The organism is Photobacterium indicum, assembly GCF_003026215.1.
Taxonomy (GTDB): Bacteria; Pseudomonadota; Gammaproteobacteria; order Enterobacterales; family Vibrionaceae; genus Photobacterium; species Photobacterium indicum.
Map to the genome: position 1 here is coordinate 115,344 of NZ_PYOC01000001.1, position 57,671 is coordinate 173,014.

The 57,671-nt window shown below is 41.1% G+C and carries 48 protein-coding genes and 1 pseudogene (1 of these 49 only partly in view); 23 read left to right on the top strand and 26 right to left on the bottom strand.

The window, feature by feature from the left end:
* Nucleotides 1–573, top strand: the final stretch of a protein-coding gene (locus C9J47_RS00500; protein ID WP_107252678.1) for an MATE family efflux transporter. 801 nt of this gene lie to the left of the window's left edge; 573 of the gene's 1,374 nt are visible here — the last part of the coding sequence; its start codon lies beyond the left edge, outside the window; it ends in the stop codon at nt 571–573.
* 64 nt (nt 574–637) lie between these two features.
* Here the strand turns inward: C9J47_RS00500 and C9J47_RS00505 are convergent.
* From C9J47_RS00505 to C9J47_RS00515, 3 genes and pseudogenes are all read right to left on the bottom strand, one after another.
* A pseudogene (locus tag C9J47_RS00505) lies at nt 638–1,101 on the bottom strand (transposase domain-containing protein).
* A 111-nt stretch (nt 1,102–1,212) separates the two neighbouring features.
* The gene (locus C9J47_RS00510; protein WP_107251758.1) at nt 1,213–2,415 is read right to left on the bottom strand and encodes a serine hydrolase domain-containing protein; all 1,203 of its coding nucleotides are present in this window, start codon (nt 2,413–2,415) and stop codon (nt 1,213–1,215) included.
* 60 nt (nt 2,416–2,475) lie between these two features.
* A complete protein-coding gene (locus C9J47_RS00515) occupies nt 2,476–3,783 on the bottom strand; it encodes a serine hydrolase domain-containing protein (RefSeq protein ID WP_107251759.1) in 1,308 nt (435 codons plus the stop codon).
* 410 nt (nt 3,784–4,193) lie between these two features.
* Here C9J47_RS00515 and C9J47_RS00520 point away from each other — a divergent pair, with 410 nt between their 5' ends.
* The 8 genes from C9J47_RS00520 (at nt 4,194) to C9J47_RS00555 (ending at nt 10,648) form a co-directional block, all read left to right on the top strand.
* Nucleotides 4,194–4,673: a hypothetical protein gene (locus tag C9J47_RS00520; RefSeq protein WP_245903224.1), complete on the top strand. Its 480-nt coding sequence runs from the start codon at nt 4,194–4,196 to the stop codon at nt 4,671–4,673.
* Between the two features lie 100 nt (nt 4,674–4,773).
* Nucleotides 4,774–5,268, top strand: a complete 495-nt coding sequence (locus tag C9J47_RS00525; protein ID WP_107251760.1) for a copper chaperone PCu(A)C — start codon at nt 4,774–4,776, stop codon at nt 5,266–5,268.
* A gap of 225 nt (nt 5,269–5,493) precedes the next feature.
* Nucleotides 5,494–6,375 carry an AEC family transporter gene (locus C9J47_RS00530; protein WP_107251761.1) on the top strand — a complete coding sequence of 294 codons (882 nt, stop codon included), beginning with the start codon at nt 5,494–5,496 and terminating at the stop codon, nt 6,373–6,375.
* A gap of 157 nt (nt 6,376–6,532) precedes the next feature.
* Entirely contained in the window at nt 6,533–6,826 is a 294-nt protein-coding gene (locus tag C9J47_RS00535) for an RNA recognition motif domain-containing protein (protein ID WP_107251762.1), read from the top strand.
* Between the two features lie 276 nt (nt 6,827–7,102).
* Nucleotides 7,103–7,633: a YbhB/YbcL family Raf kinase inhibitor-like protein gene (locus C9J47_RS00540; RefSeq protein WP_107251763.1), complete on the top strand. Its 531-nt coding sequence runs from the start codon at nt 7,103–7,105 to the stop codon at nt 7,631–7,633.
* 21 nt (nt 7,634–7,654) lie between these two features.
* A complete protein-coding gene (locus C9J47_RS00545) occupies nt 7,655–8,476 on the top strand; it encodes a helix-turn-helix transcriptional regulator (RefSeq protein ID WP_107251764.1) in 822 nt (273 codons plus the stop codon).
* A gap of 298 nt (nt 8,477–8,774) precedes the next feature.
* Nucleotides 8,775–9,716, top strand: a complete 942-nt coding sequence (locus C9J47_RS00550) for a lipase family alpha/beta hydrolase (protein WP_107251765.1) — start codon at nt 8,775–8,777, stop codon at nt 9,714–9,716.
* A gap of 2 nt (nt 9,717–9,718) precedes the next feature.
* The gene (locus tag C9J47_RS00555) at nt 9,719–10,648 is read left to right on the top strand and encodes a lipase secretion chaperone (protein ID WP_107251766.1); all 930 of its coding nucleotides are present in this window, start codon (nt 9,719–9,721) and stop codon (nt 10,646–10,648) included.
* Nucleotides 10,649–10,668: 20 nt separating this feature from the next.
* Here C9J47_RS00555 and rarD read toward each other — a convergent pair whose 3' ends face one another.
* The 7 genes from rarD to C9J47_RS00595 form a co-directional block, all read right to left on the bottom strand.
* The gene (gene rarD / locus C9J47_RS00560) at nt 10,669–11,562 is read right to left on the bottom strand and encodes an EamA family transporter RarD (protein WP_107251767.1); all 894 of its coding nucleotides are present in this window, start codon (nt 11,560–11,562) and stop codon (nt 10,669–10,671) included.
* A gap of 183 nt (nt 11,563–11,745) precedes the next feature.
* The gene (locus C9J47_RS00565) at nt 11,746–13,611 is read right to left on the bottom strand and encodes a methyl-accepting chemotaxis protein (RefSeq protein WP_107252680.1); all 1,866 of its coding nucleotides are present in this window, start codon (nt 13,609–13,611) and stop codon (nt 11,746–11,748) included.
* Between the two features lie 537 nt (nt 13,612–14,148).
* Nucleotides 14,149–15,303 carry a M20 aminoacylase family protein gene (locus tag C9J47_RS00575; RefSeq protein WP_107251769.1) on the bottom strand — a complete coding sequence of 385 codons (1,155 nt, stop codon included), beginning with the start codon at nt 15,301–15,303 and terminating at the stop codon, nt 14,149–14,151.
* A gap of 55 nt (nt 15,304–15,358) precedes the next feature.
* Nucleotides 15,359–16,330, bottom strand: a complete 972-nt coding sequence (locus tag C9J47_RS00580; RefSeq protein ID WP_107251770.1) for a DMT family transporter — start codon at nt 16,328–16,330, stop codon at nt 15,359–15,361.
* 79 nt (nt 16,331–16,409) lie between these two features.
* On the bottom strand, nt 16,410–17,369 hold the full coding sequence (locus C9J47_RS00585; RefSeq protein ID WP_107251771.1) for a DMT family transporter: 960 nt from the start codon (nt 17,367–17,369) through the stop codon (nt 16,410–16,412).
* A 24-nt stretch (nt 17,370–17,393) separates the two neighbouring features.
* Nucleotides 17,394–18,164 carry a maleate cis-trans isomerase family protein gene (locus tag C9J47_RS00590; protein ID WP_107251772.1) on the bottom strand — a complete coding sequence of 257 codons (771 nt, stop codon included), beginning with the start codon at nt 18,162–18,164 and terminating at the stop codon, nt 17,394–17,396.
* Nucleotides 18,165–18,244: 80 nt separating this feature from the next.
* Entirely contained in the window at nt 18,245–19,411 is a 1,167-nt protein-coding gene (locus tag C9J47_RS00595) for a M24 family metallopeptidase (protein WP_107251773.1), read from the bottom strand.
* A 351-nt stretch (nt 19,412–19,762) separates the two neighbouring features.
* Between C9J47_RS00595 and C9J47_RS00600 the strand changes: the two genes are divergently transcribed.
* The 3 genes from C9J47_RS00600 to dpaL are packed head-to-tail and all read left to right on the top strand — an operon-like array spanning nt 19,763 to nt 22,094.
* The gene (locus C9J47_RS00600; protein WP_107251774.1) at nt 19,763–20,440 is read left to right on the top strand and encodes a helix-turn-helix transcriptional regulator; all 678 of its coding nucleotides are present in this window, start codon (nt 19,763–19,765) and stop codon (nt 20,438–20,440) included.
* A gap of 28 nt (nt 20,441–20,468) precedes the next feature.
* Complete coding sequence (locus C9J47_RS00605) at nt 20,469–20,852, top strand: RidA family protein (RefSeq protein WP_107251775.1); 384 nt, start codon at nt 20,469–20,471, stop codon at nt 20,850–20,852.
* A gap of 60 nt (nt 20,853–20,912) precedes the next feature.
* Nucleotides 20,913–22,094, top strand: coding sequence for a diaminopropionate ammonia-lyase (gene dpaL, locus C9J47_RS00610; protein ID WP_107251776.1), 1,182 nt, complete (start codon nt 20,913–20,915; stop codon nt 22,092–22,094).
* Nucleotides 22,095–22,235: 141 nt separating this feature from the next.
* Here the strand turns inward: dpaL and C9J47_RS00615 are convergent, their stop codons facing one another.
* Nucleotides 22,236–23,237, bottom strand: a complete 1,002-nt coding sequence (locus C9J47_RS00615; RefSeq protein ID WP_107251777.1) for a bile acid:sodium symporter family protein — start codon at nt 23,235–23,237, stop codon at nt 22,236–22,238.
* Nucleotides 23,238–23,319: 82 nt separating this feature from the next.
* On the opposite strand from C9J47_RS00615, the gene C9J47_RS00620 reads away from it, so the two are divergent.
* Nucleotides 23,320–24,099 (top strand): AraC family transcriptional regulator, encoded by a 780-nt coding sequence (locus tag C9J47_RS00620; protein ID WP_107251778.1) that lies wholly within the window; start codon nt 23,320–23,322, stop codon nt 24,097–24,099.
* 49 nt (nt 24,100–24,148) lie between these two features.
* Here the strand turns inward: C9J47_RS00620 and C9J47_RS00625 are convergent, their stop codons facing one another.
* On the bottom strand, nt 24,149–24,925 hold the full coding sequence (locus tag C9J47_RS00625; RefSeq protein WP_107251779.1) for an AraC family transcriptional regulator: 777 nt from the start codon (nt 24,923–24,925) through the stop codon (nt 24,149–24,151).
* 294 nt (nt 24,926–25,219) lie between these two features.
* Between C9J47_RS00625 and C9J47_RS00630 the strand changes: the two genes are divergently transcribed.
* Nucleotides 25,220–25,612, top strand: a complete 393-nt coding sequence (locus C9J47_RS00630; RefSeq protein ID WP_107251780.1) for a cystatin domain-containing protein — start codon at nt 25,220–25,222, stop codon at nt 25,610–25,612.
* A gap of 106 nt (nt 25,613–25,718) precedes the next feature.
* Here the strand turns inward: C9J47_RS00630 and C9J47_RS00635 are convergent, their stop codons facing one another.
* Together C9J47_RS00635 and ddaH are read right to left on the bottom strand one after the other, a co-directional pair.
* Entirely contained in the window at nt 25,719–27,140 is a 1,422-nt protein-coding gene (locus C9J47_RS00635; protein ID WP_107251781.1) for a basic amino acid/polyamine antiporter, read from the bottom strand.
* Nucleotides 27,141–27,186: 46 nt separating this feature from the next.
* Nucleotides 27,187–27,951: a dimethylargininase gene (gene ddaH, locus C9J47_RS00640; RefSeq protein WP_107251782.1), complete on the bottom strand. Its 765-nt coding sequence runs from the start codon at nt 27,949–27,951 to the stop codon at nt 27,187–27,189.
* 284 nt (nt 27,952–28,235) lie between these two features.
* On the opposite strand from ddaH, the gene C9J47_RS00645 reads away from it, so the two are divergent.
* The 5 genes from C9J47_RS00645 (at nt 28,236) to C9J47_RS00665 (ending at nt 36,474) form a co-directional block, all read left to right on the top strand.
* Entirely contained in the window at nt 28,236–29,666 is a 1,431-nt protein-coding gene (locus tag C9J47_RS00645; protein ID WP_245903226.1) for a sigma-54 interaction domain-containing protein, read from the top strand.
* Between the two features lie 68 nt (nt 29,667–29,734).
* Entirely contained in the window at nt 29,735–30,616 is an 882-nt protein-coding gene (locus C9J47_RS00650; protein ID WP_107251783.1) for a LysR family transcriptional regulator, read from the top strand.
* 98 nt (nt 30,617–30,714) lie between these two features.
* Entirely contained in the window at nt 30,715–31,911 is a 1,197-nt protein-coding gene (locus tag C9J47_RS00655; protein WP_107251784.1) for an efflux RND transporter periplasmic adaptor subunit, read from the top strand.
* Nucleotides 31,912–31,922: 11 nt separating this feature from the next.
* A complete protein-coding gene (locus C9J47_RS00660) occupies nt 31,923–34,985 on the top strand; it encodes an efflux RND transporter permease subunit (RefSeq protein ID WP_107251785.1) in 3,063 nt (1,020 codons plus the stop codon).
* The gene (locus C9J47_RS00665) at nt 34,972–36,474 is read left to right on the top strand and encodes an efflux transporter outer membrane subunit (RefSeq protein WP_107251786.1); all 1,503 of its coding nucleotides are present in this window, start codon (nt 34,972–34,974) and stop codon (nt 36,472–36,474) included. The genes C9J47_RS00660 and C9J47_RS00665 overlap by 14 nt, the downstream gene beginning before the upstream one ends.
* Before the next feature lie 90 nt (nt 36,475–36,564).
* Here the strand turns inward: C9J47_RS00665 and C9J47_RS00670 are convergent, their stop codons facing one another.
* The 5 genes from C9J47_RS00670 to C9J47_RS00690 form a co-directional block, all read right to left on the bottom strand.
* On the bottom strand, nt 36,565–37,431 hold the full coding sequence (locus tag C9J47_RS00670) for a phytanoyl-CoA dioxygenase family protein (RefSeq protein ID WP_107251787.1): 867 nt from the start codon (nt 37,429–37,431) through the stop codon (nt 36,565–36,567).
* A 67-nt stretch (nt 37,432–37,498) separates the two neighbouring features.
* The gene (locus tag C9J47_RS00675; RefSeq protein WP_107251788.1) at nt 37,499–38,182 is read right to left on the bottom strand and encodes an acyltransferase; all 684 of its coding nucleotides are present in this window, start codon (nt 38,180–38,182) and stop codon (nt 37,499–37,501) included.
* Nucleotides 38,183–38,221: 39 nt separating this feature from the next.
* Nucleotides 38,222–39,385, bottom strand: a complete 1,164-nt coding sequence (locus tag C9J47_RS00680; protein ID WP_107251789.1) for a glycosyltransferase family 4 protein — start codon at nt 39,383–39,385, stop codon at nt 38,222–38,224.
* 164 nt (nt 39,386–39,549) lie between these two features.
* Complete coding sequence (lpxL, locus tag C9J47_RS00685) at nt 39,550–40,479, bottom strand: LpxL/LpxP family Kdo(2)-lipid IV(A) lauroyl/palmitoleoyl acyltransferase (protein WP_006228644.1); 930 nt, start codon at nt 40,477–40,479, stop codon at nt 39,550–39,552.
* Between the two features lie 373 nt (nt 40,480–40,852).
* Nucleotides 40,853–43,816, bottom strand: coding sequence for a hypothetical protein (locus C9J47_RS00690; protein ID WP_107251790.1), 2,964 nt, complete (start codon nt 43,814–43,816; stop codon nt 40,853–40,855).
* Between the two features lie 170 nt (nt 43,817–43,986).
* Here C9J47_RS00690 and C9J47_RS00695 point away from each other — a divergent pair, with 170 nt between their 5' ends.
* Complete coding sequence (locus tag C9J47_RS00695; protein WP_107251791.1) at nt 43,987–44,277, top strand: DUF3303 domain-containing protein; 291 nt, start codon at nt 43,987–43,989, stop codon at nt 44,275–44,277.
* A 157-nt stretch (nt 44,278–44,434) separates the two neighbouring features.
* Here C9J47_RS00695 and C9J47_RS00700 read toward each other — a convergent pair whose 3' ends face one another.
* The 6 genes from C9J47_RS00700 to C9J47_RS00725 form a co-directional block, all read right to left on the bottom strand.
* A complete protein-coding gene (locus tag C9J47_RS00700; protein WP_107251792.1) occupies nt 44,435–44,641 on the bottom strand; it encodes a DUF3283 family protein in 207 nt (68 codons plus the stop codon).
* 103 nt (nt 44,642–44,744) lie between these two features.
* Nucleotides 44,745–45,509: a hypothetical protein gene (locus C9J47_RS00705; protein ID WP_107251793.1), complete on the bottom strand. Its 765-nt coding sequence runs from the start codon at nt 45,507–45,509 to the stop codon at nt 44,745–44,747.
* A gap of 303 nt (nt 45,510–45,812) precedes the next feature.
* Nucleotides 45,813–47,309, bottom strand: a complete 1,497-nt coding sequence (gene putP, locus C9J47_RS00710) for a sodium/proline symporter PutP (protein WP_107251794.1) — start codon at nt 47,307–47,309, stop codon at nt 45,813–45,815.
* A gap of 166 nt (nt 47,310–47,475) precedes the next feature.
* Nucleotides 47,476–48,171 (bottom strand): aldehyde dehydrogenase family protein, encoded by a 696-nt coding sequence (locus C9J47_RS00715; protein WP_107251795.1) that lies wholly within the window; start codon nt 48,169–48,171, stop codon nt 47,476–47,478.
* Between the two features lie 34 nt (nt 48,172–48,205).
* Nucleotides 48,206–51,331 carry a bifunctional proline dehydrogenase/L-glutamate gamma-semialdehyde dehydrogenase PutA gene (gene putA / locus C9J47_RS00720; RefSeq protein WP_107251796.1) on the bottom strand — a complete coding sequence of 1,042 codons (3,126 nt, stop codon included), beginning with the start codon at nt 51,329–51,331 and terminating at the stop codon, nt 48,206–48,208.
* Between the two features lie 421 nt (nt 51,332–51,752).
* On the bottom strand, nt 51,753–52,550 hold the full coding sequence (locus C9J47_RS00725) for an AraC family transcriptional regulator (protein ID WP_107251797.1): 798 nt from the start codon (nt 52,548–52,550) through the stop codon (nt 51,753–51,755).
* Between the two features lie 860 nt (nt 52,551–53,410).
* On the opposite strand from C9J47_RS00725, the gene C9J47_RS00730 reads away from it, so the two are divergent.
* Nucleotides 53,411–54,364, top strand: a complete 954-nt coding sequence (locus C9J47_RS00730) for an AEC family transporter (RefSeq protein WP_107251798.1) — start codon at nt 53,411–53,413, stop codon at nt 54,362–54,364.
* A gap of 245 nt (nt 54,365–54,609) precedes the next feature.
* Nucleotides 54,610–55,347: an IS6 family transposase gene (locus C9J47_RS00735; protein ID WP_107251799.1), complete on the top strand. Its 738-nt coding sequence runs from the start codon at nt 54,610–54,612 to the stop codon at nt 55,345–55,347.
* Between the two features lie 164 nt (nt 55,348–55,511).
* Here the strand turns inward: C9J47_RS00735 and C9J47_RS26945 are convergent, their stop codons facing one another.
* Entirely contained in the window at nt 55,512–55,688 is a 177-nt protein-coding gene (locus C9J47_RS26945; RefSeq protein ID WP_170107404.1) for a hypothetical protein, read from the bottom strand.
* Nucleotides 55,689–55,751: 63 nt separating this feature from the next.
* On the opposite strand from C9J47_RS26945, the gene C9J47_RS00740 reads away from it, so the two are divergent.
* On the top strand, nt 55,752–57,473 hold the full coding sequence (locus tag C9J47_RS00740; RefSeq protein ID WP_107251800.1) for an SgrR family transcriptional regulator: 1,722 nt from the start codon (nt 55,752–55,754) through the stop codon (nt 57,471–57,473).
* The last annotated feature ends 198 nt before the right edge of the window (nt 57,474–57,671 follow it).

Below are 57,671 nucleotides of genomic sequence, written 5' to 3' on the forward strand. Positions count from 1 at the left end.
TCTTCTATACATGTTGGCGCTTTTGCCATTATTGGTTATTTGGGCACCATGTATTATCTAATTGCAGAAGGTATTGCTGGTGGTATGCAGCCACCAGTAAGCTATTACTTTGGTTCTAAACAAATAGATAAGATTAAAGCAACAGTCATGCTGGCATTAAAAATCATTCTTATATCTGGTATTGCTTCAGTTGCGCTATTGAATATCTACCCTGAAACCGTAATCAGCTTGTTCAGTAAAAATGACCCATTACTGTTTGCCGAAACACAAAAAGGTTTACGTTTGCATTTATTTGCACTTTACCTTGATGGCTTTATTTTCTTGGCTTCTGTGTATTTTATGGCCGTAAACCAAGGTGGTAAAGCGCTCGCTATTTCAGTAGGCAATATGCTGATACAGTTACCATTTTTGTTTTTCTTACCACAATGGTTAGGCGTAAATGGTATTTGGCTTTCTGTACCGATCTCAAATATTGTACTTACCTTAATTGTTGCACCTATTTTATGGCGAGATATTCAACGCAGCAGCCACAGACATTCAGTGCAGCTTGCTAATATGGTTCGTTCACAGTAGTCCTTTCACCGGGGCTGTTGCAAATAATCAGATAAGGCAGATCTACCCGCGATGGGCTTAATGATTACTGGTAAACAGCCTCTACATTGAAGAGACGATTCATGAAGGCGGATCTCTCCCGCACAAGGTTTTTACGTTCATCATTGCGTAACCAGAAATCAAATTGCCCCTTGTTCAACATCCGTAATGATTCGAATCCCTGGATGGTTGACTAGGCTCGCTTTCGTACTTTGAAACCGCCGCTGGCTACAACGAGCTTCTTATTACGCGGCTTCTCTATTACGTTTGTGGGAAAAATAGAAATCCAGCGTCTCGCCTTGTTTATTGATGGTGACGTAACTTCTTGCGAAATGCCGGTGCATACTCAATGAACCAACGATAAATGGTCGAACGATTAACCGAAATCCCTCGCTCTGCCAGCATGTCGCTGAGGTTTGCGTGACTCATTGGGGTCGAACCATACCAGTGAAGGCACCAAAGAATGATTTCAGGGGCAAAGTGTTTCCATTTGAATTCGGGGTTGGCCATTGAGTCGCTGGATTAAATGAGGAAAGCAGCGAGAGCCTTTTCTCAGAAAGCCATTGGCTAACATGGCCAGTCAGAATACGGGATTATTAACGGCAGTTATGCCTTCAATACTTATATTTTTGATTGATACTGAGCATATTCGATACCAATAGATGGTAAAATATAATTTACAATCAACTCTAATGGATAATCTTCATCCTGATCAATATATGCTCCTGATGTAATAACAAACGTTAACTCTAAATCTGGAATAATGAACATTTCCTGTCCGCCAGCTCCTCTCATTCCAGCGATTTTTAACTGTTCTCCATCTTTAGTAATAAATGGAAACCACCAATTATGACCATATTCAATTGTCTTTTCAGGCCAAAATTTACCTTTTGGTTTTAAGCTCTCTTCAGCCCATTGCTCTGAAAAAATACGCTCTCCATTCCAAAGGCCCTTATTTAAGTATAACTGGCCCAATTTAGCAAAATCACGAGATCTTAAATATAATCCAGACGAACCTAAATAATCGCCAGTTACCTCATGAGCAAACCAATCATAATTTGATATTTCAAGCGGATTGAATAATGCCGTTTCTGCATATTGTCTAAGATTCATCCCCGTAACATTTTCGATAACGCCGCCTAACAGTACGCTCATAGCACCTTGGTAAACAAATTTTTCACCCGGCTGATAAGCAATACCTTTCCCAAAAATATAGGAATATGGGTCATCAGATAGCCACATATTCATAGCATCACTATTTCTTTCCTCCCATTCTTTCCAATCAAGGCCACTATTAAAGTCCAAGGCATGTTTTAATTTAATATTCTTTTTCTTATCTAAATCTAGAATGTTTTCATTTGCATAATAATCAAATAGTGGTGTATCGATATCTGATATTTCTTTCTTATATAGTAAATTACCGATCAGAGTTGATGTTATCGTCTTTGTTACAGATCTCATTTGGTGATAAGTATCAGGTGCTGATGGATAGGGATCTGGCATGGGAGTGCCATCTATTGAGCTTCTAACTGGGTAATATTGTTCAAAAACTAACTGATCATTACGAGTAATAAGTAACGATTGTATTCTTTTTGATTTACGTAAAGTTACATGATTATGTAAATCAATCAGTGTGTTCTGGTCAAAACCTTCTTGTTCAGGCAAGCTTACTTTCCAGTCATTTTGACTGGCTTTTTGAGTCCAGCTAAAAGTACTTACATCGACTTTGGGTGGATAAAATACAATCCAACATATTAAAATCACGGGTACTAATATGACAGATATTTTTAATCCTAATTTTATGTAATCATTTTCCTTGATCATTACTACTCCAGCTTATTGCACACAAAAAAAAAACAAAAAAACATTTGTATGACTCAATAGTCACGCCGTTTTTAACGAAGCGCACAGTTGATCAAGCAACAAGGCTCTTTGTCGGAAGTCCACAAAGAAGTTATTAATGAGTAACACAACGCCACTCCCTGTTTCCGGATCAATCATGACTCGTGACAAAATGCCTGGCCCACCACCATCATGCCCCCAGAATGTGCCGTGTCGGGTCGTTCTAAATTGGAACCACCCCAGCCCAAGCACGCTGCCCGTTCGTGGATCACTGCGCTGAACCTGCCACATACTGTCGATGGTTTCTCTTTTAAGTAATGGCGTCTCGGTATTGTACTGCGGCAAAAATGACTGCATAAAGGTGGTTAATGCCGTTGTGGAAGAGCCTAATAATCCAGCTGCATTAAAAGGAGAAAAATAACTGCAATCATCAAAGGCGAAATATGTTTTATTTCCATCAAATGGTATCGCTGTCTGACTTAAGTAACCTCGCTCTTTCATACTTTGGGTAAATACAGCCATGACTGGAGCACGAGGGCTATTTTTCGCTTCATACGGTGTAATTATTTTTTGTTGATCCAAATCGTTCTTCTGCCAACCAATATCTTTTATTCCTAATATAGAAAAAATATATTTATGCGTGTATTCCTCGAAAGAGAGGTTTGTCACTTGTTCAATCAGATAGGCTGCTAATAAAGCATTCAGGTTTGAATAACCAGCGATCACACCAATGGGATCCGGTGTCACATTCGCAAAGTCTCCCGGCCGATATAGGTCAAAAGCCAGATCTGGATTGTAATTAATGTCGTTAGGGGCGAGGTAAGATGTAATCCAGCCTTTCAGATCAACGGAATAATCTTTACAGAAAAAATCTGCCATGCTGTCTGGTGCTGATGTCATTCTTCGCGAAGACAAAGATGAAGTGTGGGTTAACAATTGATAGGGAGTGATTGGGGTGTCAGGAAAGTGTGGATTACGTAAGTCAAATCCTAAATAGTCACTAACATCCCCATCCAGTTTAATCTGACCTTTTTCCACCAGTTGCATCACGGCAGTCCAAGTGATTAACTTGGAGACTGAGCCTATGGTTGGCCATATACTTTCAAGAGTTGCAGGCTTTTTATTCTCCAAATTCTGATAACCAACACTTTTCCCCCAGGCCAGCTCACCATTTTTGATTAGCGCTGCACTGATACTGGCCGCCGGTAGAGCAGTTAATGCATTTTCTAGCAAGTCATCAAGTGCCTCCTCTGGTGTCTGCTGCTCGGTAAGAAGCCAGGCTCCAGTTCCACCAGCCAATCCTGTTAGCCCGACACCTTTTAATAGCGTTCTTCTCGAAATACTATTCATTTGTCACTCATCCCTAAATATAACGCAATCTTCATTTTCCTCTTTTAACGGGATTGCGAAAACGAAAGTATTTACCCAGGCTGCATCAATGCGGTGATACACACTAAATTCATGAAAAATAGTAGCTCTTGCTTAACTAAAAGATCGTCTTGGCCCAGTTCTGTTATTCCTGTAATACCTATTATTTCCCAAACAAAAAATTATTCTTATTACAATATTCCAGTTTATATCTCAGTACGGAGGAAACCACTTGCTTTAAATATGTGGGATGAAACTAATCACAGTAAGTTCGGTCAAGCTTAAAAAGCCACTAAACCTTAACCACTACAAAACATTTAATGCAACAAGTTACGATATTGCGCTATTTTTTGATAGCATACTCAGCCTTATACAAGGAAGTGATAAACGCATTGGAAGCTAGCCGTAGAAATTTTAGTAAGAACAGTCGTAGGGTAAGTGCGCTTATCGTATTGTCGATCGTGCTAAACGGCTTTCTATCGTCTATTGTTGTGCTTAACCCAACCGCATTTTCTGGCAATAGTAATTGGTTAACAGCACCGCTCACTGAAAAAGTATTAATTTGTACAGCAGAAGGTCTGCAATGGATAGACCCAAGTACGTTACTGCAAAAGAATGCTCAACAATCAGCAATAGCCAGTGACAAATCATCGCTGAATCACAACCAATACCAACATTACCAATTTCACTGCCCGCTCTTAAAGCACCACCAACCCGCAGAACTATTGGCGTATTTGGGTATATTCATCCTCTTTGCAATATTAATTGTGGTGATGCTTAAGAGGCTCTCGCTTTGCCCCTTTTTCTGCTATGAAAAAATGTACCTTATTTATGCACCTAAACAATCTCCGCCCTCTTCATTATCGCTATGAAAAAATAACTAAAAAAATCAGCTAACAATTAGAAGAAAATATCCACCCATGCACAATGCTGCTTGAAAACAAGTAAACGAGGTGGAACATGGAGAAAGTCATGAAAAAAAGTACATTCATCACCCTGCTATTCAGTAGCGCACTATTTCTATCAAACTTTGCAAATGCGCACAATTATAAAGCAGACGACTTGCAAATTGACCACCCTTGGTCAAAAGCAGTACCACCCAATTCATCGGTTGCTGCAGCTTTTTTCAATGTAACGAATCATGGCAACGAAAATGATGTATTGATCAGTGCTGAATCCCCAATTGCTGGCAAAGTGGAATTGCATGCTCATATTCATGAAGACGGCATGATGAAGATGCGTGAAGTCAAATATATTGAGTTCCCAGCAAATGATAGTACGGCACTAAAACCGGGTGCCAACCACATCATGTTTTTTAACCTTACTAAGGTGCCAAAACTAGGCGATCGCTTTCCACTGACACTGCACTTTAAAAACGCGGGGGAAATTACTATTGAGGTTGCCGTTGAGAAAGCAACATATCAGATGGAAATGAAACCTGAAAAAACACAAGAGCAGCACCATTAACGACTAAATAACCACCGTTCACTAACATCAAGCCGTTTCTTTTGTTCTCGCAAAGAAGCGGCTTTTTGATAGATAAGATAATTACTCGAAACCAGCCCCTCCACTTCCTTGCATGAAATCTATTTGTACCACAAAATGAAGTGATTGAAATTTATGCATTCAGCACCCACTACGCTGGATGTTTATCGCTATCAGGCAAGATGAGTCATATCACAAGGAGTTAACGTGTTAGAAAAAGTTATTGGCATACTCTTTCCGGTGTTTGCAATTGTACTTGTGGGTTATGCCATAGCGAAGTTACTCAAACCCGATTTCAAACCGATTAACCGGATTAATATGGATGTGTTTTGTCCTGCATTGATCTTTTCATCTTTAGTGATGATGAAACCCGATACCACCCAGTTATGGCTATTGGTCGCGGCTGCATGTGCAGTATTATTGCCGGGGCTATTAATGATCCCACTTACCCGCATGAATAAATTATCTTTCAAGGCGTGGGCACCACCGCAAATGTTTCGGAACAGCGGTAACCTTGCCATTCCATTGTTTGGCTATACCTTTGGTGAATCGGCAATGGGGGCGGCGGTATTACTTTTTGTAGTTGCAACCACTCTACACATCACTCTAGGCATGGCGTTACTGAGTAATAAAGAATCACTCTCGCTCAAACAACTTTTTAAAACGCCACTCTTACTGGCGACGCTGGCAGCATTAGCTTTTAATTTATTGAATATACCGATATGGCAGCCCTTATACGAAGCCACGCATTTACTCGGTCAAGCATCGATACCTGTCATGCTGCTGTCGTTGGGAACACAAATGGTCAACCTACATAAGTCAGGTATACGGGTAGGCTTAATGACTACCCTATTTAGCTTAACCACTGGTGCCATTAGTTTTGCTGTTATTTATTTCTTTTTACCCTTACCACATCAACAACTGCAAATGATGGTGTTATTCACTATGCTACCGCCTGCGGTAATGAACTTTTTGTTTGCTGAACGCTTTAATATCGAACCTGAAAATGTGGCATCAATGGTGTTATTTGGCAATTTTTTCGCCATCATTACATTGCCTTTATTACTTTGGATCGCACTGGCAATCTAGCCCGATAGTGACACCGCGAATAATGGAATGCCGTATTTAGCAATGAGGAAATGATTACAATGCATTTCGCATGCGTCCTTTTCTTGGTTTACTCCCAAATATCTGCGACAATCCTCACGAAATAAAAATTATTAACTTATAACTACACGGCGCACCCATGAAACTATTAATTCGCAACCTTGATCGCATCACAACTGAAGCTGAACTTCAGGCAATGTTTGAGACTCACGGTAAAGTGCAATCTTGCTCATTGGTCATGGATAAAGAGACTGGCGCTTCAAAGGGTTTTGCATTTGTTGAAATGCCAAAAATTGGCGAAGCAAAAGCTGCAATGCAAGCGCTTAACGGTCTAAAAGTTGCTGGTAATAAAATTCGCGTTAAAAAAACTGACGTGGCTCCAGGTGCAAGCAACAGCACAGAAGACAGCGCAAGCGACGATACTAACGAATAATCAGTTCGATTCATGTTCTGATATTTGATAAAAGGGGGGTATATATTGCCCCCATTTTTATGCCTAATTTTCTTCTCACCTTATATTTCGATAACAATTACATTGCCGCTCTTCCTTTCTCAAGCCCTATACTCTATTTTCTACCCTAGAAATAAAAACCACAAAAAGACTCACTTTTATGTGTTTTCAAAGTTAACATGACACTTAGTGTTAATTTTATTCATAAGTAAAGCACTAAGATGATTCCACTATCTAGCTGAACTAAGGAATCATCTAATGAAATATATTTACTTATTATCTGTGTTGACGACTGCCGTTTCATTCAATAGCCAGGCACTTGAAATAACAAGTCAGGATATTCATGAAGGGCAGCTAATGGCAAAAACATTTGAATACTCAGGCATGGGATGTGATGGTGGAAATCAATCACCACAATTGTCTTGGTCTGATGCGCCGAAAGGAACAAAAAGCTTTGCGATTACTGCTTTTGACCCAGACGCACCGACAGGCAGCGGATGGTGGCACTGGACAGTATTAAATATTCCAGCAACAACACACAACCTGCCACAAGGTGCATCAGGTAAATTAACGCAAGGCTTAGAAACACGAACAGATTATGGTAAACCTGGCTTTGGTGGTGTGTGTCCACCTGTGGGTAATGGTATGCACCGCTACCAATTTACAGTGTGGGCATTACCACAAGAGAAAATCGATTTGCCTGCAGATATTTCACCTGCCGTTGTAGGGTTTACACTCAATAGTATGGCAATAGATAAAGCAATATTAACCGCAACGTATGTTCGTTAATTAAATCACTTGGGGTGTCAGTTGAAAGCACTAATTTGGGTCAATACCTACCATGCAACAAAACCACAACCATTACGGAATGTGCCAATCTACACCCCAAGTATTATTGCTGTTCAGTCTGGTCGAAAAGTGCTGAAATGGCATGATGATGCGTTAACATTCAATAAAACAAACTGGCTAGTTATCCCTGCTAGCCAACAACTCACGTTTATTAACGAGCCACATCAAGCACACTTTAATTCCACTCAGATCTCGTTTTTGAGTCCCCCTTCTGAAACAATAATGAGCGCGCTCGATAATCATAACGATAAGAAGATCCATTCCCCACCACATATCGGAAAGCCCTTAATTGCTACAGATGCAGCCCTCGATTTTGTCTTCTCGCAATTAGTTGCCATCGTGAAACAGAAGCTAAGTATTGAGGTGCAACGGCACTATTTAAATGCCTTCTATCAACAGCTGTTGGAGATAGGCGTATTGCATTTACTTTTTCCTGCATCTACTTTGTCGATGCGCGAAAAAGTCAGCCGATATTTATCCGCTAACCCTGCGGATCACCACTCTATCGAAGCAACCTGCAGGCACTTTTCGACCAGCAAAGCGACGTTAACTCGCCACTTGGCCAAGGAAGATACGCTATTTCGCGATGTGTTGGCTGAAGTGCGCATGTTGCACGGGCTCAGCTTGATGCAGCAATTTTCGTATACACAGCTTGAGCTTGCACTGCGTTGCGGCTATCAATCTGAAGCACGCTTCAGCCAACGCTTTCAGCAACAATTTGGAATTACCCCGAAGCAATATATGAAAACAGTTATGAAGACCGCCACGAAAAATACAGCATAAGATATCGCCTACCTTAACGTGAAAAATCGCTATTCATAAACCGAAATTTAAGCCGAATTAATATTGAGGATTAAACACTTTCACGGCGCTAATAATGGTGAATAGTAATGACCTACCAGACATAAAAATATAAATAAAACCACCTAAAGCAATGAATAGACGCAATTAACAAGCATCATATTCACCAAGCAAATGATTTATTTTCAATACAAGATCACAGTTTATAAATTATTCCCGGAAAGAGTATTTTCATTAACTACCATCAATTACTCATCGGAGGTCAGATAAGGAAAGATAAATGAAACAATTAATTGTACTACTCACTCTTTGCTTAGCAGCAGTCACATGCCAAGCATCAACCAGTGCGGACAATGCTACACAAAAAGGCTACACAGAAACCCAATACCCCATCGTTTTAGTGCACGGGTTATTTGGTTTTGATTCACTTGCAGGGTTTGATTACTTTTACGGTATCCCTCAAGAACTCAGTAAAAGTGGTGCTAAAGTTTATGTTGCCCAAATATCAGCTACTAATAGTTCAGAGCTACGTGGCGAACAACTGCTTTTACAAGTTGAAGAAGTACTTGCTGTAACTGGCGCTGAAAAAGTAAATCTTATTGGGCATAGCCATGGCGGACCAACAGCACGTTATGTCGCATCCGTCGCCCCTCAATATGTCGCTTCAGTAACCAGTATTGGCGGTGTCAACAAAGGTTCAACTGTTGCCGATATCATGCGAGGAACCATTCCTGAAGGCTCATTACCAGAAGGGATTGCGGTTAAATTGGCTGGAGGGTTAACTACACTCATTGGGCTACTTTCTGGTGGCAGTGATCTACCCCAAGATCCACTGGCATCACTTGAAGCCTTAACTACTGCAGGTTCTTTGGCGTTTAATCAGAAATACCCTGAAGGAATCCCAACATCAGACTGTGGCGACGGTGATTGGGTTGCCGATAACGGGGTGTATTATTACTCATGGACGGGCACTTCAAACTACACCAACGTACTCGACCCTATTGATCCTGCGATGTTGATTTTAGGCTTCGCATTCGATGAACCGAATGATGGACTAGTGGGTCAGTGTAGCTCACACCTTGGGAAGGTTATTCGCGATGATTATAAAATGAATCACCTCGATGAAATTAACGGTTTACTAGGTATTCATCATTTATTTGAAACGGATCCTAAAACCCTTTATCGCCAGCATGCTAACCGCCTACAGCTACAAGGATTGTAATCATGAAAAAGACCGCACTTAAAATATCTATCGAGCTTGGTGCCTGTATTGCTGGTATCTGTATTTTTGCTGCGGTCATACTCAACTTGCACCTGTTTAATACTGATAAGGCAGTACCTTTGTTAACAACATCGATGCCAGCACCGTCAGCAATCAAAGCCACTTCGCAAAACGATACCAATATTGATGTTGATTCTAATCGAGATACCTTCGAATATTTTCTCTCTGGTTTAGGTGAAAAAGACATTGATACTCTAAAAAAGAATTTTGCCGAATTTAATGAACAACAAAACCCCACAGTTAAAATCGATGAAGCTCTGTTTCAACAATATATCGACTATAAAGCAGCATTATTTGCCTTAGAACGTACGACGAGTAACGGTGCAACCTCAGTAAATTCTCAGCTTTTCGCAATACATCAGCAGTTATTAGAAATACAGCGACAATTCTTTACCCCCGAGCAGCAACAGGCATTATTTGGGGAAGAAAACCAATTACGCGAACTCGCTTTAAAGCAACAAGAGCTCAAACACCAAGCGCAATCGCCTGCTGACTACCAACAACTTTGGCAAGATGAATTAAACCAGTTCCCCCCCAACTTACAAGAAAGCTATCGCAACGCTAGCCTGCTCAACCGATTAAAATTAACCAAAGATATGGATGCACAAAGCCAGTTCTTAATACGGGAAGAGCTCGTGGGCAGTGAAGCAGCCATGCGGCTCACAAATTTAGATCAGCAGCGAGAAAGCTTCAAGCAACAAGTTGATAAATACTTAATAGAACGAGAACAGATATTACTCAATACAAACAGTAACCAAGATGAGAAATTACTAGCCATACAAACACTGCGTGAACTCACATTTGAATCCGACCAATACCGCCGGATTCAAGCATTAGAAAATATTCATGATCAACAAGCCACGGTATATTAAATAAGTCGATAAAGCATAATCTAAGCGCGGTGAAATACGCGTTTAGATAGTATCAATGCCTCTAAAGTACATAACAATAAGCCAAGCCAGATAAAGCTGAAACTCACCAGCTTCACCTGATCCAAGACTTCATGAAACACAAAAATTGCGAGTAAAAACTGTAAACTAGGCTCGATATATTGGGTTAAACCAATCATAGTCAGTGTTGTTTTCTTAACAGCAACGGCAAATAATACCAGAGGTATCAAAGTAATTGGTGCTGCACCTGCATATAAAACAGCCGTCGAGAAGTCACTAGAAAATACAGTCGACGTCTGGCTTAAAAAGCTCAATAGCATATAACCCAATGCGAATGGCATTAACAACGTTACCTCAATCGACATTGATGTTAACGAATCAAATTGGATAAACTTTTTTGTTAGGCCATATAACGCAAATGAACAGCCCATAACCAATGAAACCCATGGTAGCTCACCATATGCATACACTTGATATCCTATACCGAAGGCTGCCAGAATAACTGCTATTTGTTGAGCCCAAGATAGCTTATCTTTAAAAAAAACTATACCTAGTGCAACAGAGAATAGTGGATTAATAAAATATCCTAAACTTGCTGCTAATACCTGATCATGAGTTATTGCCCATGTAAAAGTATAAAGCGATACACAATTAAATAACCCTGCGAGAAAGCAAAGGCATAATGCTTTTTTATACTTCATCGCCATCGAAATAGTTAAGTTGGATATTTTAAAGCATTTCAAGATTAGCAACATTAATGGTACCGAGAAGATAATTCTCATCGCAAGTAACTCATTAGTATCAGCCAGAGGAAGAAACTGGAAATATAGAGGCAATAATCCCCAGAGCACAAATGCAACAATTGCAATGAAGTTCCCATGAATACGAGAAAACATACTATTCATCCTGAACAATCTAATTAATGTTGCACTACCTTTTCAACCAAAATATTCCGTTAGGTATAAAAAAGTACAACTAATCATAATAAAAGAGGGAATTGACTTAACACAGATAGCTATCTTTGAAAAAGAATAACGATGATTAAGGCAGCCAACATGTAGCCGCCTTAATACTGATAATTAGACAATAAACTTATTCAATAACGCCTCTTGTTGCTGAACTTTCGAAACTTGACCGCTCATTTGTAATGATGACTCATCGGCACGGTCTGAAACTTGCTGAGAGAGATCTTTTATTTTGATCGTATTATTATTGATTTCTTCCGCGACCAAACTCTGCTCTTCTGCTGCAGAGGCTATTTGAAGGTTCATATCGGAAATTTGAAGGATTGCCCCTCTAATTTGATTAAGCGCTCCTCCAGCTTCAATTGCCTTTGCGACAGCTTCGTCAGTTAGCATCTTACTCTTCGCCATCACGCTGGTTGCAGAACGTGCGCCTGACTGAAGCTGGGCTATCATGCTGTGAATCTCAGTCGTCGATTGCTGGGTTCGCTGCGCCAATGTACGGACTTCATCAGCAACGACTGCAAACCCTCTACCCGACTCACCAGCTCGAGCTGCCTCAATAGCAGCATTCAGAGCCAACAAATTGGTTTGATCCGCAATCGCATTGATCACAGAGAGAATTGACTCAATATTACCCGTCGAACTTTCCAAGTCTTGAACGACAATTACCGTTTCATCGATCTGGTTGGCCAGAATATGAATCGCGTCAGTTGTATGAGAGACAATACTAACGCCATCTTGCGCGGCAATATCTGCTTCTTGCGCCGCAGCTGCTGCCCCTTGCGCGTTACCAGCAACATCAGCAGATGTTGACGCCATTTCATTCATTGCTGTTGCAAGCTGTTCAACTTCAGCCAACTGGTGAGTGATATCTGTTGCCGTTAGCTTAGAGCCTCGTGTCGTCACTTCAGCGTCGGCACCAATCTCTACCCCTAACAACTTGGTTTCTTTGATAAGCGACTGTAACTTCTCTACAAATGCATTAAAATTCGAGGCCAGCTCAGAGAATTCAATATCAGTGTTAGTCTCTAACCGTCGAGTCAAATCACCTTGACCAGAGGCTACATCTTTCATCGCCTCATTTAATACACCTAACGGACGCATTAGGTATCTTAGTACTAGCACCAGCGCAAGCACTGAAATCAACACAAAAGTAATTGTCATTATCATCGATGACGAACGAAGCTGAACAATCGAAGAATAGGCTTTTTCATAATCTAGAATTACCCCTACATACCAATCTTGGCTATCGATCGGAGTAAATCCAATATAGGTTGGCTTACCTTTGTAATCTATTAACTTGAAACTCTGATTAAGATCTTGTGATCCAATAAACTCGGTTATTTTTTTACCGCTAAATGAAGGATCAGGATGAGAAACAATCGTGCCATCCTTATTCACCATGAATATATATCCGGCATCAAACAATGAAATTTGATTAATGGTATCTGAAAGCATGTCTAATTTGAGATCATAGAAAAGAGCCGCATTAAATTTACCATCATCATAAACTGGCGTAGCAATTGACACTAATACACTGCCTGTATCTCCAAGATAAGGTGCTGTAATAATTGTTTTTCCTTCACTTTTTGCGCGTAGATACCATGGCCGCTTTCTCGGATCATAGGCACTTCCCGGTTGCCAATTTGGATCGTTGCTCTGAATTCGGCCATCAGCCTCAAACCCCATACCAATCAACGAGTACGCATTTTTAGCAACAGGTTTATTTATCACACTGGAAATATGAACCGTAGAAAGATCATCTTCAATCACTTGTGCAATATAAGTGGCCAATTGCGATTTCGATTCAATTTCACTATCGACAGTGGCTTTGACCCCATTCACAATTTCAGAAATACTCTGATGGATTAATGGCTCAACTTGTGATTTAACTTGACGATACTGCTGTATTGATAATACAGACAAAGCAATAAAAACAATGACTGATGATATTAATACCACCTTATATTGAAATTTCATCTTCATAATTTTGACACTTTATTTTTAATCATTCAATTCAAAAGGTAATATGTTAATTTAAATAGACAATATTATTACTTCGTAAATCAGACCAGATTAATACTTTCCGATAATACTGTTTAAATAACACCAAAGATAGACTAAATAACATGAATACTACGGTAATAATGTTGCTGCTTTCTTTTACATCTGATGATGAAACACTAAGTAAAAGACCGATTCCTATACCTAGAGAACACAGTAGTTGCAACATTGGATAAGAGAGGTAAAAAAAAGACTTTAAGCTGAATAAAATAGAAAACAATCCTTTTTTTAGCACATTCATAACAGACTCCTTTTTCTTAAGGCTATAAGTATCGATAAGCTATCGGCATTAGCTTGCTATATTTTTACTATTAGTCGTTAGGGATAAATATAAATCAATGCAAGTTATATCCACAGATGGGAATACTCTAAACACAATAAAGGCTAACAGAAGCCTGAACATTACAAGCCTCTGTTATCAGAATACGGAGCAATTATTATATAGTGTGTGTTCTAGCCTTTATTAAGCTGACCTTCTACAAGCGCCTGCCAATAATTCACACCTTTCATTAAAATATTGTCATTAAAATCATACAGTGGATTATGCAGTGCCGTACCACCACATTCCCCCTGCCCATTACCAACCAAAATATAACAACCTTTCACTTCACGAAGCATGAAAGAGAAGTCTTCACTGATAGTGAAGGGTTCACAACTACCATTCACGTTTTCAGCACCGACTACCTTCTCTGCGGCTTTAATAGCGTGTGCTGTCTCTTCTGGGGTATTAATGGTAGAAAGGAAGCTATTATTGAAATGGTACTTATAATCCACACCTGCCGACATACATTGACCAGCAACAATACGCTCAATCGCTTTTTCAATCTTGCCTAATGCTTCATCAGTAAAACTACGAGTATCACCCGTAATCTTCACCTGAGATGGAATAACGTTCACAGTGCCGTTAGTGGCAAACTCAGTCACTGAAAGAACTGCAGTTTCATTAATCGCGCTCAGATTACGCGATACAATCGTCTGCATTGCGGTAACAATCTGCGCACCGACAACTATCGGATCGGTACCCATATGTGGCATAGCCGCATGACCACCCGTTGCAATAACATCAATTTCAAAGCTGCTTTCGCTGGCCATTAACGAACTAGGTCGCGTTAAAAATTGCCCTTCTGGAATACCAGGCAAGTTATGCATGGCATAAATTGCATCCATATTCCAACGCGTGAATAGGCCATCCTTGATCATTGCTTTTGCACCAGTACCACGCTCTTCATCCGGCTGAAAAATAAAGTAGACTGTGCCATCAAAGTTTCTATTTTTTGATAACTCGTGTGCGGCCCCAAGAAGCATCGCGGTATGACCGTCATGGCCGCAGGCATGCATTGCGCCATCATGAATAGATGCATGAGAGAATGTATTAGCCTCGCAAATGCGCAATGCATCCATATCAGCGCGTAGACCAATAGAGCGATTGCTATTGCCACACCTTAGAATCCCTACAACACCAGTACCACCAATACCGCGATGAACGTCAAGCCCAAACTCTTCTAGTTTGTTGGCAACAAATTCTGATGTTTTATACTCTTCAGTACCAAATTCAGGATGCTTATGTAAGTGACGACGCCAGTCGATAACTTTCTGTTCAATGGTCATTTATATTCTCCAACAAAATCTGCGCAGTGGTACATTACCACTGCGCATCTATCAATTAAGCTTCTTGAGGTTTTAAGGCTTTTTCGTCAGTTTCTTTTGTTTCAAACTTAGTAAATACGTACAGTGCAACAACAATCAGTGAGACAACAATTGTTTTACCCAATGCCATTTCCTCGCCGAGTGTCATAACAGCAACTAAATACCCAACTAACGGCATTAGGTTTAGTGCCATTGTGGCTTTCTCTACACCAATGCGTTTGAATGAGTAGAGCTGGATAAGGTAACTACCACCAGAAATACCCGTACCAAGGAAAATAAGTAAACCAATTAGTAATGGACTAGATAAAATAATATTAATTTGTGATAAATCTAAATCCATCGCAAAGACGACAATAATACCCAGCGCTGCAACTGATATATATTGGTATAACATTGACACAACAGAACCATATTTATCCGCAAGGCTTGCACGTAAGTGAGCCGTCCATGCAAGTGCTAACATTGAGCAAGTCACATAGACATAGCCAAGTAGTGGTGTACCACCTTCGATGTTATTAGTTGGTCCAACGCTCATTGCATAGATACAAACAGCTGACGCAATAAATGCTCCCCACTGAACCTTGTTCATTCTAAAATTCATGAACATCATGCCAAAAAAGACTGTGGCAAATGGCTGCATACCTTGAATCACACCATTCTCCGTTGCACCAATATGGGATAAAGAGAGGAAATTAAAGAGTGAAAATACCCCTTGGCCAACAATTCCACATAATGCAATTTTTAGGTAATCTTTCTTTTCGATTTTTAGAGACTTACCAAGGTCTTTACTGAGACTTTCGCTGCGAGACGTAAAGCTATAAATAATCGTTAAACCAATTACAGCGGTTACGTAACGAAAGAAAACAAGGGTCATAGGATCAACAGCCATAGACAGCGGCTTCGAAACAACACCCGTCACTCCCCAAATAATGGCAACAGCAATGGCTGCAGTCCATCCTAAGAACGTTTCTTTTTTAGTTATATTCATAATTCTTGCCAGTCGGGTACGTTATTCAACTCAAAATGAAGAGGCAGCCCTAAATAAGCTGCCTTGAACTGTATTGTAATTATTCAGTTACAGCTTCTAACTTCGGTTCTTTCTTAGTTTCTTTTTGAGCAAACTTCATAAATAACATCATAGAAACGACAACCACAGCCATAGCAAGTAAACGCATTGGTGTGACAGCTTCGCCAAGTGCGAAGACAGCTAAAATGAACGATGATAGTGGCATTAGGTTTAGTGCCATACCTGTACCATCAACACCCACTTTTTCCATTGCATAAATATATACAAGGTAACTGGTTCCAGAAATACCAACACCCAGAATAACGATACATAGAATACGAAGTGGTGAGCTGAAGATACCCAACGCTGACGAGAAGTCTGCGCCAGAAAACATTAGGTAAACGCCAAAACCAATTGATGCAAAAATAAACTGATGGAACATTGTCGCTACGGAGCCATATTTCTCAGCTAATTTTGCTCGAGCGTATGCTGTGCAAGAAAAACTTGCAGCACTACCTAGACAGATCAGGTGACCAATGTTGAAGCCATTAGTTTCAGAGCTTGGATCCATAACCAAGATTGCGACACCAATAAACGCACCAACAGCAGCAAGCATTTGTAATACTGTAAATCGGGCGTTATGACGGAAAAATCCAACCGTTAGGATCAAAATAGGGATCAGACCTTGAATCACACCATTTTCAGAAGCGGTAATGTAGTCTAATGACAAGAATGACAGATAACTAAACGCCCCCTGACCGATGATGCCACAGGCTGCGGTCCAAAACACATCACTGCGATTATCCCAATTAAACTTAAAATCCTTCTTTTTCTTCATCTTTCCAGATGCTAAACCAACATTAAACACGATACCCAAAGTAAGAAATGCCACGGTATATCGAGCCCATACCAAAACTTGTGCATCCATCACTTCAAGAATAGGTGTACCTACAATCCACGGAATACCCCAAAGTAAGCCAATGAATATCGCCGCAGCCCAACCTTTAACTGTATTGCTCATGATCTAATCCTTTTCTGTCATCAATTATTGATTCAATAAACGTCCGTAACCTGGACACTGTGCAGCTTTTCCGGTGAGATGCATCGCATGCCAGAACATGGCTGAATTACTGCAAACAACAGGAATATCGAACTTCGCTTCAATTTCCTGAATATGATCAAGTACACGTAAGTTGGTACAAGACATGAAAACTAAATCAGCACCAGATTCCGGTAAAATTTTATCTAGAGCCAGAAGCATCGATTCTTTCGAAACGGTTGTAATATCGGTATCTTTTTCGATACCCAACGAACCAAGCACTACCACCTCAAAACCAGCATTGGTCAACTGTTGATGTAAAGGGAAATTCACTTCTGTCGGATAAGGTGAGAAAACCGCAATTTTCTTTGCACTCAAATGTTTGAATGCAGCTTGAGCAGCAGTCCAAGGGTTAGTCGCAGGAATATCCCCACGGTTTTTAGTCAGCAAATTCGCGATTTTTTCTTCGCCAATGATGATAGAAGCAGAAGTACAACCAAATGCCATCACATCCATCGGTAAGCCTGTAGCAATTAAATCAGAAGCTTCGCTAATACCTGTTGCAATTTTATCCAAAGCTTCAGGTGTCATTTCACTGCTGTAATAAACACGAGAACTGAATACACCAGCCTGAGTACCGAGTAATTTTGCCCAGTCCATTTCTAGTGAATGATCAGTACTTAGCTGAACTAATCCAATGTGGGTACGGTTAATACGTGGAGCTTGTATATGGGCAAGGGGGATTTCAATTTTTTTGAACTCTTCAATTGTTTGCATAATTATTATCTTTCTTATAGTTATTTGTTGCCATGTCGAATTTCCTCAACATGGCACAGGGTATTGGGCAAAAGTTTTTGTTACTTAATTACGATTAACTCTGGCTCAGCACGCTCACTTAGCCATTCCGCTCCGTTCTCAGTGATCACGATATTCTCTTCGTGAACCATGGATTTACCTGGTGCATACACCATGCCCGGCTCTAGAGTCATCACCATACCTGGCTTCAATACTGTGTTATCGGTAGCCGTATTTGATGGGCGCTCTGTTAACTCCATACCTAGACCATGACCTAGTCGACCAACGTCATTGCCAAGTGCGCCGTTCGCCTCTAATACTCCCCACATCGCGTTATAGATGTCGGTAGTTGTGGCACCTGGACGTGCAGCTTCAAAGCCTTTCGTGGTGGCCTCATAAGTCGCACGGTATGCAGCTTTAGTTTGCTCACTTGCATGACCAAATGCCCAGTTACGGTCAAAATCAGAGAAATATCCGTCACGTACTGCACCGGTATCAATGATCAGCACATCACCCTCTTCAATAATGCGATCTGTCGGTCCCATAATGATGCTGTCGTAACCATCAGGGCCAGAACCCGCAATGATATACGGACATTCATCAGCACCGTCTAACAGCATGTCGATACGGAACTGCTTACAAATTTCACGTTCTGTCATACCTGAACGGGCGTAGTCAGGAACCTTGTTAAAACCAAGATTAGTAATTCGACAAATTTCACGCGTCTTCTCAATTTCTGCTTGAGATTTAATTTGACGTAACTCATGCATTACCAGTGATACATCAACAAACTCTTTTTTAACCATGGTGGTTAACTTCAAGTAATTGTTAACAGGCATACGTAAGTGGGATTCAATACCCAATGTTGCACCCACTCGACCATGGCGACACGACAGTGAATTCAATGCGCTCGCCACTAAGCTGATGCCATCATCTTCAGGACGAGGCGATGGCCAAGTAATGATGTTTTCAATCCACGTTCCCGCCATACCACTTGCACCGATTTCAGGGATAACTGCGATTGGCTTACCTTCTGCTGGCACAATAACAAACCATGGACGAGTCGGGCTGTGCCAGAACTGAGTATGAAAACCAGTGAAATAACGCACATTAGGTTCAGTAGTGAAAATCATCGCGTCCAAATTCATTTCGTGCATCACTTTCTGTGCACGTGCTGTTCTATGTTCAAATTCAGACTGTTCAAAACCACGTTGTAAATAGTTAGTCATTGCGACCTCTCCTTTATTGTAATGGTCGTATAGCAACTAGTTGCAGTGCACAAAAGTGAACGATTAACCGCTACACAGTTCAATATTGTTTACGTTAGGGTGCTGCATGTTACTGACTATTCAGTTAAATAATGTGACCCACGTCGCGCAGTTAACTTTAGTGACCTTAAGTGTGCCTCATTTGAATAAATTTGTGATTAAAGTCAATTTTAGTTATATTTAGTGAACTTTAGAGTTGTCTAACATCGCAATTTATAGTTTTATAGTTACACAAATTTGATTTTGAACTTGTCTTTTGGGTTTATGACGACCACAATAGTTAACAGAATTAGTTAACAATAGTGGTCCATAATGAAACCAGTGGCATATGCGGCGTTTAATGCAGAGTTTACCGATAAAGACCGAGAATTCCTGGTAACTTATTTTCGGCTTGCCGACACGATTGCTGACTTCATTGGTCCTCATTGTGAAGTGGTAATCCACTCATTCGAAAGTCTTGAGAAGTCAGTCGTCAAGATCGTTAATGGGCACCATACTGGTCGTAAAGTTGGCTCACCGATCACGGATTTGGGATTAAAAATGCTCAGCCTGATCGAGAAAACAGGTGAAGTAACACCAAAGAGCTACTTCACCAACAGTAAAGATGGCTCTTTACTTAAATCAACAACTTGCGTGTTGGCTGGTGAAAATGGCAAACCGATAGGCTTGTTCTGTATCAACATGAACTTGTCCCATCCTTTTCCTGAAATAATTAAAACACTCATGCCTGATATGGCGCATTCACATGTCGGCGTTAGCGAAAATTTCAGTTCATCGGCAACAGATGTAATAGAACAAGCGCTTAACCATGCAGTGCTCGAAATTGACAGTGATGCATCGATAAACCAGAAGGGCCGAAACAAAGCAATTACTAAGTTATTGCTTGAAAACGGTATCTTTGAACTAAAAGAGGCAACAGCGCTGGTTTCCGAGCACCTTGGAATCACTCGTCATGCCATTTATAAATATATTCGCGAATTTAAAGCGTAATAATCGACTGAAAGATAAAGAGAAAATAATGAAAACAAAAATCCATACAGATCTTGCACCTGCAGCAATTGGCCCTTATTCACAAGGTTTAGCTTTTAAAGATATGGTATTTACATCTGGTCAGTTACCGCTAGATCCAACCACCATGGCATTTGTTGAAGGTGGTATTAAAGAGCAAGCACGTCAATCTCTTGCAAACTTAAAAGCCGTACTTGAAGAAAGTGGTGCTGGTTTAGATACAGTACTGAAAACAACATGTTTCCTTTCTGATATGGAAAACTTTGTTGCTTTCAATGAAGTGTACACAGAAGTATTCGGAACAGACGTTGCGCCAGCACGTTCATGTGTTGAAGCGGCGCGTTTACCTAAAGATGCCTTGGTAGAAGTAGAAGCAATTGCTTTTATTAAATAATTAGCCATGAGGCTGCTTATGTAACCTTATTTTCTCGACCTTTCTTTCTGAGTAAACATCATGCTTAACGTATCTAAAAACAGTTTTTATACTGGCCAAACATCGCCAACCTTTAATAAAGACATTGCTAAACAAGCTCGTGCGTTTCATGGCCAAATAGAAGGCTATAAACCTACACCTTTGGTTTCATTACCACTATTAGCTGAAAAGCTAGGTGTAAAATCAATCTTAGTGAAAGATGAATCTCACCGCTTTGGGCTAAATGCTTTTAAGGTACTTGGTGGCTCATACGCGCTAGGCCGTTTGTTAGCTGAATACCTTAATATTGATATTGCTGAAATTGATTTAAAAACAGTCTCTTCAAAATTAGACAAGCCGCTAGTTTTTACAACAGCAACCGCTGGTAATCACGGTACAGGTGTTGCTTGGGCTGCTCGAGAGATGGGTCAGAAAGCGGTTGTTTATATGCCAAAAGGGTCTTCACTAGTCAGTGCAGAGCGTATACGTGGGCTAGGTGCTGAATGCATCATCACCGATGTAAACTACGATGACACAGTACGATTGGCCAATAAAACAGCCCAAGAAAATAGCTGGATGCTAGTGCAAGATACCGCTTGGGAAGGTTACGATAAAATTCCAACGTGGATCTCACAGGGTTACATGACAATGGCAGATGAAGCCATTGATCAAGCAGCTGAAATGCCTGAAGGTCAACCAACACATGTGCTTCTTCAAGCTGGTGTAGGTGCAATGGCTGGCGGTATTCTGGGCTATTTAGCTGACAGACTAGGTGCTGATAATTTCAAAACTATCATTGCTGAACCTGCTGTAGCTGATTGTATTTTCCGTTCTGGCACCAGTGAAGATGGCAACATGGTTAATGTATCAGGCGATCTAAATTCAATCATGGCTGGTCTAGCATGTGGTGAACCAAATCCAGTTACCTGGCCAATTCTGCGTGATTGTAGTGATCTCTTTGTTTCTGTTGACGACAACGTTGCAGCAACAGGCATGCGTATTTTAGGCAACCCTTTAAAGGGTGATCAAGCTATCACCAGTGGTGAATCTGGTGCTATTACTATGGGTTTACTGTACTTGTTGGCTAACCATCCTGAAGGACAAAAAATTGCGCAGAGCATCGGGCTTGATCAAGATGCTGTTGTGATGATTTTCAGTACTGAAGGCGATACCAACGCTGATCGTTACCGTCAAATTGCTTGGGAAGGCATGTTGTCACTTTAATCATTAAAGCGCCAGTCTCTCATTTTATAAAGCAGTGCTCTCTTTAATACGATGCCAGTCAATTAAACGTTGGCTGGCATTTTTTTAAATATATCTATACGACTTTTTCCATCATCATAAATATGAATGTAGATAGCTCGATCACTCATTTTCAGTGATCAATTCTGCTTCCTTGGCATAACGATTGGCCAGTATTGCGCAATAAAATATTTGAATCTGGTGATAAAACATAATCGGTAGCAAGATCATACCCAACATTGGGTTTGCACCGAATATCACTTTCGCCATTGGCACCCCAGCTGCCAGTGTTTTCTTGGTGCCACAAAAAACAGCGGTTATCTCATCTTCACGACTAAAACCAGCACGGCGAGCAGCCCATGTAATACTGTGAACCATCAGCAATAAAACCAACGTGGCAGCGATTAACGCAACGCCCAATGTTTGCCATTCAAAATCATGCCAAATACCATCTGCAACAGAATCACTGAAGGCATTATAGACAATCAGTAAAATAACCCATTTATCAATTTTATTAATAATTGTTTTTCTTTTTTCCAGCACTTTTAATGCAATAGGTCGGCATAGCTGCCCTACAACCATAGGTAATAACAGCAACTTTGAAATAGATAATACGGTATCAAGAATATCGAGCTTAACCCCTTCCATTCCCATGAATAGTTGAATTAGGAATGGCGTTATTAACACGCCTAGCAAGCTCGATAACGATGCATTGAATATCGCGGCAGGCACGTTTCCTTTGGCAACACTGGTCATTGCGACAGATGAAGAAATTGTACTCGGTAATACAAATAAATAGCAAAAACCAAAAGCCAATGCCGAGGGCATAACAGATTGAAAAGCAGGACCGAATAACAACCATAATAAGGGGTACACAATAAACGTCGCGCTTTGCACAAAGATATGCAAACGCCAATTGCTAATACCTTGTTTGATCGCTTGTGGCGATAAGCCAACACCGTGTAAAAAGAAGATTAAAGCGATACCTAAACCTGTAATGGTATCGAGATGCAATAAACCGCCCGATTGCCCTAATGCCGGTAAGATAGCAGCCAATGCAATTGCGGCTAACATTCCCATTAAGAACCATTCTTTTTTTATGTATTGAATACAGGCAGATCCCATATTATATCCTTTCGATAGTGATGACTTTCTATAAGTAGGATACTAATATCATTATTTCTCGCTATCGATAAGTTGCTAGTAAATGTCGAATAAAAGACAACATCGCTCTATTCCCGCATTAACACAGTTACCACGCCCTGTGTATGCTCGCAGTGAAAACTGGGATCACTCAGGAACGCAAACACTGTGGCATTCGCATGCATGGGGGCAATGGTCTTACGCAATAAAAGGCGTGCTTGTTGTACATACTCACGCGGGTCGTTTTGTTGCACCACCGCAATACGCCATTTGGGTGCCAGAAGGGGTTGAGCACCAAGTTATTTCAAGCGGTGCTGCTCAAATGCGCAGTTTATATATACGAACGGGTAGTTTAATAAATTTATGTTGGCACAACGCATGTGTTTGTGAAGTCAGTTCTTTGGCGAAAGAACTCGTACTACGCTTTGGCTGTTTTGATAGTGAGTACAAACTTAATGGAAAAGAAAATCGTCTCGCAAATGTACTATTAGATACACTTGATGATTTACCCCAAGCACAAACACAATTACCGATGCCAAGTGATAAGCGTTTATTGGCTATTTTTGATTACCTACAAGTTCACACTGGTGAACAGATTAATATTGATCAGATTGGTCATAACGTGGGGTTATCTGGGCGTAGCGTCAGCCGGTTATTCAAACAAGAAACAGGTTTAACCTTTCAACAATGGCGACAACGCTTACGGCTACTTTCTGCATTAAATTTATTAGAACAAGCGATGCCCGTTACCCAAGTCGCCATGGAGTGCGGATATGAATCTTTATCTGCTTTTGTTGCTGCGTTTGGAAAACAGTTTGGCGAAACACCGGGGAAATATTTTTAGCTGTTTATCAAAAAATGATTATTAATAGGCCACGCACTCAATGAATACCTTATTCTATTTTCGATCGCATGAACTGGCTTGGCGTGTCACCTAAGTGTTGTTTAAAAAAGCTGATAAAAGCACTGTCACTCGAAAAATCCAACACAAAAGCCACATCAGACACACTCTTACCTTCCGCTAATTGCTCTATTGCACCATGTAGACGCCATTGCTGTCGCCACGCTTGATAAGACATACCTGTTTGCTTGGTAAAAATACGGGTAATTGTTTTCTCGCTAGCACCTATCTCGTGTGCCATTTGGTTCAACTGTTGAGGGTTTTTACTACCCGATTGCAATGAATCTAACCACAGGATCAATCGCCCATCTGTCGGCAATACTAATTGTAATGATTGCTCTGGCGCTGCCGCTAACTCTTCAATAAATAAAGCAGAAATATTATTTTGCAGCTGAGCTGGCATATCCCACTCCCACATAGCCATTCTTTCGATAAGCGCCTGTAGCAATGTATTAACCCCAATAATTTTCATTTTACTTGGCAATGCTGGAAAGGTCGCGACATCAAAATACACTGAACGATACGCGACAACATTACGCATTTGAGCACAATGAACAGTACCCGCAGGAATCCAAGCGGCTCTCGTTGGCGGTAATACACACTGCTTATTATCTAACGTAATTGTCATACAGCCCGCTGGAGCATACAAAAGTTGTGCTTTTTGATGTTGGTGCATGCCTGAATCGTGACGACCAACATCGGCAGCAATGCCAATAATCGGCGTATCTATATCATCGACATTAAATCTAGAATCATGGTCAATAATCATTATTCAAGTCCAATTTTTGATATTTTATACATTTATTATAATAACCGAACAAGCTTACTCTATGTTTGTTAAGTAATCACCTTACTGACAGTCTACCGATAGCCCCAAAGAGCGATAAATAATCTACCAGTGAAATCATGACAATTCCCTGACTATCAATCTGTACAGTACAAGGTTGAAATTGAACGTTCATTTTATAAATTATTTGAACGATGATTTATTATTAAATATATTCACATCTAATCAGTGAGGATGTTTGCCTTGCTGTATATAAATTATGGGAAATTCTCTCGCATGCAAAAACGATTAGCCTTGGTTTTATCATTCTGTGTTCTAACTGCGGTTGGATGTTCACAACAATCGACGCAAGCAACGATAGCAAAAGAGAAAAGTATCAACCCACTTTGTAATACCAAAGCGGGTATGGCAGGTGGGTGGCATGATTCAGCTGTAACACCAGAAGCAGCAGCTGCGGTAGACAGTGTGTTAGCCATGATGAATACATCAGCACAATTATCCAAAATTTTGTATGTAAAAGCGCAAGTTGTAAACGGCATAAACTATGCGATTGATTTTGAGTTAGATAATGGTGAAGTGTGGAATACACGTGTATACCGAAACCTAAAGGGTAAATACACTATGACACAACCAGCAGCGCTTGGCAGCATGACGCAAGATTGCCAATAATGTTCATCTAAGCTGGCGTTGAAGTTAATACCGATAAGGTCGCCCTTGTGGCAACCTTATCGTTTTAAATACTGCCTATATGTAATATAGAATACATAGCTAACAGCTAAAGTGACAAAGTACCTGAAAGAATCAAATACAAAGCAGTAAGAGCCCCTCCGATAACCATCGCAGCTAAAACCTTTTCAATTGGACTAATAAGAAAACTTAGCCCGCGCTCTTTTCTTGAACGGAAGAAGAATGGTAATCCACACGAATAAAGTAATAGCGACAATAATAGGTAGTCTAACCCGCCAGCATAGATCAGCCATAAACCGTAGACAGAACCAATTGATGTCATCAGCAGTAAAGAGACCGCATGTTGTTTATTCTTAAGCGCGAGCTTCAATCCAAAACCAGCACACAACAAGTATGGTATTAGCGCCATCGATGAGGCCAGTTGAATCAAGATATTATAACCAGCATCATTAACATAATTAATAACTAAAAATAGCGAGATAAGGCTATTAGTCAGCCACATTGCATTGGCAGGCACTTGTTTACTGTTCAGTTTTCCAAAAATAGATGGTGCAGTATTTTTAGATCCTCTAGCTGCAAGAAAGAGCATTTCACTAGATATCATTGTCCATGCCAGCAATGCCCCACCAACTGAGACAATCAACCCAATATTAATCAGTACACCTCCCCAAGGACCAACTGCAAACTCAAGAACTTGCGCCATTGATGGATTTTTCATTCCTGCAAGTTCAGCTTGTGGCACTACGCCTAGAGAAAGCAAAGAAACACAGATAAGAAGAGTGATTGTAATCAGAAACCCTAAGATCGTTGCCTGGCTTACAACCTGCATATTTTGAGCGCGGGACGCATAAACCGTGGCACACTCAATGCCTAAAAATACCCACACAGTGTAAAGCATGGTGTTTTTAACCTGACTGGTCACAGATCCGAGCTCAGGAGATCCCCAAAAATCAATTTGGAACGTTTCAATTTTAAATGCTAATGCAACGAGTAAGATAAATAACAGAATTGGGATTATTTTTGCGATAGTCACGATAATATTCAGTGTCGTTGCGGATTGAACACCGCGTAACACGAAAAAGTGCAGTACCCACAACGTAATGATGCCGCAAACCATAGCGGGAAAAGTACTGCCGTCACCAAAGAAGTCAAAAACTTGAAATGAACCGAGTGCGCTGTAAATTACGACAAGGTAACCAACGTTACCAACCCAAACCGAAATCCAATACCCCCATGCGGCATTGAAACCAAGGTAGTCACCGAATCCCTCTCGAACGTAACCATAAACACCATCATCAATATCTGAGCGGTTGATCGACAACCATTGAAATATTTTTGCCAAGGTTATCATGCCAAAGAAAGTAATAATCCAAGCAATAATGATCGCGCCAGCTCCCGCTCCTTCAGCCATATTTTGCGGCAGACTGAAGATCCCACTACCAACAATCGCCCCAGTTACAAGAGCCGTCATTGCCAATAACCCTAGTTTACTCTCACTCTGCCGAGCCATCTTCTTTCTCCTTAAAGAGAGGGCATCCTGCCCTCCTTATAACGTCCTAAAACCTTAATGACATACAGCTAACGCCACCATCGACTTTTCGGTACTCTGAAGTATCAACCGTTACCACGTTATACCCCAGGTCACGGATCTTACTCTCAGAGATCGGATAGCCACTTGGCATAATGACGTTGCCGTTTACCCAAATACAGTTAGCGGCATAGCTTTCGCTCTCGGGGATTTCGATAATATTAAGATGTGAGAATTCAGGCTTATCAACAAATTCACCGGCAGCCAGTAAATTGCCATCTTCAAGGTAGGCCAACCCTGTTTTCAGGTGTAAAACCTTCTCCATTGTGACTAAGCGACCGGTTAGACCGTGCTTTTCAAGTATGACTACCAATTGGTTAGCACCTTCAGCATTAGTACGTGCCGACAGACCAATGTAAAAGGTGTCTCCAACCATCATGACATCACCGGCATCAAGCGTACCAGGGGCTTCAATTCGCTCGACGTTATCACCATAGAAACGATGAAGTGCAGGTTCAATTGAATCAATCTCCCCACGACGACTGTCCGCCCCCGGACGAGTCACGATACCGCAGTGCTTAGTACACAACGCAGGATCTTCAACAAAAACAGAATCTGGATAATTTTCGAGGGGAGGAAGTAACAATATTTCAACACCGCACATTCTGAGCGCATCTAAGTATGCTAGATGCTGTTTCATCGCCAGCTCGTAGTTTGGTTTACCATCATCTGCAGATGAAATACCATCGATAAGAGCTTTACAAGGGGTACGCGCAATAATGTAATTAAACATAATCATTCCTTTTATTATCCGTTTTTAACGCTAAGTAATTACTTATAAGCGAGAACTGTGCCATAATAAAATCAAATAATTTAACGCGTTAAAAATCAATAAGATGCACCCAAATAACACATAAAAACAACAACTTATGCCATGCCGAAATATCGTCAGTGGTGAAATTTCAGCACCTATGAAAATGTTATTGATTAATAAGACATTACTGTGAATCACTTCGCGATATTGGCTATAAAATAATGATTTAATATGACGATATATCGTCAGCTTGGAACATGGTAATGATAGAGAAAGTCTCAACACCTTTACTACCTTTTCTTTCCCAAATAATGGCGGTATTCGATCGCATGTCCAGCTCGTACATTATTATCGACGCGACAGAAACGATTATTGCCTACAACGAAATGAGTGCGAGACTTGATGGTGTAGAGGTAGAAAATATACTCCATAGAAAATTGCTAGATGCTTTTCCAAGCCTAACAAGAAGCTCAAGTTCAATGATCATGGTACTAAATAGCAATGTGCCTATCTGGAACAAAGCACAGAACTACCAGACACCTGCAGGTAAGGTGATGACCCTAACCTCATCAACATTTCCCATTGTAAACCCTGATAATACGATAATGTTTGTCATCGAAGTCGTTCATGACATCAGTAACTTGAGAGAGTTAACCGATCATGTAATCCATTTGACTGAGACCTTAAAAGAAACGCGTTCCCTGCCTAATCAAGATCTACAGATTGTCACGCAAAATAAGCTATTCAAGCGGTTACTCAAAGATGCGAAGTGTTTCGCTCAGACACCGCTCCCTGTCTTGATCGCGGGTGAAACAGGTACAGGGAAAGAATTAGTTGCTCGGTATATTCACCAGAACAGCGCGGCAAAAAATAGTACGATGGTAACGATCAACTGTGGTGCAATCCCGCCAACCTTAATTGAAAGTACCCTATTTGGAACAGTAAAAGGGGCATTTACCGGGGCTGAAAATAAAAAAGGGCTATTAGAATTAGCGAATGGCAGTACGTTGTTTTTAGATGAAATCAACTCAATGCCGATTGAAGTACAAAGCAAACTGCTGCGAGTTGTTCAAGATGGTTACTTTCGACCTTTGGGGGGGAACGATGAAAAAAAAGTCACCATTCGCTATATCGTCGCGATGAATGAACAACCAGAGGTAGCGATCCAACAAAAACAATTACGCTCAGACCTATTCTATCGTCTCGGTGTTTGTATGGTTGTTCTCCCCTCGCTGCAAAATAGGCTAGATGATATTCCACACTTGGTTGAGTTTTTTATCCGTAAACATAATCCATTGTTAAACACCCACATTAATGGCTATACACCAGACTTCATCCGATCTCTTGAGTCACGGTCATGGCCTGGAAATGTAAGGATGCTAGAAAATGTAGTACTCCGTAGCATGTTAATGTGTTCACAAACCAATGATGATGCACTGAATCAATATCACCTCGACACATTAACACAGCCTTTCACAGCAATAGAGTCCATTACGCATTATCAAGAAAAGTTACCAATAAAAAACAGTGAAATCCCAGAATCACTCACCGAGCACCTTGCGAGCTATGAAAAACAATTATTATCGAATGCAATGGCACGATATAAAAACAACCATAGCGAAGTGGCAAGACAACTTAAAATACCCAGAACAACGCTACAAAGTAAACTACGGAAATATGGAATAACAGCATGATTTTATTGCTCCGTTAACCAGACTGCTTCAAAATGATTTTTTATCTGTCATCACTTTAAGTGAATATCATGCGTATTGATGATCTAAAACTGTTCACAACTGTGGTTCAACTAGGTAGTTTTACTGCTGCTGCAAATGTTATGGATTTACCACGTGCCAATGTGAGCCGCCGAATTGGTGAGCTTGAAAAATCACTCAATGCTCAACTTTTTTTCCGTACTACACGAAAATTGCGCTTAAGTCAGCATGGTGAAGCTTATTACAAAGAAGTATTAACTGTTTTAGAGGCTTACCAAAAAGCCAATGATACTTTGCTCAAACTTGATGTTCGCCCAGCCGGTAAAGTGAAACTGGGGTTATTACCTGAAAGTGACGAAGCCATTCAGCATATTCTCTACCAATTCCAAGATATGTATCCTGAAATTGATCTAGACATTCGCTCGACCAACAGCTGCTATACCGATATGTATGAGCAAGGGTTAGATCTTGCTATTCATGCAGGTAAACTTCATGACTCTAGCTTTGTTGCCCGTCATATTGCTCAACTCGGCCGAATGCTCTTAGCTAGCCCAAGTTATATCGAACAATATGGCATGCCAAATACATTGGCTGAACTCGCCACTCATCAATGCATTTGTTATCGCTGGCCAGATGGCACATTAGAAGATAATTGGGACTTGATTGATGAAGAAGTAAAAGTTAAATCTCGCCTCGCCAGTAATAATATCGGCTTTATACGCCGAGCCATGCTAGATGGACGGGGGATTGGTATTTTACCTCCACTGCTTGCACTTGCCTCTATGGAAAGTGGAGCTTTGGTTCGCGTTTTACCTCAATATCAATCTCGTGCAGATGACGTGTGGTTATTGTATCCAGATCGTCACGGCATCAGCCACGCCACTCGTTTATTGATTGATTTACTATTACAAGAGTTACCAAAGAAACTTTAATTGTCATGATTATCGAGACAGTTATTCATGCAATGGCATGATTATCTATTGCAATGAACCGATTAGACTGGCCCCCATAATGACAGTGGGAGTCAATAATGAAAAACTTATCGCTTATAAAACAAGAAAGTAGATTTAAAAAGAAACTCGCCTTATGCCTCGTCGCGCCAATTACAGCGGCTATCTTATCAGGTTGTACTGATGCACCTGCCATGACGGCAGATAAATCCCCTCGCCCTATTCAAGTAATGCAATTAAATGCGCTCGATAGCACCAGTGTTAAACGTTTTTCAGGTGTGCTTGAATCTGCTGATTCTGCCAATCTGGCTTTTCGTGTTCCGGGTACCATTACCGAGATATTATTTAATGCGGGTGACACTATTTTGCAAGGTCAGGTTATTGCCCGCCTCGATCCGAATGATTACCAAGTTACCGTATTAGAATTAGACGCCCGTTTAGCTGAAGCAAAAGCAGCCCATAAACTCGCAGCATTAGAACTAAAACGCGTGAAACAAGCAACGGGAGATAACGCCATTGCTGAAGTCAATTTAGATCGTGCAATCAGTGGCTACGAACGCAGCAAAGCCATGGTACAAGTCGTACAGCAAAATCTGAGGAAAGCCCAAGATGCATTGTCTTATACTGAGCTAAAAGCCCCGTTTGATGGTGTGATTGGCCATCGTTTCTTTGACCAATTTGAACAAGCGGCCCCTGGCATTCCAGCTTTTACCTTGCATCAGCCTAACCAATTACAAGCGGTGATTGATGTACCAGAGAATCTAGCTAATCAATTTATTTCGATAAAAAGAGCGCAAATTCAGCAGCGCCAAAGCCAAGGTAATAGCGACCTTCAACAAACAGAACACACTAACCAGCAACAAATAAACGTAAGCTGGTACGGCAGCCAACAATCTATTCCTGCAACCTTAAAAGAAATCAGTACCATTCCTGATCCGATCAAACAAACCTTCACTGTCACCTTTTTGTTAAGCCAGACTGACGATAGCTTATTGGCCGGTAAGGCCATTCAGCTTGATGTGCCTTTTCAGCAAATGAACAACCAATATTGCGTGCCATATTCCTCGCTGATATCAAGCAACAATCAGCAGTCTGTTTTTCTCGTTAAAGACAATATTGCAGTACAAACGCCAGTATCAGTTAATGCCCTCAATGCAAATAAAGCCTGTATTACAGGCAAACTACAAGCAGGCGACAAAGTAGTGACTGCGGGGGTGCATTTTTTAAAAACCGGTATTCAGGTTGGCAAAACTGAAACAATCAAGATCACCCAATAAGGAACAGAACGATGAATTTAGCGGAATTTGCTATTAAGCAACGCACTTTCGTGGTTTTTTTCTGCGTATTGTGTGTGATTACAGGTATTGGTTCATATTTTAAACTCGGAAAATTAGAAGACCCTTCTTTTACCGTAAAAAGCGCCGTGGTAGTAACACTCTACCCAGGGGCATCAGCGCAAGAAGTAGAACAACAAGTCACCGATAAAATTGAAACTCGATTACAAGAAATGGGCTCAGTATGGAAACTGCGTTCACTGTCTCGTCCGGGTAGTTCGATGATTTTCATTGATCTGCAAGAAGCAACCAATTCTAAAGATCTGCCACAACAATGGGATTTACTGCGCCGTAAAGTGAATGACGTAAAACTTACCCTGCCAGCCACGGCACAAATCAGTATTGTGCAAGATGAGTTTTCTGAAGTGTATGGCATGTTGTTTTCTGTTTATGGTGACGGTATCGAACCATCAGAACTGCGTTTGTACGCCAAAGAGCTTCAACGTCGTTTAAAAACCGTTGAAGGCATAAAGAAAATTGAGCTTCATGGTGTACGCAATCAAGTGGTTAATATTGATTTACCCGACGAGCGTTTAGCTGAATACGGGATTTCAGCCGCGCAAGTCGTCAACCAACTGACCAGCCAAAACATGACATTCGATGCGGGCAGTTACGCAGCAGGCGTTGAGCGTATTCGCATAGATCAAAGTAGCGCATTTAAATCACTCGATGATATTCGTAATTTAATGATTAAAGGCGGTGTGAGTAAATTCAGTACAGGCTTGATCCGCCTTGGTGATATTGCCAATGTTTCTATGGGCTACCAAACCCCAGCATTATCAGAAAGTCGCTTTAATGGTTACGATGCCATCACTCTTGCTGTTAGCCCAGTAAGTGGTATTAACGTTGTGTCTTTGGGCGATTCAATCACCAATATCATTAACGAATATCAACAAACATTACCTTTTGGGGTCGAGATCGGCACCATTGCTTTCCAACCTGATGAAGTCAGTAAATCAATCAATAACTTTGTGACTAACCTAATCGAAAGTGTCGCGATTGTTGTTATTGTTCTACTGATTTTTATGGGCTTTAAAAGCGCAGTCATTGTCGGCTCAAGCTTATTACTAACCATACTCCTCACCTTAATTTACATGTATGTTGCGGGTATCGACTTGCAACGGGTTTCGCTTGGCACATTCATCTTAGCGCTCGGTATGTTGGTTGATAATGCCATCGTCATCGCCGATATGTTTATTGTTAAACTCAATAAAGGTATTGATCGCACTAAAGCAGCAATTGGGTCGGTGAAAGAGGCAGGGGTACCTTTACTAGGTGCTACCGTTATTGCGATTATGGGCTCGAGCCCCGTTCTATTTTCAAAAACAGATTCTGCTGAATTTGCCAGTTCCGTATTTCTAATTGTCTGCTCATCGCTACTGTTTTCTTGGCTCATTGCCATGACAGTAACGCCGCTTATGTGTTGGTTATGGATTAAACCAAAAAAAGCCAAAGAAGGAGCAGTATCAGATCCGAAAGCCTCAACTTACTCTCGCGCAGTATCTTGGACAGTCACGAATCCGCTAAAAACATTAGCATTGTTGATCCCATTATTGGTTACTACTGGTATTGCTGTGCCCAACGTTGCAATTAACTTTATTCCTAGCTCTGATCGCCCAATGGTATTTCTTGATTACTGGCTACCTAATGGCGCCAAAATAGAGCAAACCTCGACAGATATGAAGCGTATAGAACAATGGCTAATCAAGCAGCCAGAAGTCACTACTATTTCAGCTTATGTCGGTGCTAGTGCACCTCGTTTCTCGGTCACCGTTGAACCAGAACCTTATGATCCAAGCTATGGGCAAATTGTTATTAACACGACAGACTATGAAGCTATAACGGCATTAACTCTTCGAGGTGATGCATGGCTTAAAGCTGAGTTCCCGTATGCAGAACCACGTTTTCGTCCTTTAAAGCTCGCAACCAAAGATAAATACAGTATTGAGGCGCGCTTTATTGGCCCAGACCCAGAGGTATTGCAGCAATTATCAACGCAGGCCCAAGCCATTATGGCGGCTAACCCTCATACGAAATATATCCGCGATGATTGGCGTCAACCTAGCAAAGTTATTGTACCGATCATCAATCAAGAACAAGCCCGTCGTGCAGGTATAAACCGTACCGATATTGCGCTTGCTATGAAACGTGCAACCGATGGCGTCACATTAAGTCAGCTTCATCAAGGGGATGAGCTTATTCCTATCAAGCTGCGAAGTGCCGAAGCCAATATAGGCTCGATGGAAACACTGCCCGTTCGTTCGCTTCTCGGCATGCACAGCGTACCTTTAGGGCAAGTGGTTGATGGCTTTGATCTTAAGACAGAGCAGAGCATGATTTGGCGACGTAATCGCTTACCAGCAATCACGGTACAAGCGGATGTCAGCGGTGCCACTGCATCTGATGTGCGTAAGCAACTGGCTCAATCGGTTGAATCTATTACATTACCTGCTGGCTATCAGTTTGAATGGGGAGGTGAATACTACGATGAGCACCGCTCGATCACTGACACCTTAAAGCAAATGCCTAAAGCGATGCTTATTATGGTCATCATTATGGTTGCCTTATTTAATGGCTTTAAACAGCCCGTTATTATCTTAATCACGCTTCCTCTTGCTGCTACTGGCGCAACATGGACCTTATTATTGTTAGATAAACCCTTTGGATTTATGGCACTCATTGGCGCTATCACACTATCGGGCATGATTATCAAAAATGGCATCATGTTAATGGATCAAATCGAATTAGAGCGTGCTAATGGCCGTGAACTTGATGAGGCCATAAAAGAAGCAACACTCAACCGAACCATGGCTATTTCAATGGGCGCACTCACCACAGCTCTGGGTATGATTCCATTATTATCTGATCGCTTGTTCGACCAAATGGCCGCCACGATTATCGGAGGCTTAGCTGCAGCAACGGTACTGTCACTGTTTGTAATGCCCGCGTTGTATCGTTTGTTCTATCGCCCGAAAACAGAAGCTCAAGCAGAGGAGAGTCAATATGAAAACGCTTAAGTGGTCTCCGATTGCACTTGTACTTGCATTGACGCTAACGGGGTGTGCCGTAGGGCCTGATTATCAAAAGCCAGAGCATACAATTGATACTGAGTATTTATACCAAGATACAAACGGTACCGTACAAGATGATCAGCAAAATGCTCAATCTCAACTCGATACTCACCAGAATATTACGCCATGGTGGTATCAGTTTGATGATACTGTTTTGAATCAGTTGGTTGCAGATGCTCAACAACAGAATATTCCCTTAAAAATGGCAGCGGAACGCATTAAAGCGGCACAGGCTTACCAACAAGCCATAGAGTCATTTAAAGTGCCAACCGTTAGTCTAGGTGCTGGCTACAGTACGGCGCAGTTCAGTGATAATGACCCGTTATTAGGTCCGGTGGTTTCGGCTAATAACCCACTGGGAGTGCCATTAATGGATGCTAAGCAAAGTGGGTTTTTCGCAGGGGCAACCATTGCTTGGGAAGTGGATTTATTTGGCCGTATCGATAGCCAAGCTCAAGCCGCTTCGATACGAAAAGAACAGGCAATCATTTTCCGTGAAGGCTTAAATACTGCTATCACTGCCGATGTGATTCATAACTACCTGCAAATGCGGGGGGCTCAAGAACGAAAAACAATCGCAATGCAAACAGTGAAAGATCAAAAAAGCACGCTGGTATTAGTGCAAAAAGTACTCGCGAGTGGGTACGGTTCTGAGTTAGATCTGGCACGCGCGAAAGCCATGTTTGCCGCATCGAAAGCCGTAGTGCCACAACTGGCAACAGCTGAAAATGTGCACCGCCAACGCTTAGCAATTTTGCTCGGTGACACACCGTCACAAATGCACCAGAGGCTCAAAAAAAACTCGGCAAACAAAATGCCTGAAATGTCTGGTTTAATCCCAGTAGGATTACCATCAGACTTACTACAACGCCGCCCTGATTTACGTATTGCAGAGCGTGAAATGGCAGCGATAAATGAGGAATTAGGCGCAGCGATTGCGGCTAAATATCCGAAGTTTTTCTTAACTGGCGCACCGGGTCTTGTGGCAAGTGATTTCGATGACGTATTTCGCAGTGGTTCAACCGCATGGATTGCCAGTATAGGGGTAAGTTGGAATATTTTTGATGGTGGACGAAGCGATGCCATGGTCGATATTCAAGAAGCCCGTTTTAAAAACAGTGCTCTTACCTATCAATACGCAGTCAACAATGCGATTGGCGAAGTAGAAACCTTACTTCAAGGCTACGGTAATAGTCAGGAGTATCAATCGCTAGTATTAGAATCTAAGCAGCAAACAGATCGTGCAGTATCAAAAGCGGAATCACTTTATGAAGCCGGTTTAGTAGATTATTTGTCAGTGTTAGATGCACAGCGTCAGCAGCACTTATTACAAGATAGGGTTGTTACCGCACGCTTACAGACTGCTCAGGTCGCGGTGGGGTTGCACAAAGCCCTCGGTGGTAACTGGCAGCTCAATTCCAATATGACACTGTAGATATGAATATGTAGTACGGGCTTTTTAAATGAAGTGTTGTTTGACTCCCACTCTAACAACATTGAATGACCGAAAGTTCGTACTACCCTTTTAACAACGGCTAAGCCGTGCTTGCACGCGTTGAAACCAATATTGTCCTTCATTGATTCCACGCACTAAACCATTTATTGAACGACGCGCCCAGCGAAAATGCTGAATTTCAATAGGGTGAGTTGATGGTTGCCGACCGATACCAAGAAAGGCTAATTGCTCTGGCGAACATGAGTGTAAATAGCTTGACTCAATTAATAACTGACGAAAACGCCCCCAGCGGATAAAGTTTTGTGACAATACAATATCGCTGGAAAAAAAATGAAAAAAGACGGCATTACGTTTTTTTAAATTTGGAAAACTTTGCTGATGTAATCCTTCAGGATCAAACAAGAACATCGTGCCTGCTTTTCCCGTGATCAGTGTTGATAGCTCGTCGACAGTGCCATGATCCCCACCCACATTCCTGTGTGAACCTGGAATATAAGCAAAAGCCCCCGTATCAACGTCATCAAGGTACAAGCCGAGCTTCAATGACATCGGCTTTTTCTGCTCATAATAATGATTGCGGCAATACCATTCATCTCGGTGAAGGGGATGAAAATTATCCTTAAAAGGTAAACTTTGCCACCCTTTTGCCTCTTGTAAACAAGCCGATTCACCTAAGTAACGTTTAACTAAAACCTGCAATAAAGAAAGTAAGGCTACATCCACAAAACCTTGTTCAACAGTCAATAATTGATCAAGCATCAATCGGCGCCGATCTGTTTGATGATAACCTTGCCACGCATTAAAACTCGGTTGTTGCAGCTGACATTCAAATGCATTTCTCATTGCACTTAATTGTTCACTTTTTATCAAATCAGGCAGTACAACAACACCTTGATCTTTCAATTGTGAGAACAGATTTTCATGTAATAACGTCATTAAATTACCTATAGCCATTCAATATTCGGGACTAAAAAGCGAAAAAAAGAAGAGTTAATACATGTTGCTAGGTATTTAAATAGCGAATCACCTTGCCAGGATTACCGCCAAATAATACATTTTCTGGTACATCTTTCGTCACAATACACCCAGCAGCAATAACAGAGCCTTTACCAATATGAACCGGCCGAACAATATGACAATTGGTACATAACCACACATTGTCTTCTATAACTAAATCAGCCATTTTAGGGTTATCACGTTCATCAATACTCACACCATGACCACTATGGCCACTTATCATTGTTCTACCTGCAATCATCACGTTATTACCAATAATGACCTTGGTACCAACGGTAATACCCGTTTGCCAGCCAATATAACAATCATCCCCAATCACTAGCTGACATTGTTCATTATCAGGGTGTCCATGAATACTCATCGCACCATTAAGGCAAGCATTATTACCGATAGAAATTGAAACTGGCCCTGCAATTAATGGCATTCCATTTTCAAGCTGCAACCCCTTTGCGTATTGAGTTAATTGCGATTGCAGCATAGGAAGATAGATGAATAAATTCATGCAACGGTGAAAAGCGATACCCATCAATTTGTAACATAAATAAACAAACTTATAGAGTATTGTTAATGGCGGTAGCTGCCCGTATTTTGCAAATTTCACTATACGATAAAGAAGCTGACTCACTACTGAGTCTTGTTTTTTTATATTCCGTCTGAGTGTATTAATCATATGTCGCTCCTTTATCAAAGATACCCCCTACTCATTACGTTAATTAAGCAATTCAGAATAGAGTGCATGAGTTTGATTTATTTGACGTGTTAAAGAATAGTGTTCATGAACCCATCTGCGCGCTTTAATTCCTGTTATTCTTATTAATTCAGGCTGAGACAATAATGTTTTAAGTAATTTTTCAACGGCACCTTTATCATTAAAATCAACATACCAGCTATGATTACTATGTGAATACAACTCACCTAATCCACCTGTAGGCTGGGCGAGAACAGGACGTCCCATCGCCATACTTTCAACAGCTACATAGCCAAATGCTTCTTGCCATTGGGATGGAACAAGCAAAAGGTGTGCACCTGTTAAGTCTTGTTCAACATACTCTGATGGACCAAGGTAGGTAATGGATGAAAATTTCTTTGCCGCCTGTTTGACCTCTTCTTGCATTGGGCCATCACCAATAATACTGATATTGGCCACCTTTGATATTTCAGAATCAGAGAATAAGTACAGTAATTTGCAAACACCTTTTTCTTCAGATAAGTGACCAACAAAAAAACAATTTAACGTAGTAGAAACAGGCGGTAGATCAACATAAGAAAAACGTTGCAAATTAATTCCATTTTCAATTTTAACTACAGAACGACTCGGAATATCATTTATAAGCCAACGATTAATAAACGATGAAACCGCCACTGTACGCCTTAAGAAAAGAATTAATACTCTACGTTTAACCCTCACCAAAGCACATTGTATTCTTGAACGAAATTTCACGTTAAGAGGCTGCTTTTCTTTGGGTAACGATTGATGCGCAGTCAAAATTATATTCGAACAAAGTAGTCTTGAACACAATAAGTACGAATGCCCTATACCGTAAAAATGAAAATGAATCATATTTGCAGGACTTGCTCGCAGCAGAAGCATCAACTGAACTACATTCGACACGCGTTCGTATTTATATCCTTTGTTTTCCAATGCATTCCTAGCATCTCTTGTAATATCTGGTGTAACGAGCACAAAGCGATACTCTGTCGTTTCTAACTGATACAAATAATCAAAAAAACTTGTTCCCTTATGCAAAGTAATATCACAAACAAGGTATATCGTTTTCATTTCATACCTCTCACGAACACTCACTAAATTCAAACCTTCCGTTTCGAATAACGCTTTAATTTCAAATAGCGTCCACTGTAAATACACATACATAAAACATGCCACGTATATAAGGGATCTTTGCTATAAGGAAACGTTCTTACGATGAACGAGGCTGTGAGAATATGAAGAAAAACATTCGATACTAATGAGAAAATCATAAAGCAGGTAGAAAAACATATAAAAAAAGAGGGCTAAAAAGCCCTCTTCTTCATGATTTACTTATACAGTGATGGCTCACCCTCTGGGCGTGTTTTAAAGCGACGATGTAACCACAAGTACTGCTCTGGGGCTTCCATGATGGAGCGCTCAACAGCCTTATTAACATAAGCGGCAGCAGCATCAAGATCTTTATGCGGAAAGGCATCTAATGGTGGAAAAATCTTTAATGTGTATTTTCCTGAATCGCTATTTCTAATCATGGCAAATGGCACAGCCGCACAACCAGATGCATCAACCAATAGGCTTGTTCCTGTTGTGGTACAAGCATTTTCAACTGCAAATAGCGGTGCAAATGTCGAACGACGGCGACCATAATCATGATCAGGCGCGTACCAGACTAGCTCGCCCTTACGTAAAGCGCGTAGCATGCCTTTTACATCCTTACGATCAATCATGTCTTTGTTCGAGCGCGAGCGACCTTTATATTGAAAATAATCAAAACAAGGATTGTTATTCGGACGATAAACACCAACTCCAGGGGTGCTTAAACCAAACGCACGGGCACCTAACTCCAAATTCATCGAGTGAATAGCTATCAGTAAAACACCCTTACCTTCAGCCTGCAGTTTTTTGATATGCTCTATACCTTCAACTTCAACATGCCGTTGAACACGAAGGTCTGGCCAAAACCACGCCATTCCGGTTTCGAATAACGCTAAACCTGTATTTTCCTGATTCTTATGAATCAAGGCATCACGCTCTGGTTCAGACATATCAGGAAAACACAGCTCTAGATTGCGCTTAACTGTTTCTCTACGACGGGATGCAAGGCGAAAAGCTAACCAACCTACACCTTGCCCCATGCGGAATTGAATAAAATAAGGGAGCCAACTAATCAGATATAAAATAGATATCATCATTAACGTCGGCCAATAGCGTGGGTGTAAAAAAGCTTTCTTAAACGTAGGGGGGGTAAACTTACTCATAATTTGAAAATAATTCCTTATTCATTGCACATAAAGAACGCTTGGCACTTACAATAAAAAACAGTGTATCATAATTAGACTTAATACATTAAGTCTAAGGTTTATCAAATTGGTAACTACAAAAGAAATATTTAGATCAAGAAATACTGAAGTATAGCCATAAATTTACAGACTGTACGTTCTTGAATAACACTGTATTGTTTGAAAAATATACCCAGCGAGCCATTGCACGACCACCGTATAATATACCGCTTTATAATATCATTACATTTCTGAATAAATGCTGAAAAATGACTATTCAGTCAGTCGCTTTGCGTGATCGTTTTTGGAATATTAGATTGATACATCCAACGTTAATTATCTTTTCTTGGTATTACCAAAAACTGCCCGAAATATTGAGATAAAACTGCTCTTTCCCAAGTTCGTCATCAAATCCATGCGCATAACCCAAGGTAACTGGTAACGTTAAGCCATACCCTAACTTAGCTTCAATCGATATTTGTATACCTGCCCCCGTTAACTGCTCAATATTATGACTCTCATTCCACGCAGCACCTGAGTCAATAAACACTGAGCCTGAGATATCACCAATACCAACGGGATACAGCCTCCAGTTTCGCTCTAATCGACCCAACCATGTTTCGACCTCTAACCGTTGCGTTGCATAGCGATGACCTCGCTGTACCGATTCATCGTAGCCACGTAGTGCTTGCGTATCTCGTCCAAATAAACGCGATTCTTCAAGAAGATCAGTTCCACCTAATCGGAATGACTTCGCGCTATCATCGGCATAACCAAAACTTAATCGCCCAGTTAACGTGGTTCTGCCGGGGAAATCCCATGTTCCTAGCCACTGCCCTTGATATTTTTCACCGCTATAATCACCATTAAATAATGCGTTTGTTTCCACAATAAAATCCGCATAGTGTCCCCAGCCAATACCGAGCACATTTAAATATGTTTCGCGGTTATCGAACGTAAACGCAAAGCCGAACAATGATTCATCAGCGGGTCGATATGGCGGAAGGTTAGACAAGCTAGGTTCTGATACCAGTGATTCTTTTTCCCAAGTAACACCAGCATGTAACGCTAGATCATCTTCCCATGACGTGAAAATGTTATTACGTTGCAATAATATATTATCATCTTGAGTAATACGCTTGCCTGTAATCTCATTACCTGACGAGGTGTTTTGTATAAACGTTTCAAAATTATGGCTACGTTCATAAGTAAATAACCAACGATTGTCATAACGATAAGCTGCATTAAAATTGGCTATATCATTGTCAAAATCCCAAGAACTTGAAATCCAATAATTGTGCCGACTTAATGCATCAGAGCCCGAGGTAAGAAACCCAACTTCCGTTGAGTTATCATCAATAAAAAGTAATGGCAGCCATGTTCGTGGACGTAAACTTGACCATGGGCTATAAGATTCAACGGCTGACTTTTCACGGGTATTAACCACAACTGGCGGGTAATCATAACGACCTTGCTGGCTGTTCACCGTAAATGTTGTTAATGGCTTAGGCTGCTCAATCACTTTCAAGTGATACCCATCAATATCGTACGCTTGATAGGCTAATCCTAAATAAGGCTGCCACTGTGGCTGAAATGCCCCTCCGATTTCACGCGTCCATTGCATTACTTCACCAGAGTTGGGGGCGATAACAAAAATATTATATATCCCCTCATAATCAGCACTGTATGCAATGCGCCCATCGGGTAAATAGACTGGACTATTTTCAGTTGCCTTTGTATCGGTAAGGGGCAGCCAATCTATATCTAAAAGAGTATTTGATGGCGTGTTTAGACTAAGAGCTTGATTATTCTTGAGGCTCTGATGGCCAGTTTGAAGAGAAGTAATAGGCAGGCGCTCTAAATTCCACCCTTGATGCGGTCGCTTCATTGACGCAACAACAAAATCTCCTGTCGGTGAAACATCAAAACCACCTAACACATCACCTTGCTCACCGCGCCACACTAAGGATGTATGTGAATTTCCCGCATCAATTAACCACAGTTCGCTTAATCCATTAATTTTTCGACTGGCTAATAACTGCCTACCATTTAACATCCAGCGTACTTTGCGAAAGCGTTGTCTTTCTGTCAGCCTTATCCAGCGATTATCTTGATAGATAAATAAATCATTAATTTGTCGACCATCAGTATAATTAACAATCCGTGATACAACTAACCCACTAATAGGGTGCAGATCTAACGCTGTAACACCTTTGGTATTAATGATATTTTGCCATTTATCTTCAGACTGAACGCTATTATTGAGCCGAGAAATAACCGCACGATCTTCACCATTTTTACGGGTAACTAATAATCCATGATTACCCGGTGTAGTTACTTGTAAATACGGGTTAATAGCAATATCACGCCCAGTTACTGCCTGCTGAGCAAGTTCTCTTATTTGTGTGTCATAACGTATTTCAAAATCCTGCTGAAAATCATCCCACAATTGGAAAAAATCTTTACCAAATACTGTTTCAGCAGAACCATTCAATAAAAAATACGGGAGTAATTTTCGGCTATAATCCTCTAAAAAAAGCGCTAGTTTTTCTTCACCATACATTGTCGCAAGGTATTCAATAAAATATGCACCATACAAATATTGCGACCCTAGCGGCCATTCACGCGACGCGACTACAACCTGTTCAAGATCATTAAACTTACCGCTAGCCACTTCCATCCGCATTTGCATGTCATACACACTGCCTTGCAATCGACCATAGCCCAGTGTTTTATTTGTTTCTAAGTAAACAGCTACCCCTTCAATAAGCATCGAAGGCGTTAAGGCATGGGGAAATAGCAAGCCATTACGACCAAGTACCTTTCGGACTCCTTTTACAGCCCCTGCACCTAACTCCATGTGCATGATGTGCGCGTATTCATGACGAATAAGCATGTGTAACCATTCATCATTCGCCTCAAGACCATTAACATCTTCTGGGGGGCTCATGAATAAACGGATTTGTGCAAAAGGAAGCGGCGTTGCCCAGCCATTAGAAAAATCAAAATCATCGACTAATACAATTTCGGTACGGTTTTCTGGATCATGAATAAAAAATGGCAGCAGCTCGCTGTGAACACGTTCTGCAATGTCTAATGATTTAGCAGCTTGTGATTGATGCCCGTCACGAAAGTGAATGGTAAAATGTTCAGATTGCTGGCTTAACCATGTTTGATTTTGGCGATCCCAAGAAACGGATTGTGCTGCCATAGCACGAGGAAGAATTAAGCCGACACAAAGCAATATGCCGACTAATAGACAAATATGTATACCAATATAACCGTTTTTTTTGAGAGTACTTCCCTTTACACTCATCAAGGTTCCTTATTCGATTAATCCGATGCAGAATCATCAGTACATTGAATAATACTATAGAATGGCATACTTGAGATGGAGGTGCCACCAGAGCTCTTTATGCGCTGTCATTGTTTAAGTGGCGGCTAGCAACCTATACTTAATACCTCTGCTTCTATGAGGTATTAGCGATGACTTTTTTAATCACATGGCAGATCCATCAGGGGAAACTTCACCCGATATTGGCTCACTTCTCTCAACTTTCCGACGAGCAGGATAAAGCGATGATGGGGGATGAGATTAAAATGATTGGGCGATGGCATGATTTGGTCAGTGGCACAGGAGTCGCAATCTGTGAATCTGATAGCGCTGCAGCTATATCAGCGTATGCGCTGAAATGGAATAATGATATGGATATCTCAGTGCAAGTAGTCGTGGATGATGCAGCGACGAAAAAACTAGGAGAAAGCTTATTGTTATAAGGCTCAGTTCAATAGTCTTTATCTAAGCGCCACAAAGTATGTAATACCATTATGGATAAGTACTGACTAATGCCTTTCGTTATTGATGAGCACTCTACAGTTCAAGTACGAAAGGCACAATTCATAATATACCCAAGCTACCATTGATTGATCACGGCTATTTCACACCCATTAGCACCTTATATTTACTAACGGCACGCTCAAATAAATCACGGTCATCATCGTCTGAAATATTGTTGCTCAACTCTGCAAATGCTTCATAACCCGCTTTGGCATTCTTCACTTTCCACACGGTATAAGCTGCCTGCTTATCTAACTCGATGCGATTTCTCTCTGTTTGGGATAGAAGCGATAGGTTTTGCATAATTGATCTCTACAGCATTACGATTAATAGCCGATCTTATAAGATTTTGGCTGTAATACCAATCGAATCATTTCACCCCATCCCCCTAAGATATTTACCTACACTAAAAACCAAGTACAATTTTAAGAATAACAAAGAAAGCCACAACCACAGCCATTATCAACATTACGCTCACAACGGGGCTAATGGTTGATGCGCATGGGTTGGTAATAACATCGGCAAGCTTTGGCTCATCGTCGGTGCGATCTATCGGTGCTGTAATTAAATCAGTAATATGATGGTGGGCAGTCTCGATCGCGTCTTCACTTGAATCGATTACCTGCGCGCTGAACCAGTGTTCGGTATCGACCAGTTGTTCACTCACAACAGGCAACGACTTCATCAATGTGCCGCATCGGCGGTCAATAACCGATACCATGATCTGGTTATCTTTTTCACCCAGCACCCAACATGGAAAATAATCCCCATCTAATTTCACTTTACTTGGATACGGGTAATCAACCTGACTAACCGCCTGTAGTAATGCTTCTTGTTCTGAAAATATTGACTGTAACCCTTGCAAGCCGCGCTCTAACCAATGGCTCATATTATTGCGATAAACAGACTGGCGTAATGGTGTAACCCGCGCAAATCCACGTGCAATATATTCAATAAAGGCATCAGCAATCGGTTCTTTATCTGTCCACATATTCGGGGTATTGATTGGCGTCAGATCAAGGCTGTGATAAACCGTTCCATTGTTCGCAACCAACTTAATTTGATTACTGCGGGCTTCTGAACACTCAACACACCATGTACTTGCAAGCTCTGCCAATACGACAGGGTACACACGCTCAACGGTCGCCAAATAGTGCTGATAATTTGTCATAGTCCCCTCTCTAAATACGCTGAAAAATAAAGTGATAATAAAAAGCTAATCGAATTTAGTTCTTCTTCATCATAATAATCTTCTTGATAATGAACTTTGACGTACCTCGTAGCTTGATAATTTTTTATACCATTTTACTTTTCATCATCCATTGCACGACTATTAAGAGTCAGAAAAAATCACTAACGTTAAAAACTAATCTCATTAAGTTTAGTTCGGACACCTACAAGCACATATCCATCAAACAAAAAAAATGCCAGTCATCAGACTGGCATTTTATTTTTAATTAAAATTGATTAGGCATTAATCAAACTCTACAAGATTCTTCTCGTATTGGTCGAATTGCTTTTGGATTTTATCTGATGGCTCACCTGTCGTCAGGCTCACAATCACGACTGATAATGTCGCTAAAATAAAGCCAGGTACGATTTCATAGATATCGAAGATACCACCTGTAATCTGCTTCCAGATAACAACCGTTAATGCACCCACAATAATACCGACTAACGCACCATTACGGTTCATACGCTTCCAGTAAAGACTAAGTAACAGTACAGGTCCAAATGCCGCACCAAAACCAGCCCACGCATAAGAGACCAAACCAAGTACCGTACTATCAGGGTTCATTGCCAACACCAGTGCAACAATAGAAAGTCCGATAACAGCAACACGGCCGACCATGACAATTTCTTCTGTTGGAGCATCTGGACGAAATACTTGCTTATAGAAATCTTCCGCCAATGCAGAAGACGACACTAATAGCTGTGAATCAGCAGTACTCATGATAGCCGCAAGAATCGCTGCTAATAGAATACCCGCAACCACTGGGTGGAAGATTGAGTTCACAAGTAACATGAAGATTTTCTCACCATCAGCTAGCTCGCCTGCCAATTGGTTATCAACATAAAGAATACCAACCAAACCTACAAGTACCGCACCAATCATTGATAATGCAGTCCAGATAACCGCAATACGGCGTGCTGTTGTAATATCAGCATTACTACGCGTTGCTTTAAAACGCGCAAGGATGTGTGGCTGACCAAAGTAACCTAAACCCCACGCTGCAAGAGAAATAATAGCAATGGCAGATAACGGTTGGCCTTTCACATCATTGAACAACGTCATTAGCTCTGGGTTTTTCAGCTCCAATGCTGCCGTAAGATCACCTACGCCACCACTCATGGCAGCAATAGGCACAATAAGCAATGCCGCAGACATCAATAAACCTTGTACAAGGTCTGTCCATGATACGGCTAAGAAGCCACCAAATAAGGTGTAAGACACAACACAAACGGTACCGACAATGACCGCAATGCTGTAATCAAGACCGAATACGGTTTCAAATAATTTACCGCCTGCAACTAAACCTGAACTGGTATAGAAAAGGAAAAACAGCAAAATGAAGAATGCTGAAATAGTTTGGATCAGTTTAGATTTATCATCAAAACGGCGTGCTAGAAACTCAGGAAGTGTTAGTGAGTTATCAGCAGTAATACTGTAAGTACGAAGACGCTTCGCACAAATCAGCCAGTTTAGCCATGTGCCCAATAACAAGCCACCAGCTAACCAAAGTGATTCAATACCAGCCGCATAAGCATAACCCGGTAGACCCAGTAGTAACCAACCACTCATATCAGAAGCACCTGCCGATAACGCTGCTGGCCATGGCCCTAACGAACGGCCACCTAAGAAATAGTCGGCTGAATTAGATGTACGCTTATAGGCGATATAACCAATTGCCATCATAGCTATCAGATAAACGATAAACGTACCTGTAATAGCAAAGCTGTTTTCAATCATTGTCGAGTTCCCTCACTTATTTAAATACCCATTCATTGCGGGTATTTTATTTATTTACTGAATATTCTATTCAGCATGTTTACTTGGTTAACCGACCTATCACTATTTCCTTCAGTCACACGACATAATTGAGGGAAATAACCATAAACCGGCTAACCACTAAAAATTAATGTTCACCACTGCCCAGTTCAAGCAGTGTTGCATTACCTCCTACAGCGGTAATATTAATGGTGCGTGTTCTTTCCGTCACAAAACGCAAGATGTATGTGGGGCTACCAATAACAGGTAACAACTCACAATCTGTTTCTGTTACTAGCTGGGCTAATAAACCATCACGTGCAGCTAACTGACGAGCCATAGCTTGTGACGTTGATAACTCACCCGCATAAGCCACACCCGCGATTGCAGTATGGCTGACCAAATCAGCGAGTTGATCACAATCTACCGCGACGATAACACCGTGCGGACAACCTGCTTTTTCAAGCTGTGATACCAACGCTTTGCCTGATAACGCACTGTCAGCTGGCAAGCATATAAACAGAGTATTGCCTGTCACTAATACTGCTGTAATTTGCCCGACAATTGCCGTAACAGTTGCATCAGCATCAGCCGTTACCACAAATGCACCACGACCAGCACTGTACAGTTCGTTGGTTTCACCTGTTGGCCCTGGCATTAATAGTGTTTCTCCCACATGCTCTAACGCATTGCGGCATTGAAACTCCACCATCAATTTCGCATTGGCTTCTAGCTGGCTAGCCCACTGCGTTAAAATGGCAGTACGCTCGCTGTAACCTAAGCCATTCCAGCTTTCCCATGTTGATAGGCTGCTATCCACCATGGTTTGAATATTTGTAGTCATAAGTTCTTCCTTCTCAATTCAGACACAGCTGCTATTACGCACTCAGTACATCTTTAGTGAAGCGATACAGATAATGTGGGCCACCCGCTTTTGGACCAGTACCCGATAGGCCTTGTCCGCCAAACGGCTGAACACCCACCACAGCACCGACTTGATCACGATTGATGTAGCAGTTACCCACGCGCGCGCGTTGCTCGATACGACAATAAGTTCGCTCGTTACGGCTGTGAACACCCAGCGTTAGACCAAACCCTGTCTGATTAATCTGATCGACAACCTGATCGATTTCATTCGCTTTAAAACGAACAATGTGAAGAATTGGGCCGAAGTTTTCATTTTTCAAAATATCAATACTGCTAATTTCAAATGCTGTTGGTGCAACAAAGTCACCCAACTTACATTCATCATTCAGCTGAGCTTGAGCCACTAGTTTCGATTGATTCTTTAACGACTCAATATGCTTTAGCAGTTTTTCTTTTGCCGCGATATCAATAACAGGACCAACATCGGTACTGTGTAACTCAGGGCGTCCGACAGATAGCTCAGCCATCGCACCTTTGATAAGAGTAATTATGCGATCGGCAATATCGGCTTGAACAAATAACACCCGTAACGCAGAACAACGCTGCCCAGCAGACGCAAATGCAGATCGCACCACATCACGCACCACTTGCTCTGGCAACGCGGTACTATCAACAATCATCGCATTCTGCCCGCCAGTTTCAGCAATAAACGGAACCGCTTCACAATCGCGTGCGACTAAAGAACGGTTAATACGTTGTGCTGTTTCTGTTGAACCAGTAAACGCCACACCAGCAATACGCACATCCGTTGTGAGTGTTGCACCCACTTCAGCCCCCGTACCTGGTAATAATTGAATTGCACCAGCAGGAACACCCGCTTCTAGCATTAGTTCAATCGCACGGTAAGCAATCAACGAGGTTTGTTCAGCAGGCTTGGCAACAACAGTATTACCTGCAGCCAATGCAGCAGACACTTGCCCTAAGAAAATCGCTAGAGGGAAATTCCATGGGCTAATGCACGCAAATACACCACGGCCTTGATAGCTCAGCTGTTTGGTTGAACCATCAAAACTTTTAATTGATTTTGCACTGGCTAGTTCAGATGATGCCTGTTCACCATAAAAGCGACAAAAATCCACGGCCTCACGAATTTCATCAATGCTGTCTTGAATTGTTTTACCCGCTTCTCGATGACAAAGGGCAACCAGCTCACCGGTATGAAGTTCAAGCAAATCAGCTAAACGCTGTAAGCACTCACCACGTTCAGAAGCAGCAACTTGTGACCATTCTGGATATGCTTCACTTGCTACATCAATTGCTTGAGCAACTTGGCTTGCACTGGAAAATGCGACCTGTCCTACACTTTCAGAACGATTATAAGGGGCGGTAATTGCGTGTTGTTCACCATCAAGCGTTACGCCATTAACGATAGGGCCAGCCTGCCATTGATGCTGACTAAATGCCTGAATAGCTGCATTGAACGGTGTCCACTCAGATTCAATATCAATATTAATGCTGGCAGAGTTTTTGCGACTCTCACCAAAGATCTGTGGTGGCAGTGGAATAAGGCTGTTATTTAGCGAAGGACGAGAGCGTAAGGTATCTACCGGATGCTCTGTTAATGATTCAATCGGGCAATCGGCATCAACCAAGCGGTGAACAAACGAGCTGTTAGCACCATTCTCAAGTAAGCGGCGCACAAGGTACGGCAGCAAATCTTTATGGCTACCAACAGGCGCATAAATACGTACATTCGCTTGATACATGTCCATTGCATGATTATAAAGCGCATCGCCCATGCCATGCAGACGTTGGAATTCAAAATCACGGTGATCAGTCATCGCCACAATAGCAGAGATTGTATGGGCGTTATGGCTAGCAAACTGCGGGTAAATCACTCCACGTAAATGCTCAGATAATAAGAAACGAGCACACGCAAGATATGCGCTATCTGTTGACTCTTTACGAGTAAAGACTGGGTAGTCACTAAAACCACTTTGCTGAGAAAGCTTTAATTCACTGTCCCAATAGGCGCCTTTCACCAAGCGTAAAGGAATAACATCGCCTTGCTCTTTGCTTAATGCCGCTAACCATGCCAGTACAGGTAGTGCACGCTTAGAGTAAGACTGGACAACGATACCAAATCGACCCCAGCCTTTAACTGCATCTGAACGGTATAGCTTTGCAAATAACTTTAATGACAACTCAAGACGATCGGCTTCTTCAGCATCAATCGTAATACCCACATTCAATTCACGCGCACGTGAAAGTAATGTAAGCACTGATTCATACATTTCATCTAATACACGGGCTTCATTCGCTACATCGTAACGAGGGTGCAAAGCAGATAGCTTTATAGACACCGTTGGATCAGGCGATTGTTGATTACTGCCTTTTTGGTTGGCATACCCATCACGACCAACAGATTCAACCGCCATGATGTAATCTTTAAAATACTTTTGAGCATCTTGTGCCGTTAATGCCGCTTCACCCAGCATATCAAATGAATAAGTGAAACCTTTATCACGGTTACTCTTACCATTTTTCATTGCTTCTGAAATCGTACGCCCCAGTACAAACTGGTGACCCATGATCTTCATCGCCTGATTCATCGCTTGACGAATCACAGGCTCAGACATTTTATTAACTAAGCGATTAATCACATGAGATGGTTTACCGTCTTCTTTGGCATCCATTGTGACCACTTTCCCCGTCAGCATCAGACCCCAAGTAGAGGCATTCACAAACAGAGAATCAGAATTTTTAAGGTGAGACTTCCAATCAGCAACACTGAGTTTGTCGCGAATAAGGGCATCAGCCGTTGCGGCATCAGGAATACGCATCAAGGCTTCTGCTAAACACATCAGCAAAATACCTTCTTTAGTATCTAGGCTGTATTCCAATAACAATGCATCAATCATTTGAACTGCATTTTCATCGGCACGCACGCGCTGAATAAGCTCAGCGGCTTTATCTGTTGTGTGTTTACGTTCTACATCTGACGGCTCAGCCAAAGGTAATAGCTGTTCTAGCCATAACGACTCATCAACAGAATAGAGCGGCGAAATCAGAGTCCAGATTTCGTTTAACGGACGCTCAATAAAGGATGGCTGAAGTACATCTGCCGCATTGAACATAATCATTCCCTCAATAATGAATCCTGAAGTTTATCTATATCGTCAGGATAAATGTTACACCAGTGTTACTATTGAGGGGATTCTATTTTCCACAGCTCGTCTAGTCTTGCTATATTCTCCGTTAATTTTTAGAAAAAGTCCGTTTTTTAACAAAATTAGACACAAAACATCATCAAAAAAACTTGTTTCATACCGATTAACGTAAAGTTAGCTGCAAAAAATGAACATGAAAAGTTACGCAAAAACAGTAAATGTTCCTACGTAAGTATGAATATGATAACGAGAGAGGCTAGAAAAGAAGAGAAACAAAGAAGAGTCAAAAAAATGCTGAATATAAGCAACAAAAAAATGATATTTTCAATTAAGCCGTTGAATTAAATGAAATATAAAAACGACCATTCAACTAAGACAATAAATGAAGCTATAAGTTATCTTTTTTAAAACGCGCAGGTGGCATGCCGTATAAACGTGAAAACGCTTGTGTAAAGCTACTCTGACCCGAGAATCCACAGCTTTGTGCCACCTGGGCCAAACTCAACTGCGACTCTTCCATTAATTGTTTCGCCATTTCGAGGCGCTTCTTTAAAACATACTGATGTGGTGTTACACCTGTTTGATTCTTGAACAATAAATGAAATTGGCTTTCACCTAAAAAAACCAGCCCCGCCAATTGTGTTACAGAAATTTTACGCGTTAGATGCTGAATAATATATTGATCGACAATATCCATATTCAGACGGGCAATGTGGCGATCAGATGCTAACGGCTTAAAATGTCGCTGCAATACGCACATCAGTGTATCGGTACATGCTTTACTTAATAACAGATCATCAGGGTGCGCTGTCATTTCAACAGTGAGTGCATTAATAAGGTTTTGAGCTTGGCTATCAAGATGAAAATAGCTCGACTGATCAAATAAGCGTTCGACACGTTCCACCGCATAAGAAGGTTGTAAATGGCCGTAGGTTTCTTCAAACGAATTTGGGGAGACTGGTATATTCAGAACCAATATTTCATTTCGACCTAAACCAGAAAAGGCATGTTCAGAATCAGCGGTCACTAAACACCCCTGACCAGGGCAAACAAGATTACCATAGCCTTCTATATCAAATTCTGTCTGTCCAGATAAGCCAATCACAACTTGGTTATAGCCATGATTATGGTGTTCCATCTGTTCTGGCAGTATGACAATTTCTGAATGTTTAAACTTAGTATTCATCTATAACAAATAAACCAATAATGAATAAAGCATTGTCTCAGTAACCGTGCCTAGACTCTAGTTTCTTTTCTCTTAATGAACAATCTCTCTTCTAAATATATACCCAAGCGACCTCAAGATGCAGGATTCAGAGTGATATCAGCGTATTTGACACAGAAGTAGATACGCTGAATCACTCCCGAAGGGCGAGTTTTGTTGGGATCTATGCGGTGTTACTTATTTCCAACGTAAAACCCTAGCTCTATAAATAAGTGCCTTACCTAGAGCCCAACAAATTCTCGCTGAAACGAGCATCTTGAGGTAGCTTGGGTATAGTGTTTTCGCCACGTAAACACACCGGAAAAGTGATCAAGATAGCATTCTTTACGGACAGTGTGATTTCAATTTCAACGATCGCGCTTATTCCCTTATGCTACAAGGGCTCAGCGATACTCACGCCTTAATCGAAAGCATATTGGAAACATGTGTCAAAATACATAATGCAAAATATATTTCATAATAATCAATGAATTATAGATTTTACATGCTTGATCATTGTTCCAGTTTTTTAACGAAAGAAGAAAAGAGCCCCCCAAAGTTGAGATGAAAACAAGATCACTCCTTGATCATCGTTCCAAAAGGTTAACGATCCAAACATAGGATCCTTCTTGATCATCGTTCCAATTGAAATGACACCCCCCGTTAATTCACGCTGCTTGATCATAGTTCCGAAAACAAACAAAGTACTCAGCAATACTCTAACTGCCAATATAAACCTTAAAAAACATCAATTTAAATAAAAAACCAATAAGTTATAGATAGGAACGTCCATTCATCGCTCTTTTTGTGTTACAAATAGTTCGATTAATAAGGATATTGAAATGAACGAATTCTGGATCCAACTGCAATACTCATTTTCTGTTACTGGACCTATATTTATCATGCTCGGCCTCGGTATTGCCCTTAAACGCTGGGGGATAATTGAAGAAAAGTTCATTGAAACGGGGTCGAAGCTCGTCTTTACCGTCACGCTGCCTGCGCTATTATTTTTAAGCGTGGTAAAAGCGGACTTAGCGCAAGTAGGGAACATCAACCTATTGCTGTTTGCTTTAGCTGCGAATACCGCTACCTTTGTTATTTTTGAGTGTTTAGCGCATTGGTTAGTAAAAGATAAAGCAGAAAGGGGCGTGGTTGTGCAGGGGGCGTTTCGGGCGAATACCGGAATAATAGGTCTGGCATATGTATCCAATGCCTATGGCGAGAATGGCTTAGTGGTTGGTTCATTATATGTTGCAGTAATTACAGTACTTTACAATATTCTTGCCGTAATAACGCTAACGCGATCGTCCCCTAGTAACCAATCACTGAATACCCGTTATTTATTACGTTCTATTGTAAAAAATCCTTTAATTATCGGTATTTGTGCTGCGATTCCCTTTTCCTATTTAAATATCAGCATTCCAGAGGTATTACTTAAATCAGGGAGCTATTTTGCAGATATGACACTACCCTTGGCGCTACTGTGCACTGGGGCAAGCTTGGATCTGAAACAACTGCGTCAAGATTCTACTCATGCAAAATATTCAACCTACGGGCGCTTGATCATCGCTCCGGTATTAATTTCACTTGCTGGCTATATGCTGGGCTTTAGAGGGTTAGAACTAGGAGTTATTTTCTTGATGAGTGCCGCACCTACAGCAGCAGCAAGTTATGTAATGGCACGTTCAATGGGAGCAAACTCTAAGCTGGCGGCCAATATTATTGCCCTTACAACGGTAGGATCACTGCTTTCGTGCAGCTTAGGAATAACGATCCTCAACAGTTTTAATCTATAAAATCAGTGCAATTATTAACGATGAGTCGACACCGATTCACGGCTTATTAATTGTTACCATCGCCTGACGGACAGGGATGATTCATTAAGCCCTTATTTTTCAAATCTTTTACTACGCGCAATTTTAATTAACTGGCTGATAGCCTGATCTTCAGTCATGGTGTCATCATTGAAATAGGGGTCTGTTGCAAAAAATTTAACCAAGGCTCAGAATCCCTTATTTTCCCTCTCTAATCTAGCGACTCAATGACCAATCCAGAATTCAAATGGAAACACTTTGCTCCTGAAATCATCCTTTGGTGCCTTCGTTGGTATGGTTCGACACCAATGAGCTACGCGAACCTCTGCGACATGCTGGCAGAGCGAGGGATTTCGGTTAATCGCTCGACCATTTATCGTTGGTTCATTGAATATGCCCCGACATTACGCAAGAAGTTACGTCGCCATCAATTCATCCGGACAGACTCATCGTGGCAGCTCGATGAAACCTACGTCAAAGTGAAGGGGAAGTGGCACTACCTTTACCGTGCCATCAATAAGCAAGGCGAGACGCTGGATTTCTATTTCTCCCGCAAACGTAATAAAGAAGCCGCGTATCAGTTCCTTAGGCGTTGCCTGAGATATTACGACATAGATAATCAGCCTAAAACGTTAAACACAGACAAACATTCCTCATACGCCAATGCGATTGCCCGCTTAAAGAAGGAGGGACGACTGCGAGCGGATGTCGAGCAGCGGCAAGTTAAGTGCCTCAATAATGGCATAGAGTCCGATCACGCCCCCATCAAGAAGCTTGTTGTAGCCACCGGCGGTTTCAAAATACGAAAGCGAGCCTGGTTAACCATCCAGGGATTCGAATCATTACGGATGTTGAACAAAGGCCAGTTTGATTTTTGGCTTCGTCATGATGAACGTAAAACCCTTGTGCGGGAGAGATCCGCCTTCATGAATCGTTTATTCAATGTTGAAGTGATTTACTCGTAATTTTAAGTCAATGACTGGCTAGATCTGCCTCATCAGATTATTTGCAACAGCCCCGTATCGACAGAAATTGACATGATTACTTTTACCGTAAAAATAAAACTTTCATCTTTTGGCTCTGTCGCAAAGTTCTGTAGAAGTACAAGTGTACTGATTTTCAGATACAGTTAGGCTGCTAGCGCGTAAAACTGCTCCCAAAAAATCAAACATAAGACGATAACACCGAGTAAAAAAGCGTGTTGGTATGTTTTGTTTTTGTTCTTCTTCACTGTTGAGCGGCATTTAAGCCTAGTTGCGTGACGTTCAGCATTTAAGGTATAACGGGGATAATATATAGGGGTCATAGTTACCAGCTCCTTATTCTTTATATGTTTATTATCTAAATATTTACCGGAATAAAGAACGATATGATGTCTAATCAAGGTTCCCCTTTTATCTCATTGGTTCACTTACAGCGTTTGAAGCAACTGTATAGTGCTTTTGGCCAGACGCCATCTTATGTCGATATGAATCAACTGACAGGCATCTTTTTCTGCTCAGACAGAAATGCCAGTAAGTTAATGAACATATTAAAAAATAAAGGCTTTATTGAGTGGGTGCCAGGGCGGGGGCGCGGTAATAAATCGGCCCTATCACTACCAATGTCTTTTGAAGAAATACTACTGAAACAGCTTGAGTATCAAGTTTGTTCAGGGAAAATCAATGAGGCGTTCGTATACGCTGAGCACTTTGAAAAGCGCACTCTTTTGCAAAAGAAGCTTCCCCTTTGGTTGAATGAAACAAAAGTTGAGTTATCAAAAGCAAATACCTTACTGTATATCGTGTCTTATTCATTCCCAGAATGTCGACCTATGTATGCACGGTCTTCCAGTTCTATCTTGTTATTAGAAGCAGTCTTCGACACACTCGTTCGTTATGACGAAGACACAGGCAAAATTCGTCCTCATCTCGCACATCATTATTATTTTAAGGATAATCAGTACCACTTCCGATTACGTCCTGATATCTATTTTCATAATGGTGAACGATTAAGGCCACAGCATATAAAAAGTTGTTTTGATTATCGTTGTATAACAGAACATCCCTATCTGATTTTATATCGTCATGTCGAAAAAATAGAAATAAAAGATGATTGGGTCATCTTTCATTTGAAACAAAAAGATCCCACCTTTTTACACCTATTGACTGATATCCATAGTGCAGTCTTTTATATGGATCCGACTCAAACCAAGGTCTCTGAAGATAAATTTAACCAAGCTATTGGAACAGGGGCATATAGCCTCTTTCACCAAGAAAAAGATCATTGGATATTGAGTAAATTTGACCGTTATTTTGGTATTGGAGGATTAATTGAACGTGCGGAATTTTGGTCTACACAACATCAAGAAGCAATTCAATCAGGGCATGTTTATGAAAAATGTCCCGTTCAACCGGAAGACCATGAAAACGCCCATTCTGTTGAGCAGCATGCTTGCGTTACTTTAGAGTTTGCCAACCATAAGAATCCATTAAGTATTGATGAACGGGCTTGGTTAATACACAAGATTCGACAGTTTGCTGTAGCTCACAACACACCAATCAACTCACTTGCCAATAGTATTATGCCTTACCATCAAAAAAGAGCCTTTCATCTTTTTCATCATACGATGAAAAAGCCAGAGAGAACTATTTCGGTTCAATACCGAAAAGGGGATGAATGGGAGTTAAAACCACTCTTTGACTACCTTGATTTATACGGTATTTCAGTTTCACATCATGTCGTCGAAAGAAGTAATTATCCATGGAATGGTAGTGACGGTGTTGATTTGTATTATAGCTGTTATGTCTTTGGTAATAATCTGTCTTTTCAATACTACGAATGGTTACTCACAGGTAATATTTTTCAAACCTGTTTAAATGTAAAAGAGCGACGTAGCCTGTTACTTTTTGTTGATACCATAATGCAAGAAAGTAGTGATAATACTGATTTTATGGAAAAGCTTTACCGTGGAGAAGATTGGTTAATTCAAAATTGCCATTACATTCCGTTATGGCGTGATCACGCCTTCTACAACATCTCAGACAAACTACATGGTAAGAAAATGGACAACATGGGTGTGATGTCGTTAGCTCAACTTTGGTTAGAGTAAGCTAACAAATAAGAATCGCTATGTTCATGATTAGGTGCCTCAACCCGAACAAAATTCAGGGTTGTTCGACGAAACTTATTGTCGCTAGCAATGGATTTAAACAACGAAAACGCGTCTAGCTGATCATTACCCTCAGTGATAACACTTTTGATAATGTATTACATTTTATCGTTACTTAAACACACTGATTAAATTGGA

What these genes read in the sequence shown, in the direction of transcription:
- C9J47_RS26945 (WP_170107404.1), bottom strand. Translation starts at nt 55,688, where the DNA reads ATGACCCCTATATATTATCCCCGTTATACCTTAAATGCTGAACGTCAC.
- C9J47_RS00600 (WP_107251774.1), top strand. Translation starts at nt 19,763, where the DNA reads ATGAAACCAGTGGCATATGCGGCGTTTAATGCAGAGTTTACCGATAAA.
- C9J47_RS00740 (WP_107251800.1), top strand. Translation starts at nt 55,752, where the DNA reads ATGATGTCTAATCAAGGTTCCCCTTTTATCTCATTGGTTCACTTACAG.
- C9J47_RS00650 (WP_107251783.1), top strand. Translation starts at nt 29,735, where the DNA reads ATGCGTATTGATGATCTAAAACTGTTCACAACTGTGGTTCAACTAGGT.
- C9J47_RS00635 (WP_107251781.1), bottom strand. Translation starts at nt 27,140, where the DNA reads ATGGCTCGGCAGAGTGAGAGTAAACTAGGGTTATTGGCAATGACGGCT.
- C9J47_RS00540 (WP_107251763.1), top strand. Translation starts at nt 7,103, where the DNA reads ATGAAATATATTTACTTATTATCTGTGTTGACGACTGCCGTTTCATTC.
- ddaH (WP_107251782.1), bottom strand. Translation starts at nt 27,951, where the DNA reads ATGTTTAATTACATTATTGCGCGTACCCCTTGTAAAGCTCTTATCGAT.
- C9J47_RS00575 (WP_107251769.1), bottom strand. Translation starts at nt 15,303, where the DNA reads ATGACCATTGAACAGAAAGTTATCGACTGGCGTCGTCACTTACATAAG.
- C9J47_RS00620 (WP_107251778.1), top strand. Translation starts at nt 23,320, where the DNA reads ATGTCGAATAAAAGACAACATCGCTCTATTCCCGCATTAACACAGTTA.
- C9J47_RS00715 (WP_107251795.1), bottom strand. Translation starts at nt 48,171, where the DNA reads ATGACTACAAATATTCAAACCATGGTGGATAGCAGCCTATCAACATGG.
- C9J47_RS00680 (WP_107251789.1), bottom strand. Translation starts at nt 39,385, where the DNA reads ATGTATGTGTATTTACAGTGGACGCTATTTGAAATTAAAGCGTTATTC.
- C9J47_RS00730 (WP_107251798.1), top strand. Translation starts at nt 53,411, where the DNA reads ATGAACGAATTCTGGATCCAACTGCAATACTCATTTTCTGTTACTGGA.
- C9J47_RS00690 (WP_107251790.1), bottom strand. Translation starts at nt 43,816, where the DNA reads ATGAGTGTAAAGGGAAGTACTCTCAAAAAAAACGGTTATATTGGTATA.
- C9J47_RS00695 (WP_107251791.1), top strand. Translation starts at nt 43,987, where the DNA reads ATGACTTTTTTAATCACATGGCAGATCCATCAGGGGAAACTTCACCCG.
- C9J47_RS00670 (WP_107251787.1), bottom strand. Translation starts at nt 37,431, where the DNA reads ATGACGTTATTACATGAAAATCTGTTCTCACAATTGAAAGATCAAGGT.
- C9J47_RS00555 (WP_107251766.1), top strand. Translation starts at nt 9,719, where the DNA reads ATGAAAAAGACCGCACTTAAAATATCTATCGAGCTTGGTGCCTGTATT.
- C9J47_RS00595 (WP_107251773.1), bottom strand. Translation starts at nt 19,411, where the DNA reads ATGACTAACTATTTACAACGTGGTTTTGAACAGTCTGAATTTGAACAT.
- dpaL (WP_107251776.1), top strand. Translation starts at nt 20,913, where the DNA reads ATGCTTAACGTATCTAAAAACAGTTTTTATACTGGCCAAACATCGCCA.
- C9J47_RS00510 (WP_107251758.1), bottom strand. Translation starts at nt 2,415, where the DNA reads ATGATCAAGGAAAATGATTACATAAAATTAGGATTAAAAATATCTGTC.
- C9J47_RS00550 (WP_107251765.1), top strand. Translation starts at nt 8,775, where the DNA reads ATGAAACAATTAATTGTACTACTCACTCTTTGCTTAGCAGCAGTCACA.
- C9J47_RS00645 (WP_245903226.1), top strand. Translation starts at nt 28,236, where the DNA reads ATGATAGAGAAAGTCTCAACACCTTTACTACCTTTTCTTTCCCAAATA.
- C9J47_RS00625 (WP_107251779.1), bottom strand. Translation starts at nt 24,925, where the DNA reads ATGATTATTGACCATGATTCTAGATTTAATGTCGATGATATAGATACG.
- C9J47_RS00665 (WP_107251786.1), top strand. Translation starts at nt 34,972, where the DNA reads ATGAAAACGCTTAAGTGGTCTCCGATTGCACTTGTACTTGCATTGACG.
- C9J47_RS00630 (WP_107251780.1), top strand. Translation starts at nt 25,220, where the DNA reads ATGCAAAAACGATTAGCCTTGGTTTTATCATTCTGTGTTCTAACTGCG.
- C9J47_RS00705 (WP_107251793.1), bottom strand. Translation starts at nt 45,509, where the DNA reads ATGACAAATTATCAGCACTATTTGGCGACCGTTGAGCGTGTGTACCCT.
- C9J47_RS00525 (WP_107251760.1), top strand. Translation starts at nt 4,774, where the DNA reads ATGAAAAAAAGTACATTCATCACCCTGCTATTCAGTAGCGCACTATTT.
- putA (WP_107251796.1), bottom strand. Translation starts at nt 51,331, where the DNA reads ATGTTCAATGCGGCAGATGTACTTCAGCCATCCTTTATTGAGCGTCCG.
- putP (WP_107251794.1), bottom strand. Translation starts at nt 47,309, where the DNA reads ATGATTGAAAACAGCTTTGCTATTACAGGTACGTTTATCGTTTATCTG.
- C9J47_RS00675 (WP_107251788.1), bottom strand. Translation starts at nt 38,182, where the DNA reads ATGATTAATACACTCAGACGGAATATAAAAAAACAAGACTCAGTAGTG.
- C9J47_RS00535 (WP_107251762.1), top strand. Translation starts at nt 6,533, where the DNA reads ATGAAACTATTAATTCGCAACCTTGATCGCATCACAACTGAAGCTGAA.
- lpxL (WP_006228644.1), bottom strand. Translation starts at nt 40,479, where the DNA reads ATGAGTAAGTTTACCCCCCCTACGTTTAAGAAAGCTTTTTTACACCCA.
- C9J47_RS00615 (WP_107251777.1), bottom strand. Translation starts at nt 23,237, where the DNA reads ATGGGATCTGCCTGTATTCAATACATAAAAAAAGAATGGTTCTTAATG.
- C9J47_RS00580 (WP_107251770.1), bottom strand. Translation starts at nt 16,330, where the DNA reads ATGAATATAACTAAAAAAGAAACGTTCTTAGGATGGACTGCAGCCATT.
- C9J47_RS00565 (WP_107252680.1), bottom strand. Translation starts at nt 13,611, where the DNA reads ATGAAATTTCAATATAAGGTGGTATTAATATCATCAGTCATTGTTTTT.
- C9J47_RS00655 (WP_107251784.1), top strand. Translation starts at nt 30,715, where the DNA reads ATGAAAAACTTATCGCTTATAAAACAAGAAAGTAGATTTAAAAAGAAA.
- C9J47_RS00700 (WP_107251792.1), bottom strand. Translation starts at nt 44,641, where the DNA reads ATGCAAAACCTATCGCTTCTATCCCAAACAGAGAGAAATCGCATCGAG.
- C9J47_RS00605 (WP_107251775.1), top strand. Translation starts at nt 20,469, where the DNA reads ATGAAAACAAAAATCCATACAGATCTTGCACCTGCAGCAATTGGCCCT.
- C9J47_RS00590 (WP_107251772.1), bottom strand. Translation starts at nt 18,164, where the DNA reads ATGCAAACAATTGAAGAGTTCAAAAAAATTGAAATCCCCCTTGCCCAT.
- C9J47_RS00585 (WP_107251771.1), bottom strand. Translation starts at nt 17,369, where the DNA reads ATGAGCAATACAGTTAAAGGTTGGGCTGCGGCGATATTCATTGGCTTA.
- C9J47_RS00725 (WP_107251797.1), bottom strand. Translation starts at nt 52,550, where the DNA reads ATGAATACTAAGTTTAAACATTCAGAAATTGTCATACTGCCAGAACAG.
- C9J47_RS00660 (WP_107251785.1), top strand. Translation starts at nt 31,923, where the DNA reads ATGAATTTAGCGGAATTTGCTATTAAGCAACGCACTTTCGTGGTTTTT.
- C9J47_RS00515 (WP_107251759.1), bottom strand. Translation starts at nt 3,783, where the DNA reads ATGAATAGTATTTCGAGAAGAACGCTATTAAAAGGTGTCGGGCTAACA.
- C9J47_RS00735 (WP_107251799.1), top strand. Translation starts at nt 54,610, where the DNA reads ATGACCAATCCAGAATTCAAATGGAAACACTTTGCTCCTGAAATCATC.
- rarD (WP_107251767.1), bottom strand. Translation starts at nt 11,562, where the DNA reads ATGTTTTCTCGTATTCATGGGAACTTCATTGCAATTGTTGCATTTGTG.